This is a genomic window from Sulfitobacter maritimus (assembly GCF_013346665.1).
Classification (GTDB): domain Bacteria; phylum Pseudomonadota; class Alphaproteobacteria; order Rhodobacterales; family Rhodobacteraceae; genus Sulfitobacter; species Sulfitobacter maritimus.
The window spans coordinates 1-56395 of sequence record NZ_JABVBB010000023.1; the positions used below are offsets into that span (position 1 = coordinate 1).

The 56395-nt window shown below is 58.7% G+C and carries 55 protein-coding genes and 4 pseudogenes (1 of these 59 cut by a window edge); 20 read left to right on the forward strand and 39 right to left on the reverse strand.

What is annotated here, in order from left to right; genetic code table 11:
• Positions 1-52 precede the first annotated feature (52 nt).
• From HTT03_RS07210 to HTT03_RS07225, 4 genes are all read right to left on the reverse strand, one after another.
• Complete coding sequence (locus HTT03_RS07210; protein WP_174857895.1) at positions 53-763, reverse strand: IS6 family transposase; 711 nt, start codon at positions 761-763, stop codon at positions 53-55.
• 87 nt (positions 764-850) lie between these two features.
• Positions 851-2188 (reverse strand): TRAP transporter large permease, encoded by a 1338-nt coding sequence (locus HTT03_RS07215; RefSeq protein ID WP_174859203.1) that lies wholly within the window; start codon positions 2186-2188, stop codon positions 851-853.
• Positions 2185-2754 carry a TRAP transporter small permease subunit gene (locus HTT03_RS07220; protein ID WP_174859204.1) on the reverse strand — a complete coding sequence of 190 codons (570 nt, stop codon included), beginning with the start codon at positions 2752-2754 and terminating at the stop codon, positions 2185-2187. Before HTT03_RS07220 ends, HTT03_RS07215 begins: the two co-directional genes overlap by 4 nt.
• Positions 2755-2825: 71 nt before the next feature.
• Positions 2826-3854 (reverse strand): TRAP transporter substrate-binding protein, encoded by a 1029-nt coding sequence (locus HTT03_RS07225; RefSeq protein WP_174859205.1) that lies wholly within the window; start codon positions 3852-3854, stop codon positions 2826-2828.
• A 163-nt stretch (positions 3855-4017) separates the two neighbouring features.
• Between HTT03_RS07225 and HTT03_RS07230 the strand changes: the two genes are divergently transcribed.
• Genes HTT03_RS07230 through HTT03_RS18890 form a run of 3 tightly spaced genes read left to right on the forward strand, consistent with a single transcriptional unit; the run spans position 4018 to position 7432 of the window.
• Positions 4018-4770 carry an SDR family NAD(P)-dependent oxidoreductase gene (locus HTT03_RS07230; protein ID WP_174859206.1) on the forward strand — a complete coding sequence of 251 codons (753 nt, stop codon included), beginning with the start codon at positions 4018-4020 and terminating at the stop codon, positions 4768-4770.
• A gap of 32 nt (positions 4771-4802) precedes the next feature.
• Positions 4803-6509 carry an FAD-dependent oxidoreductase gene (locus HTT03_RS07235; protein WP_174859207.1) on the forward strand — a complete coding sequence of 569 codons (1707 nt, stop codon included), beginning with the start codon at positions 4803-4805 and terminating at the stop codon, positions 6507-6509.
• The gene (locus HTT03_RS18890) at positions 6506-7432 is read left to right on the forward strand and encodes an EamA family transporter (RefSeq protein ID WP_174859208.1); all 927 of its coding nucleotides are present in this window, start codon (positions 6506-6508) and stop codon (positions 7430-7432) included. Before HTT03_RS07235 ends, HTT03_RS18890 begins: the two co-directional genes overlap by 4 nt.
• Here HTT03_RS18890 and HTT03_RS07245 read toward each other — a convergent pair.
• From HTT03_RS07245 to hmgA, 8 genes and pseudogenes are all read right to left on the reverse strand, one after another.
• A complete protein-coding gene (locus tag HTT03_RS07245) occupies positions 7386-8186 on the reverse strand; it encodes an IclR family transcriptional regulator (protein ID WP_174859209.1) in 801 nt (266 codons plus the stop codon). The genes HTT03_RS18890 and HTT03_RS07245 overlap by 47 nt on opposite strands.
• 264 nt (positions 8187-8450) lie before the next feature.
• Entirely contained in the window at positions 8451-8999 is a 549-nt protein-coding gene (locus tag HTT03_RS18820) for a sulfatase-like hydrolase/transferase (protein ID WP_343035735.1), read from the reverse strand.
• Positions 8890-9474 carry a sulfatase-like hydrolase/transferase gene (locus HTT03_RS18825; RefSeq protein WP_343035728.1) on the reverse strand — a complete coding sequence of 195 codons (585 nt, stop codon included), beginning with the start codon at positions 9472-9474 and terminating at the stop codon, positions 8890-8892. Before HTT03_RS18825 ends, HTT03_RS18820 begins: the two co-directional genes overlap by 110 nt.
• Positions 9475-9524: 50 nt before the next feature.
• Positions 9525-9716: a DUF2783 domain-containing protein gene (locus HTT03_RS07260; protein WP_174859211.1), complete on the reverse strand. Its 192-nt coding sequence runs from the start codon at positions 9714-9716 to the stop codon at positions 9525-9527.
• A 5-nt stretch (positions 9717-9721) separates the two neighbouring features.
• A pseudogene (locus HTT03_RS07265) lies at positions 9722-11325 on the reverse strand (FAD-dependent oxidoreductase); the annotation flags it as partial.
• A 199-nt stretch (positions 11326-11524) separates the two neighbouring features.
• Positions 11525-12475, reverse strand: coding sequence for an MBL fold metallo-hydrolase (locus HTT03_RS07270; RefSeq protein ID WP_174859212.1), 951 nt, complete (start codon positions 12473-12475; stop codon positions 11525-11527).
• 80 nt (positions 12476-12555) lie between these two features.
• Positions 12556-13806 carry a fumarylacetoacetase gene (fahA, locus tag HTT03_RS07275; RefSeq protein WP_174859213.1) on the reverse strand — a complete coding sequence of 417 codons (1251 nt, stop codon included), beginning with the start codon at positions 13804-13806 and terminating at the stop codon, positions 12556-12558.
• Between the two features lie 111 nt (positions 13807-13917).
• Positions 13918-15281: pseudogene (gene hmgA / locus HTT03_RS07280) on the reverse strand (homogentisate 1,2-dioxygenase).
• A gap of 171 nt (positions 15282-15452) precedes the next feature.
• On the opposite strand from hmgA, the gene HTT03_RS07285 reads away from it, so the two are divergent.
• Positions 15453-15902, forward strand: a complete 450-nt coding sequence (locus HTT03_RS07285) for a MarR family winged helix-turn-helix transcriptional regulator (protein ID WP_174859214.1) — start codon at positions 15453-15455, stop codon at positions 15900-15902.
• Positions 15899-16519 (forward strand): maleylacetoacetate isomerase, encoded by a 621-nt coding sequence (gene maiA, locus HTT03_RS07290; RefSeq protein ID WP_174859215.1) that lies wholly within the window; start codon positions 15899-15901, stop codon positions 16517-16519. Before HTT03_RS07285 ends, maiA begins: the two co-directional genes overlap by 4 nt.
• A 42-nt stretch (positions 16520-16561) precedes the next feature.
• Here the strand turns inward: maiA and HTT03_RS07295 are convergent.
• From HTT03_RS07295 to HTT03_RS07330, 8 genes and pseudogenes are all read right to left on the reverse strand, one after another.
• Positions 16562-16885: pseudogene (locus tag HTT03_RS07295) on the reverse strand (IS6 family transposase); the annotation flags it as partial.
• Positions 16886-17096: 211 nt separating this feature from the next.
• Positions 17097-17984, reverse strand: a complete 888-nt coding sequence (locus HTT03_RS07300) for a DUF1684 domain-containing protein (protein ID WP_217482765.1) — start codon at positions 17982-17984, stop codon at positions 17097-17099.
• Positions 17985-18044: 60 nt separating this feature from the next.
• Positions 18045-19355, reverse strand: a complete 1311-nt coding sequence (locus tag HTT03_RS07305; RefSeq protein ID WP_174859216.1) for an acyl-CoA thioesterase/bile acid-CoA:amino acid N-acyltransferase family protein — start codon at positions 19353-19355, stop codon at positions 18045-18047.
• 91 nt (positions 19356-19446) lie between these two features.
• On the reverse strand, positions 19447-20361 hold the full coding sequence (locus HTT03_RS07310) for an Ldh family oxidoreductase (RefSeq protein WP_174859217.1): 915 nt from the start codon (positions 20359-20361) through the stop codon (positions 19447-19449).
• Positions 20358-21077 (reverse strand): GntR family transcriptional regulator, encoded by a 720-nt coding sequence (locus HTT03_RS07315; RefSeq protein ID WP_174859218.1) that lies wholly within the window; start codon positions 21075-21077, stop codon positions 20358-20360. Before HTT03_RS07315 ends, HTT03_RS07310 begins: the two co-directional genes overlap by 4 nt.
• Positions 21078-21101: 24 nt before the next feature.
• Positions 21102-21917 (reverse strand): ABC transporter permease, encoded by an 816-nt coding sequence (locus HTT03_RS07320; RefSeq protein ID WP_174859219.1) that lies wholly within the window; start codon positions 21915-21917, stop codon positions 21102-21104.
• A gap of 1 nt (position 21918) precedes the next feature.
• On the reverse strand, positions 21919-22722 hold the full coding sequence (locus HTT03_RS07325; protein ID WP_174859220.1) for an ABC transporter ATP-binding protein: 804 nt from the start codon (positions 22720-22722) through the stop codon (positions 21919-21921).
• Positions 22722-23738, reverse strand: a complete 1017-nt coding sequence (locus HTT03_RS07330) for an ABC transporter substrate-binding protein (protein WP_174859221.1) — start codon at positions 23736-23738, stop codon at positions 22722-22724. The genes HTT03_RS07325 and HTT03_RS07330 overlap by 1 nt, the downstream gene beginning before the upstream one ends.
• 370 nt (positions 23739-24108) lie before the next feature.
• On the opposite strand from HTT03_RS07330, the gene HTT03_RS07335 reads away from it, so the two are divergent.
• Positions 24109-25290 carry an IS256 family transposase gene (locus tag HTT03_RS07335; protein ID WP_174859222.1) on the forward strand — a complete coding sequence of 394 codons (1182 nt, stop codon included), beginning with the start codon at positions 24109-24111 and terminating at the stop codon, positions 25288-25290.
• 631 nt (positions 25291-25921) lie between these two features.
• Here HTT03_RS07335 and HTT03_RS07340 read toward each other — a convergent pair.
• Together HTT03_RS07340 and HTT03_RS07345 are read right to left on the reverse strand one after the other, a co-directional pair.
• Positions 25922-27022 (reverse strand): IS30 family transposase, encoded by a 1101-nt coding sequence (locus tag HTT03_RS07340; RefSeq protein ID WP_174859223.1) that lies wholly within the window; start codon positions 27020-27022, stop codon positions 25922-25924.
• Between the two features lie 267 nt (positions 27023-27289).
• On the reverse strand, positions 27290-28096 hold the full coding sequence (locus HTT03_RS07345; protein ID WP_343035730.1) for a lysophospholipid acyltransferase family protein: 807 nt from the start codon (positions 28094-28096) through the stop codon (positions 27290-27292).
• Positions 28097-28663: 567 nt separating this feature from the next.
• On the opposite strand from HTT03_RS07345, the gene phnC reads away from it, so the two are divergent.
• The 5 genes from phnC (at position 28664) to HTT03_RS07370 (ending at position 33280) form a co-directional block, all read left to right on the forward strand.
• Positions 28664-29458: a phosphonate ABC transporter ATP-binding protein gene (gene phnC, locus HTT03_RS07350; protein ID WP_174859225.1), complete on the forward strand. Its 795-nt coding sequence runs from the start codon at positions 28664-28666 to the stop codon at positions 29456-29458.
• A 46-nt stretch (positions 29459-29504) separates the two neighbouring features.
• The gene (phnD, locus tag HTT03_RS07355) at positions 29505-30413 is read left to right on the forward strand and encodes a phosphonate ABC transporter substrate-binding protein (protein WP_174859226.1); all 909 of its coding nucleotides are present in this window, start codon (positions 29505-29507) and stop codon (positions 30411-30413) included.
• Positions 30414-30486: 73 nt separating this feature from the next.
• Positions 30487-31365 carry a phosphonate ABC transporter, permease protein PhnE gene (phnE, locus tag HTT03_RS07360; RefSeq protein WP_174859227.1) on the forward strand — a complete coding sequence of 293 codons (879 nt, stop codon included), beginning with the start codon at positions 30487-30489 and terminating at the stop codon, positions 31363-31365.
• Entirely contained in the window at positions 31362-32666 is a 1305-nt protein-coding gene (phnE, locus tag HTT03_RS07365; RefSeq protein WP_174859228.1) for a phosphonate ABC transporter, permease protein PhnE, read from the forward strand. The genes phnE (HTT03_RS07360) and phnE (HTT03_RS07365) overlap by 4 nt, the downstream gene beginning before the upstream one ends.
• Positions 32666-33280, forward strand: coding sequence for an LbetaH domain-containing protein (locus HTT03_RS07370; protein ID WP_174859229.1), 615 nt, complete (start codon positions 32666-32668; stop codon positions 33278-33280). The genes phnE (HTT03_RS07365) and HTT03_RS07370 overlap by 1 nt, the downstream gene beginning before the upstream one ends.
• Here the strand turns inward: HTT03_RS07370 and phnF are convergent.
• Entirely contained in the window at positions 33277-33990 is a 714-nt protein-coding gene (gene phnF / locus HTT03_RS07375) for a phosphonate metabolism transcriptional regulator PhnF (protein ID WP_174859230.1), read from the reverse strand. The two genes, HTT03_RS07370 and phnF, sit on opposite strands and share 4 nt — an antisense overlap.
• 100 nt (positions 33991-34090) lie before the next feature.
• Here phnF and phnG point away from each other — a divergent pair, with 100 nt between their 5' ends.
• From phnG to phnN, 7 genes are all read left to right on the forward strand, one after another.
• Positions 34091-34549, forward strand: a complete 459-nt coding sequence (phnG, locus tag HTT03_RS07380; RefSeq protein WP_174859231.1) for a phosphonate C-P lyase system protein PhnG — start codon at positions 34091-34093, stop codon at positions 34547-34549.
• Positions 34549-35109, forward strand: coding sequence for a phosphonate C-P lyase system protein PhnH (phnH, locus tag HTT03_RS07385; RefSeq protein ID WP_174859232.1), 561 nt, complete (start codon positions 34549-34551; stop codon positions 35107-35109). The genes phnG and phnH overlap by 1 nt, the downstream gene beginning before the upstream one ends.
• Positions 35109-36209 (forward strand): carbon-phosphorus lyase complex subunit, encoded by a 1101-nt coding sequence (locus tag HTT03_RS07390; RefSeq protein WP_174859233.1) that lies wholly within the window; start codon positions 35109-35111, stop codon positions 36207-36209. Before phnH ends, HTT03_RS07390 begins: the two co-directional genes overlap by 1 nt.
• Positions 36210-36258: 49 nt before the next feature.
• Complete coding sequence (locus HTT03_RS07395; protein ID WP_174859258.1) at positions 36259-37128, forward strand: alpha-D-ribose 1-methylphosphonate 5-phosphate C-P-lyase PhnJ; 870 nt, start codon at positions 36259-36261, stop codon at positions 37126-37128.
• The gene (phnK, locus tag HTT03_RS07400) at positions 37125-37895 is read left to right on the forward strand and encodes a phosphonate C-P lyase system protein PhnK (RefSeq protein ID WP_174859234.1); all 771 of its coding nucleotides are present in this window, start codon (positions 37125-37127) and stop codon (positions 37893-37895) included. The genes HTT03_RS07395 and phnK overlap by 4 nt, the downstream gene beginning before the upstream one ends.
• Positions 37896-37966: 71 nt before the next feature.
• A complete protein-coding gene (gene phnL / locus HTT03_RS07405; RefSeq protein WP_174859235.1) occupies positions 37967-38650 on the forward strand; it encodes a phosphonate C-P lyase system protein PhnL in 684 nt (227 codons plus the stop codon).
• Complete coding sequence (phnN, locus tag HTT03_RS07410; RefSeq protein WP_174859236.1) at positions 38647-39195, forward strand: phosphonate metabolism protein/1,5-bisphosphokinase (PRPP-forming) PhnN; 549 nt, start codon at positions 38647-38649, stop codon at positions 39193-39195. The genes phnL and phnN overlap by 4 nt, the downstream gene beginning before the upstream one ends.
• Here the strand turns inward: phnN and HTT03_RS07415 are convergent.
• Entirely contained in the window at positions 39171-39848 is a 678-nt protein-coding gene (locus HTT03_RS07415; RefSeq protein WP_174859237.1) for a DUF1045 domain-containing protein, read from the reverse strand. The genes phnN and HTT03_RS07415 overlap by 25 nt on opposite strands.
• A gap of 46 nt (positions 39849-39894) precedes the next feature.
• On the opposite strand from HTT03_RS07415, the gene HTT03_RS07420 reads away from it, so the two are divergent.
• On the forward strand, positions 39895-41043 hold the full coding sequence (locus HTT03_RS07420; protein ID WP_174859238.1) for an alpha-D-ribose 1-methylphosphonate 5-triphosphate diphosphatase: 1149 nt from the start codon (positions 39895-39897) through the stop codon (positions 41041-41043).
• Between the two features lie 160 nt (positions 41044-41203).
• Here the strand turns inward: HTT03_RS07420 and arsJ are convergent, their stop codons facing one another.
• The 9 genes and pseudogenes from arsJ to HTT03_RS07465 form a co-directional block, all read right to left on the reverse strand.
• On the reverse strand, positions 41204-42478 hold the full coding sequence (gene arsJ / locus HTT03_RS07425; protein ID WP_174859239.1) for an organoarsenical effux MFS transporter ArsJ: 1275 nt from the start codon (positions 42476-42478) through the stop codon (positions 41204-41206).
• Positions 42475-43473 carry an ArsJ-associated glyceraldehyde-3-phosphate dehydrogenase gene (locus HTT03_RS07430; protein WP_174859240.1) on the reverse strand — a complete coding sequence of 333 codons (999 nt, stop codon included), beginning with the start codon at positions 43471-43473 and terminating at the stop codon, positions 42475-42477. Before HTT03_RS07430 ends, arsJ begins: the two co-directional genes overlap by 4 nt.
• Positions 43470-44315 (reverse strand): arsenate reductase/protein-tyrosine-phosphatase family protein, encoded by an 846-nt coding sequence (locus HTT03_RS07435; RefSeq protein ID WP_174859241.1) that lies wholly within the window; start codon positions 44313-44315, stop codon positions 43470-43472. Before HTT03_RS07435 ends, HTT03_RS07430 begins: the two co-directional genes overlap by 4 nt.
• Positions 44316-44785: 470 nt before the next feature.
• Positions 44786-45250 (reverse strand): phosphatase domain-containing protein, encoded by a 465-nt coding sequence (locus HTT03_RS07440; protein WP_174859242.1) that lies wholly within the window; start codon positions 45248-45250, stop codon positions 44786-44788.
• Positions 45247-45792 carry a histidine phosphatase family protein gene (locus HTT03_RS07445; protein ID WP_174859243.1) on the reverse strand — a complete coding sequence of 182 codons (546 nt, stop codon included), beginning with the start codon at positions 45790-45792 and terminating at the stop codon, positions 45247-45249. Before HTT03_RS07445 ends, HTT03_RS07440 begins: the two co-directional genes overlap by 4 nt.
• Positions 45789-46805 carry an MBL fold metallo-hydrolase gene (locus HTT03_RS07450; RefSeq protein ID WP_246253382.1) on the reverse strand — a complete coding sequence of 339 codons (1017 nt, stop codon included), beginning with the start codon at positions 46803-46805 and terminating at the stop codon, positions 45789-45791. Before HTT03_RS07450 ends, HTT03_RS07445 begins: the two co-directional genes overlap by 4 nt.
• Positions 46806-46856: 51 nt before the next feature.
• Positions 46857-47906 (reverse strand): ABC transporter ATP-binding protein, encoded by a 1050-nt coding sequence (locus HTT03_RS07455; protein ID WP_174859245.1) that lies wholly within the window; start codon positions 47904-47906, stop codon positions 46857-46859.
• Positions 47894-49598: pseudogene (locus tag HTT03_RS07460) on the reverse strand (ABC transporter permease). Before HTT03_RS07460 ends, HTT03_RS07455 begins: the two are co-directional and overlap by 13 nt.
• Positions 49598-50566 (reverse strand): ABC transporter substrate-binding protein, encoded by a 969-nt coding sequence (locus HTT03_RS07465; RefSeq protein ID WP_174859246.1) that lies wholly within the window; start codon positions 50564-50566, stop codon positions 49598-49600. Before HTT03_RS07465 ends, HTT03_RS07460 begins: the two are co-directional and overlap by 1 nt.
• A gap of 170 nt (positions 50567-50736) precedes the next feature.
• Between HTT03_RS07465 and HTT03_RS07470 the strand changes: the two genes are divergently transcribed.
• The gene (locus HTT03_RS07470) at positions 50737-51501 is read left to right on the forward strand and encodes a DeoR/GlpR family DNA-binding transcription regulator (protein WP_343035733.1); all 765 of its coding nucleotides are present in this window, start codon (positions 50737-50739) and stop codon (positions 51499-51501) included.
• A 333-nt stretch (positions 51502-51834) separates the two neighbouring features.
• Here HTT03_RS07470 and HTT03_RS07475 read toward each other — a convergent pair whose 3' ends face one another.
• From HTT03_RS07475 to HTT03_RS07500, 6 genes are all read right to left on the reverse strand, one after another.
• Entirely contained in the window at positions 51835-52275 is a 441-nt protein-coding gene (locus HTT03_RS07475; protein ID WP_246253383.1) for a c-type cytochrome, read from the reverse strand.
• A complete protein-coding gene (locus tag HTT03_RS07480) occupies positions 52257-53555 on the reverse strand; it encodes a multicopper oxidase family protein (RefSeq protein WP_174859248.1) in 1299 nt (432 codons plus the stop codon). The genes HTT03_RS07475 and HTT03_RS07480 overlap by 19 nt, the downstream gene beginning before the upstream one ends.
• 175 nt (positions 53556-53730) lie before the next feature.
• The gene (locus HTT03_RS07485) at positions 53731-54180 is read right to left on the reverse strand and encodes an ion channel (protein WP_174859249.1); all 450 of its coding nucleotides are present in this window, start codon (positions 54178-54180) and stop codon (positions 53731-53733) included.
• A gap of 43 nt (positions 54181-54223) precedes the next feature.
• Positions 54224-54790 (reverse strand): helix-turn-helix transcriptional regulator, encoded by a 567-nt coding sequence (locus HTT03_RS07490; protein WP_174859250.1) that lies wholly within the window; start codon positions 54788-54790, stop codon positions 54224-54226.
• 68 nt (positions 54791-54858) lie between these two features.
• Positions 54859-55593 carry a copper-binding protein gene (locus tag HTT03_RS07495; protein WP_174859251.1) on the reverse strand — a complete coding sequence of 245 codons (735 nt, stop codon included), beginning with the start codon at positions 55591-55593 and terminating at the stop codon, positions 54859-54861.
• Positions 55594-55639: 46 nt separating this feature from the next.
• Positions 55640-56395: the 3' portion of a multicopper oxidase family protein gene (locus tag HTT03_RS07500; RefSeq protein WP_174859252.1), read on the reverse strand. It continues 603 nt past the right edge of the window; the window shows 756 of its 1359 coding nt (coding positions 604-1359); its start codon lies beyond the right edge, outside the window; its stop codon occupies positions 55640-55642.

The window sequence follows — 56395 nt, forward strand, 5'->3', positions numbered from 1 at the left end:
GGGATCGTCAAGTTGTTGTCCGGGATCGAAAGTGGGGGTGCGCTACCTTCTGTCACGCGGCCATGCTTTTCGCACAGTGGTTCCAGCGCTCGAACGCGGCGGCGAGGCTCTGACGGTATCTGGAGGCGGTCAACTTGTGACGGCGAGGGCGGAACAGGTTGGCGGTTTCATCGTGGGCGCAGAGGAACCTTTGCGCCTGCCTTGCCGATTTGAAACGGCCCTGGATTTTCTCGCGCTTTCGCGTGGGTCTGTGCGATCCCTCAATACGATTGTTCAGTCCCTTGTGCGCCCGGTGATCCACGTTCAGCCCGAGCTGCCGCAGGGCCGCGCCGTAGCTGCGCAGCTTGTCCGTCACGATGACGCGGGGCTCTCCCCAGCGGGCGATCAGCCGTGAAATGAAACGCTTCGCCGCCCGCGCATTGCGGCGCGTTTGCACGAGGATGTCGAGAACTTCGCCGTTGCTGTCCACGGCGCGCCACAGCCAGTGTCGCACGCCGTTGATCATAATCACCACCTCGTCCAAGTGCCATTTGTCGGTGGGCCGCGGGCGCGTAGCGCGGACCCGTTTAGCGATCTGCGGCCCGAATTTCCCCACCCATGCCCGGATCGCCTCATAGCTCACCACGATACCGCGCTCGGCCAGCAGATCCTCGACATCACGCAGGCTAAGCGAGAAGCGATAATACGCCCAGACCGCGTAGGAAATGATGGAGCGTGGAAAGCGGTGGCCTTTCAGGCGCGGTGCCGAAATCTGACTGATCATCGCACGGAGCTACATAACTGCCCTCCGGAGGGCAATAACTTGACGATCCCATTGGGTGTGTTATAATTTCCCGATCCTTCACACCCATCAACGTCCCAAGTAAGCTGGCAGCCAGATCGCGATCCCAGGGAAGATAATGATCAATGCCAGCGCCAGAACCTGAAGACCGACAAACGGCATCACACCACGATAGATTGTCGTGATCGGAATGTCGGGTGCAATTCCGCGCAAATAAAACAGGGCGTAACCGAATGGCGGAGTTAGGAAAGACGTTTGCAAGTTCACGGCCAACGCGATTGCAAACCATGCCAGCGCGGCATCTTTCTCAAGCCCAAAATCCAGCCCAAGGATCACGGGAGCCACAATAGGGACCACCACAAGCGTAATCTCGACCCACTCCAGAAAGAAGCCGAGAATGAACACCACGCCCATAATCAGCAAGAACGAGGCATACGGAGTGATCCCTTCTAGCAGGAACAAATCAAGAATCATCTTATCCCCGCCGAGCTTGCGGAAGATTAAGCTAAAGATGGTGGCCCCAATCATAACGAAAATAATCATGGCTGTAGTGCGGGTCGTGTCCGACAACGCCCGCCCCAATGTCGTGATATCCAATCGCCGCGAGATTAGCGCGAGGAACATGGCACCCGCGGCCCCGATCGCGGCACTTTCTGTCGGCGTCGCGATGCCTGCTACTATCGTGCCCAGAACTGACAGGATGAGAATGATCGGCAACATCAGGTCAAAGACAAGTCGTAACGCAAGTTCACCTAAGTGGGATGCTGGTTCTTGCGCGATGGGCGGCATGCGCTCGGGTTGGCGCCAGACGACAAAAGCAAGATATGCCACGTAAAGCACAGCAAGCAGGAGCCCAGGACCCACAGCACCGATGAAAAGACTACCGACGGAAATACCCAACTGATCACCAAGAATGATCAACATAACCGAAGGCGGGATAAGTATGCCCAGTGTACCACTGGCCGCGATCAGCCCCGTAGAAATCTTTGCATCATAGCCGTTGGCCAACATAGGCGGCAGCGCCATCATCCCCATCAGCACCACCGATGCGCCAATGATGCCTGTCGATGCCGCCATGATCACGCCGATTAATGCCACCGCAAAAGCATATCCTCCCGGCAGCGTACGAAACAGTGTCGCAAGCGACCGCAATAGCCGTTCCGCCACGCCCGATCGTTCCAGCATCAGCCCCATGAACACAAACAGCGGAATCGCAATCAGCAACCAATTGGTCAGAACACCCGAGAATATTCGCTGCACGCCCAACGATAAAAACAGGATGGGCACGTCGGCGATCACGGAAAATAGAATACCTACACCCGCCAGAACGAAAGCCACTGGATAGCCAGAAAAGATGCCGGCCATCAACGCCAGCAGCATTGCGAGCGGCCAAATGAAATCACTCATGTAGGTGTCTCGCTTTCTGAGAGGGTGCCATGCACCAGGCGCAGTATTGTTTGAATGGCTCGCGCAAGTGCGGCCAACCCAAGCAGGGCAAAGCCAGCGGGCACGCAGGCCTTTATAAACCAACGATCCTGTAATCCGCCATAATTGCTGCCTTCGCCCGAACTGAATGCCGCCAACGCAAACTTTTGCCCGAACCATAATATGATCAGACAGAACGGCAAAACCAGTAGAAGGTCCCCAAGTATCTGGATGATCGCCCGGCTTCGAGGCGATATGCTGGCTGAAACGAAATCTACAGACACGTGGGCATTATCGCGAAACGCGTACGAGCCCCCCGCAAGCACTAATATTGCAAAGATATGCCATTGCAGGTCAATCAGCGTATTGACGGTTATTCCGTTTCCCAAAAGAAACAGATCCGCGTCCCAAGTCACAAAACTATTACGCCCTGTTTGTCCGGCCCACACGGCCGCGCAGACAAACAGGATGAGCGGCAACAACAACCACCCGACCACGCGGCCCGGCAAAACGCACAGGTCGATCACACAGCTCAGAAATCTGTCCAAATCACAATGCCCCTAAAAACGATGCGCCGTGGCGACGGTACTTTGCCGCCACGGCATGTTTCAGAACTGCCTTATCGGGGCAATGTCTGCAAGTCGCTCCAGCGGCCCACGCGTTCCACGTAGGCTGTCAGCGATTCATAGGCTTCCTTAAAAATGGGATCTTTGGCCGCCTCTCCCTGCATCACTTCGTTGGCCGCATCCTTCATCGCCAGCAGCACCTCGTCAGGAAAACGCTTGACCGACACGCCTGCTGCCTCAATTTCCTCGATTGCAGTGATCTGCTGGTTCAGCTGGTCGCCCAAGTTGTCGACGATGTTGGATTTGCAGGCCTCGACCATAATATTCTGATGCTGTTCTGACAGGTCGTTCCAGACATCTTGATTGATGATGATGCTGTCCCAGCTAGAGGGTTGATGCCATCCAGGAAAATAATAGGTCTTGGCGATTTCTTGAAAACCGAAATTCTTGTCCAACTGCGGCGCCGAGAATTCTGCCGCGTCGATCCGCCCCGTTTCAAGCGACACATAGATTTCGCCCGCAGGCACAAGCTGTGTGTTCGCGCCCAGTTTTGCCAACGCCTGACCACCTAGACCGGCGATCCGCATATTCAATCCCTTGAGATCGTCGACGGTGTTTATTTCAGTATTGAACCATCCGCCCGCTTCAGGAACGACAAGGTGGCAGGGGATGATCTTGACGTTGTGCGGGTCATAGGCTTTTTGGATGATTTCGAGACCACCTCCTTCGAACATCCACGCCAGTGCGATGTCGGGCGATGGGCCGAATGGCATTGAGCCGACCAGGTTGGCGACCGGGATTTGTCCGGCCCAATAGCCGATCCAGTCAAAACCCATCGGGATCGCACCCGTGCTGACCGCACCGAAAACCTCGAAGGGCGGTACAAAATCGCCAGAGCCGTGAACTGTCACGTCGACCTCGCCGCCGGTCATCCTGCGGACCTTATCGGCCCAGTTCACCGGGCTTGGCCCGATTGACGGTACGTTCAGACCAAACACGCTTTGCAGGTCATAGGTATCAGCGGACGCGGCACTGCCGAGCCCGACAGTGGCCGCAACGGCCATCAATACGAATTTATTCATAGTTTCCTCCCAGTCGCGGGACGCAGCCCACACGATAATTTGGCACGCCAGACCCTCCAATTCTAGTCGGACGTATCGAGCCACCAATGCGACTTGCGCCTTGGTAACGCCCTAAGTATTAGATATATGTGAATGCGTTTGCAATATGCGAAAGAGAGAAGTGATGTTTAACCTTCAAGGAAAAGTCGCCGTGATCACCGGCGCAGGCCAAGGCAACGGTGCTGCAATTGCCGCCGGGCTCGCTGCAGCAGGCGCGAAGGTGGCAATGGCGGATATCAACAAGGAAACCGTTGAAAACACGCGCGAAAACATAACCGCGTCAGGTGGAATTGCACTGGCGGCGCAATTGGATGTGACCGATATGGATGCCGTGTTTGCCTTTCGTGAAGCCGTGACGGAAACCTTTGGCGCAACTTCGATCCTTGTGAACAACGCAGGAGTTATCCGGCGCACGGACATCGATTCAAACACCTACGAATCGGATTGGGATGCCACGTTCGCTGTGAACGTCGGCGGTCCGCGCAACATGGTGCGCGCATTTCGCGAAGACCTGAAATCACAGCAAGGGGTAATCATTAATCTCGCGTCTATTATGTCGTTGGTGGCCGGACCTGCCCTGACTGCCTATGCAGCCAGCAAGGGCGCAGTTGCACAATTCACCAAGGCACTTGCGCAGGATATGGCGCCCTACGGTGTCCGTGTGAACGCAATCCTGCCTGGGGTCATCGCCACCCCGATGACCGAAGTCACACGCCAATCGCCCGAAGCGATCGCCCGCTTCATGGCCCACACACCGCTGCGCCGTGTCGGTCAACCCGAAGAACTGGTGGGTCCTGTGCTGTTCCTCAGTTCGAACGCGGCAAGCTATGTGACCGGCGCGCTGCTGCCAGTTGATGGCGGTTATCTATCCAATTGAACCAACAAATAACAAATTGAGGAGGAGGCGACATGGAACGCCAGATATATGAATGTGATGTGCTGGTTGTCGGTTCTGGCGCCGGGGGCCTTTCCAGCGCCGTGAGCGCCGCCCACCGTGGGCTGAAAGCTCTAGTTGTCGAAAAAGAGCCTGTTTTTGGCGGCACTACCGCCCGTTCCGGTGGCTGGATGTGGGTACCCAACAATGCCCCTGGCAAACGCGCGGGCGTTGAAGACAGTTTAGAGAAAGCTCGCACATACCTCAGGCACGAGGCAGGCGAACACTACGACGCTCCTCGCGTCGAGGCATTCCTTGAGGCCGGCCCCAAGGCCGTCGAATTCTTTGAAAAAGAAACATCTTTGCAATTTGATCTTGGCCCCACCTTTGCAGATTATCACCCTGACGCCCCCGGCGGTCTCGACGGTGGCCGTTCGATCGTCGCGCGCCCCTTCGATGGAAGCAATTTGGGTAAGGAGATCAAACGTCTACGCCCGCCGCTGGCTGAAATTACATTCCTCGGCATGATGATCGGCACAGGCAAGGAGTTGCTGCATTTTTTCAATGTTACGCGCTCGCCAATCTCGGCCTTTTACGTCGGTAAACTGTTCTTGAAATTCTTGCGCGACATGGCTTTTCACGGGCGTCCCATGCGCCTGATGAACGGCAACGCCCTGGCGGCACGACTGGCCAAATCCTGCATAGACAAGGGTGTTCCGATCTGGACTCGGGCGGCGGTCAAGGAACTGATCCGGGACGACACGGGCCGCGTGACCGGGGCAATGGTACAGACGGCCAAAGGGATGGTCGAAGTGCGCGCAGCCAAAGGCGTTGTGATGGCGGCGGGCGGCTTCCCACAAGACATCGCCCGCCGTGCGAAATTGTTCGACCATGCCCCCAGCGGCAATGAACATGCCTCCCCTGCCCCTCCCGGCAACACGGGCGACGGATTGCGCCTGGGGCAGGCGATTGGCGCATCTGTAGACGACAGTCTCCCAAATGCTGCCGCGTGGGTCCCGATTTCGCGCCCTGTACGCAAAGACGGCACCCTTGGAACGTTTCCCCATTTCGTGGACCGCTCAAAACCTGGAGTGATTGCAGTGACTCGTTCAGGCCGCCGTTTTTGCAACGAGTCCGACAGCTACCACGACTTTGGACAGTCCATGGTGGCCCGCTGCAGAGAAGAGGGTGGCGAGATATGTTCCTACTTCGTGGTCGATCATCGCACCTTGCGTAAATACGGGTTGGGCTATGTCAAACCCTACCCTGTGCCGTACAAGCAGCACATTCAGAACGGCTACCTCCTTAAGGGTGACACTCTACGTGATTTGGCATCTGGAATCGGGGCCGACCCCGAAATGTTTGAAAAAACGGTGACTGAATTCAACGTTCACGCGCGCAAGGGTGAAGATCCTGAGTTCCACAAAGGGTCAACTTCGTACAACCGCTCACTAGGAGACCCAGAACACAAGCCAAACCCCTGTGTCGGTCCGATAGAAAATGGCCCGTTTTACGCGGTTAAACTGGTCATGGGCGATCTGGGCACCTTTGCGGGGCTGAAGTGTAACGAATACGCGCAAGTACTCGACAACGAAAGCAAGCCCATCGACGGTCTTTATGCTGCAGGCAACGACGCCGCGAGTATCATGGGAGGCAACTATCCGGGTGGGGGCATCACCCTTGGGCCCGCCATTACCTTTGGCTACATCGCGGCACGTCACATGTCCGGCGCCAACGGGTGAAATCATCATGCGGCGGTATCGCCTTTGGCCTTGCCGCCGTGCTAGCCTGGGCCATTTACAACGTTGGTGTCGCACTAGGGCACCAGCAGGGCTTCACCAGCGCCGATTTGACCTTGCTGCGTTATGCGGGCGGGGCTGCAGTGATGGTACCACTGCTCACACTATCCCGCGCCAACCCGTTCGCCCGAACGACACCTTGGCGGGTGACCGTTCTATTTGTTCTGGCTGGGCCACCCTTTGCATGGGTCATCAACACCGGCTTTAGGCTGGCCCCCTTAAGCCACGCAGTTGTCATCAGCCCCGGCACTACCATGCTTGTTGCCAGCGCACTCACACGGCTGGCTGGAGGCGTGCCTATCCCGATGTACCGCAGTTTGGGCATGATGCTGTTAATGCTGGGCCTGTTAATCATCGCCTCAGATCAAAACAGTCCAAAGCAATCGGGCCTGGGCACGTGGGCCGGTGATCTTTGTTTTGTAGCTTCTGGGACGCTGTGGGGTGTTTTCACTTGGCTTATGTCCCATTGGAAGTTGGACGCCGTACGTACCACAGGACTTATCACAATTGTTTCGGCTACCGTTTATGTGCCGCTGTACGCACTGCTGTTTGATCCACCACAGATTGCAGCTTCGATGTGGCTGGAGCAATTTGCCTATCAGGGATTGTTAGGCGGCGCGCTAGCAGTGGTGTTCTTTGCAGTTTCGGTGAAGCGGCTAGGTGGCGGGGCCGCGGCGGTGTTTCCCGCGCTTGTGCCGCCCGTTGCGGTGCTTTGTGCCATCCCTATGACAGGACAACTACCGAACCTGATTCAATTCGCCGGATTGTGCACCGCAACTGCAGGCTTGTTGCTCTCGCTGGATCTGCTTGGGGGCGCGTTCAGGCATCGCTTCCGTGGCCCAGATCGCGTGAAAGATCGCCCGTGAACGCCATCAGGCGCCGCACTGGCTCGCCGTCGGGGGATAAATCAATGTGCCCCGACGGGCCTATTACAGTCACAGCAAGCTGGATCGTTCCAGTGTGGTCAAATACCGGAGCAGCGATCGCAGACACACCCGGAATCGGCATGTCACGCGTCAGCGCGTATCCGTTCGACTTGGCCTTGGCTGCTGCTGCAACATAGACATCTGCATCCACCTTGAAATAGGTACGGCGCTGAAATTCGGCATCCGACAGTTCGCGATCGACGACATCTTGGGTGATCGATTTGGGCAGAAAAGCCCCAAAGACTGCACCGGTTGCGGTGACAGTCATGTTATAGTTACCACCAACCTGAACATTCGCGTGAATACGGCCGTCAAATTCCTGCACATACGTAATCGTTGGACCATGCATGCCCCACACTGAAATTGACACCATTAGGCCAAGTTCATCTGAAAGAGTCCCGACGCGCGCGATCGTATCGCGGTAGGGGTTTTGGTTGCGCAACCGCGAAAGACCCAGATGCAAGGCAAACGGCCCAAGCTGGTATTGACCGCGCTCCGTCTGCTCAACCATCTGCATTTCGCGGAAAGATACAAGGTATGGGTGTAACTGCGCGCCCGGAATATCCACCTGTTCCGCCAAATCCCGCAATTGCATTGGGCCTTTTGCACGTGAGAGCGCCGTGAGAATTCGCCCGCCGGTTTCAATGGTCTGCACACCGCGAGGTCTGCTAACTTTAGTGTCATCTCTGGCCATAGCTCACGGACTTCAGTTCAAAATACGAGAATAATCGCAGCCAATATTAAAGTCGAGTGCGCAACGACTAACCTTCAGAAAATGCGGGCATGCTTCCTTATCTTTAGCGCGATTGACGCCATGCCGCGAGAACAGAACCACCTATCAGCCGTAGCTAGGAGCAGAACCCGCTCAAGCTTTTCGAACATCGATACATCCTCCCCTGCGTTCTCAAACAGGTGCCCGTGAACATCCATAGCGAGCTTGGCAAGCATTGGGAAAAGGTCAATTCGGCTCACCATTGCGTCCACGCCGCCCACGGCATCTACGCCCCCCGCTAACGATCAGCGGAATGTGGTAAGAAGGTCTGTGCGCACTCGCCGGAAAGCTAGCGGCGCCATGTCCCCAGATTCCATTGTGACCCAGCGAGAAACCGTGATCTGCAGTGTAAATAACGATGGTATCTTGATCGAGGTCCAGCCGCTTAGGCACCGTCATGATCCGACCAACTCCATCGTCGATCAGGCTGACTTGGCTGAAGTAATTGCGCAGCGCTGGTACGTTGTTCGGCAACAGCAGCGGCCCCTTGAACTGGTCACGTACCCCGCCCTCTTGGACCCGAAGGCCGAAGCGGTCCAGCACTTCGCTGCTTAGCCCTTCTCGCGGGATAGAATGCATGTCAGCGTCATCGTAAAGCTCGGCGAATCCGTTATCGGCTCGCCCCTCAATGGCTGGCCAATGGCCGTAGGGCCCATTGTAGGGCACGAAAGCGAAGAAGGGATCCTCTTCGCCAGCACGATGCTCGAGGTATTCGACGGTCTTGTCGGTGACAATATTCGACCGTGTGACCCTCAAAACGATAGCGTTCTTCCTGGTCGATGACCTCGTTGCCGTAGAAGCTGACGGTGTGACCATGCGGGAAGGTCACCCAATGGTCGAAGGCCAATTGCGGATCGAACGGCACACCCAGATGGAACTTGCCGATCAGAGCCGTGGCATAGCCAGCATCCTTCAGGAACCCCGGGATCGTGGTAAATTCGTCTACCGCGCACCAACGCTGCGGCCAATGGTCCATAAGCCGATCGTCCAGCCAGTTGTGGATTCCGTGCTGGCTGGGCATGAGCCCGGTCAGGACCGAAGCCCGACAGGGCGAGCACATCGCGTTAACACAATAGGCGTTGTCGAAACGCGCGCCGCCCTCGGCCAGACCGTTAATGTGCGGCGTGCGAACCTCGTCGTTCCCGTAACAGCCCAAAAGCTCGGCGGGCTGGTTGTCAGACATGATCAAGATGATGTTAGGGCGTTTCATGTTGTATCTCTTCCTCGGGGGCCGCGGGACGTTCACGCGCCTGGGCGATCTCAGTCGGACCCTCCAGCTATTTGCAGCGCTTCAGACAGAACCGTGCGGTCGCCAATGTGGTTGGCGAGCAGAAGGATGAGGCGGGCATTGAAGGCAGCGCTTTCCTCATCGGACAGCCCGTCATGCCACTTTATCAATTCGGCGTAGAACTCATCCGCCCCGGCGATATTTGATTTGGTATTCAGAGGCATCTGATTCACTCCTTTGCGCAGGCGCAGCGCAAGGCGGCCCGGATCGCAATTTCATCATATGTATCCCATCGGGCAATCACGTGCTGATCGGGGCGGATGAGATAGACCGCCGAGGTAGCTTCTCCAAGGTAACGGCGGGCCAATGCACCTGAGGGATCATCACCCTTTTCAATAGACAGATGCCGCGCGACTATTCCGCCTTCGCTTACGTCCGCCGCATCGTTTGCATCCACTGTGAGTAGGGTGAAGCCGTGGTCAAGCGCCGACAGCAAAAATCCATCGCCTAGTGGTGCATCGGGACAGGGGCTGCCTGGGCGGGTCTGTTCGGGCCCCCCGGTCAAAGCATCTTCGCCGGTCAGTGAAAGCCCGTCATAGATGCAAGGAACCGAAAGCCGGCCAGAGTTCACCAGCGGGCGGGCAAACGCATGAGTTTCAGACAGGGCCAGCACAGCATTGCGGAACACATGGCTGATGCGAGATTTGGGCGTAATGAAATCTGTAGCCCGGGTTGAATTGAGGATGTTTTCATCGGCGGCAGCGGCACGCTCCTCATCATAGCTATCCAACAGCTTGTCGGGCGCTTCGCCCCGGATGACCATACCCAGTTTCCAGCCCAGGTTGTCGACATCCTGCATGCCAGAATTCGCCCCGCGTGCGCCAAAGGGACTAACCTGGTGGGCGCTGTCTCCCACAAAGATCACCCGGCCGTGACGGAACTGCTTCATCCGGCGGCACTGGAAGGTATAGATCGACGTCCAGACGATCTCGTATTCGACGTCCGGCCCCAGCATTGCATCAAGCCGCTTGCGAACGTTCACTTCCTTCAGCTCCTCGGCGCGGTCCACGTCCCAGCCAATCTGAAAATCAACCCGCCAGATATCGTCGGGTTGTTTGTGCAACAGGGTCGAAGCGCCCGCCTTGTGGGAAGGCTCGAACCAAAACCAGCGTTCGGTTGGAAAGTTCTCAGACAGCATCCGGATGTCAGCGATTAGGAAACTGTCCTGAAAGACCCGCCCCTCGAAATCGAGCCCCATCATGCCGCGCATCGGCGACCCGGCACCATCCGCGGCAATCAGCCAGTCAGCAAGGATGTCGTAGTTACCTTCGGGAGTCGCGACGGTTAGGACCGTGTGATCCTCCTTCACCTCGATGCCCTCCAATCGGTTCTTACCGCGCAGTTCGATCGGCGCCCCCTGTGCCTGCGCCTCGCGAACGCGTTCGACTAGGAATTTTTCGAAATAGGGCTGTGCCAAGTTGATAAAGGCAGGAAAGCGGTGGCCTTCTTCAGGCAAAAGATTGAACTCATAGATCTGGCGGTCCTCGTGAAAGACCTTGCCCACGTTCCAAACCACACCCTTGTCCAGCATCGGCCCGGCGCAGCCGTAGCGGTTCGCGATTTCCAGGCTGCGCTTGGCAAAGCAAATGGCGCGGCTGCCCTGCCCGATCCCTTCGTGATCGTCGAGAAGCACAACCGGAATACCCTGAAGGCCAAGATCCAGTGCGGTAGCTATACGGATGGCCCGCCGCCGACGACAACCACCGGATGGCGCACCGGCGTTTCGGTGTCTTGGTCGTCAGACCGAGTATAGGGGTAGAGCTTAAAGGCAAGCTGCTAGCGATCATCCAAGGGCATTTTGGTCTCCTCCAAAATCCGGGGCTAAGGCCCGGCCCAAGCCGAACGGCCCGGAATGGTTCTGCACGCTTTGGCTCGTTGTCGTGAACGAACCAAAGCGTGCCGCAGTAATAGGGCACCGTGCGCGGGCCGGACGAACCCCAAAACGGGCTTCATCGCACCGCGCCAGTACGGATCACCCCTGCAGATCGTTCCACATGTTCTGGTCGCGCTCGGCGGTCCAGACACGCGGCGTGTCTATGCCGCGGGCTTCGTCATAAGCGCGGGCCACGTTGAACGGCAGGCAATGCTCGTAGATTGCGTAATCGCTGAATTTGGGGTCGCACTCGGCACGCACCGCGTCCCAGGCCTCCTTCAGCGTGCCGCCGCGCGCCACGACGCGGGCCACGGGCTTGTAGGTGCTTTCGACGAAATCTCTCGTATTGGCGATGGCACGCGCGACCATATCTTCGCCGACCAACGCGTCGCCCCGGCCCGGCGCGATTGACTTGGGCTCGAACGCGGCGATATTGGCCAGCGTTTCGGGCCAGTCGTTGAAATGGCCGTCGCCGCAGTAGCAAGCCGAGTGGTATTCAACGATGTCGCCTGTGAACATAACTTCCTGATCCGGCACCCAAACCACGGCATCACCGGCGGTATGGGCGCGGCCCAGCTTCATGATATCGACGCGGCGCTTGCCGAGGTAGACGGTCATACTCTCGCTGAATGTGGTCGTGGGTCGGGTCAGTCCGGGGATTTCCTCATGCCCCTGGAACAGCCGGGGAAAACGGCCGAATTCGCTGTCCCAGTCTTCTTGCCCGCGCTCTTCGACCATGGCGGCGGCGGCGTCGGACATGATAACCTCGCGAGCACCATAGGCGCTGGCGCCAAGCACGCGGACGGCGTGGTAATGGGTCATGACAAGATGCGAGATCGGCTTGTCCGTAACTTCGCGTACTTTCTCGATCACCATCCGGGCCAGGCGCGGCGTGGCCTGTGCCTCTACGATCATGACGCTTTCGTCGCCGATGATGACACCGGTGTTCGGGTCGCCCTCAGCGGTAAAAGCCCAAAGCCCGTCACCCACTTCGGTAAAGCTGATCTTCTTGTCTTCCATATCGCCTTGCGATGCGAATGCTTTGGTCATGGTGTTGTCCTTCCAGTTCGTGTCGCGGACGCTCCCGCGGTCATTACGTTTCCGAGGCAAAGGGTTGCGCCGGCGTGGTCCTATCGGGCGAAGGGATCCGCCAACGCGGCGATAACTTTGCCCGTACAATCTCCGAAGCCGACTCGGTAGCCGTCGCCCTGAGCCCCGCCTCGCAGGGTCAAAGTGTCGCCGTCCTCGAGGAAACTACGAGTTTCGCCCCCGTCCAGCGCTATCGGCTCCTTGCCGGACCAGCTCAGCTCAAGCAGTGACCCACGGCTGTCCTTCTCGGTGCCCGAGATGGTTCCCGAGCCCAAGAGGTCACCAACCTGCATGGGGCAACCGCTTGTCGTATGATGTGTCAGCTGCTGCGCCGCAGAGTAATATAGCTCTTTGACGTTCGTCCGCGCAATAACTGTTTCTACAAGGTTTTCCGGGGCCAGTGCGACTTCGAGATTTACGTCGTAGTTCATTGCCCGCGGTTCTTGCAGGTAAGGCAGCAACTCGCGCTCGCGCTCCGGCGTTGAGGTGCGGAACGGCTCCAGCGCGGCTTTGGTCACGATCCAGGGCGAGATCGTCGTGGCTGTCGCCTTGGCTTGGAACGGACCCAACGGCTGGTATTCCCAAGCTTGGATGTCCCGCGCGGACCAGTCGTTCAACAAGACATACCCGAAGATCATGTCATCGGCTTCTTCTACCGTCACGGGACCTTCAGAGGGCTGTCCCACAATGGCGCCGAACTCAAGCTCAAGATCGAACCGCTTGCAGGGCTCGAAACGCGGCAGCGCCTCGTCCGGCCCCTTCAACTGCCCCCAAGGACGGCGCACCTCGGTGCCCGATACGACGACGGACGAGGCGCGCCCGTTATAGCCAATCGGGATCGACAGCCAGTTCGGCGGCAGGGCGTTTTCAGCCCCCCGAAACATCGTGCCAACATTGGTGGCGTGATGCCGACCGGCGTAGAAGTCAGTGTACTCCGCGACCGTGATCGGCATGATCATCGTCACGTCCGCCTGGGACACCAAGTAGTCGGAACGCGGCTCTGCTCCCTCGCCCAGCAGATCTGTCAATTGACGGCGCAGGTCAGCCCAAGCCTCGGGGCCCAGTTCCATGAAATTGTTCCAGGACGGCACGTCAAAGACCGCCGCGCCGCCGATTTCGACCAGCCCGTTGCTCTCGGCCTTGCACAGGTCAAAGATCATGTCGCCGATCGCGACACCGCAGCGGGGCATCGTACCGTCTCCCGCATCAAAGACGCCGTAAGGCAGGTTGTTCAATGGAAAGTCGGTTTCGGCCGTGTTGGCACTCTCGACCCAGCTTTTCTGGAGCGGCATGTCGCCTCCTTCTTATCTAATAGGAGCGTCCGGTATTCTTCACCCCGGCGCGCCTGTTTCATCTTGAAAATTACCGCGGGGAGGCCCGGAACAGAGCCGGCCACCCTCCCTTCACTTCAATCCGGGCGTTCCGCGTCGAACTTCTTTTCCAGACTGTCCCAGCAATCGATGTAATCGTCCTGCAGCGGCGCTTCCTTGCCCGCGAATTCGGTCAGGTGTTGCGGGAAGCGGGTCTCGAACATGAACGACATCGTTTCTTCCAGCTTCTCCGGCCCCAGATTGGAGTTCGACGCGCCTTCAAATGCCTGTTTGTCGGGGCCGTGAGGGAGCATCATGTTGTGGAGCGACATCCCACCGGGCACGAAGCCCTGCAGCTTGGCATCGTACTGGCCGTGAATGTTGCCCATCAACTCGGACATAATGTTTTTGTGATACCAAGGCGGACGGAACGTGTTCTCGGCCACCAGCCAGCGGTCGCGAAACAACACGAAGTCAATGTTCGCCGTGCCCGGCACGCCTGATGGCGCGGTCAGCACGGTAAAGATCGACGGGTCCGGGTGATCGAACAGGATCGCTCCGACCGGGCAATAGGTCTTCAGGTCGTATTTGAAGGGCGCATAGTTCCCGTGCCAGGCGACCACGTCCAAAGGCGACTGGTTAATCTTGGTCTCGTGGAACTGGCCACACCATTTAATGGTGAGCGTCGAGGGCACGTCGCGATCTTCGTAGGCGGCCACCGGCGCCTTGAAATCACGCGGATTGGCCAAGGCATTGGCCCCAATCGGACCGCGGGCCGGCATTTCGAACTTCTGGCCGTAGTTTTCGCAGACAAAGCCGCGGGCCGGACCTTCGAGCACCTCGACCCGGTAAACAAGGCCGCGCGGAATAATCGCGATTTCCTGCGGTTCGACGTTAATAATACCAAGCTCGGTCGCAAAGCGCAGCTTGCCTTGCTGCGGCACAACCAACAATTCGCTGTCGGCGGAATAGAAGTAAGCGTCTTTCATCGACGCGTTCACAAGATAGACATGCGCAGCCATTCCCACCTGCGTGTTCACATCGCCTGCCGTTGTCATGGTGCGCATACCAGTCAGCCAAGTCAGGTCTTCGTCCGTCGCTTCGACCGGGTCCCAGCGGTACTGACCCAGGCTGGTGACGCCCTCGGGGACATGCGGTGCGGATTTCCAATAGGGCAGATCGATACGATCATAGCGGGCCGAATGCTTTACGCTCGGGCGAATGCGGTAGGTCCAGGTCCGCTCGGGTGGATGCGCGGTGAACGCAGTCCCCGACAGTTGTTCGCCGTAAAGGCCGTAATTGCATTTCTGCGGCGAGTTCATGCCCTGCGGCAGCGCGCCCGACAGCGCCTCAGTTTCGAAATCATTGCCGAAGCCGGGCATGTAGCCCTCATGCGTGCCGGTTGTGCCCGTCGCACGGATCATGCCCTGAGGCAGTTCCAGATCATGCTTAGTCATCTCGGATCCTCCCGAATTTGCCCCACCAACTCCATTGGGCGGGGCACCATTTCACGGCCCTATATAAACGTAGCAATTGCAACATAGTCAAGAAGGTTCATAGCATCCGCAATGAAATCGCTTGCGTCGGATACCGGCATCGGTCGATACTTCTTATGAAAGGATTTATTAATGCCGGACGACGCCCCCCCCCTGCCCGAGTTCGATCTCTACAGTTTTACGCCCTACCGTCTGGCCGTCGCGGCGAAGCGGACGAGCGAAGAACTCGCCCGAAAGTACCGCGAACGGTTCGGCATTTCGATTCCCGAATGGCGCGTTCTGGTGCACCTCGCCCATTCGGGAAAGGTCTCGGTCCGCGACATTGAGGCCCGGGTCGCGATGGAAAAATACGAGGTCAGCCGCGCGGCCAAACGCCTGCGCGAGGCAAACCTGATCGAACGTAAGGAAAACCCCACTGACCGGCGCCTGGTGATCCTGACCCTGACTCCCGCAGGGCGCAAAATGATGGCCGAACTGCTGCCACTGGCCAAGTCGCACCAAGCCGCGCTCGAAGCCCGGCTAGGAGACGCCTTCGAACAACTCGAAGCTGGGCTGGAACAACTACTGAAGGAACCTGAATGATCACGCTTTACGATTACTGGCGCTCCTCGGCGAGCTATCGGGTCCGGATTGCCCTCGGCCTTGCCGGGCTGGGTTGGCAAACGGTGTCGGTTGATCTGCTGGCAGGCGAGCATAAAGCCGCGGCGCATCTCGCACGAAACCCGCAGGGTCTTGTTCCCGCGCTAGAGATCGATGGACATTTACTCACCCAGTCCTTGGCCATCGTCGAATATCTGGACGAGACGCGGGGCCTAGGGCTTTTGCCTAACGACCCCTCCCAGAAGGCTCGTATTCGAGCCAGTGCCCACGCCATCGCGGTCGATCTTCATCCAATCTGCAATCTCGGCCCCGCCCGCCATGCCGTGTCGCAGTCCGCTGGAGGCATCACGATGGAAAGCTGGATGCAGCATTTCATCGCCCCCGGCCTCGCCGCTTTCGAGGTCATGATCGACGGCGGGACGTATTGCCACGGGGAGAAGATCACGCTCACCGACATCTGTCTAATGCCGCAGGTCTATAACGCCAACCGCTGGGGCGTGTCTTTGGAGAGTTTCCCGAAGTTACGCGCAGCGATAGAGGCGCTATCCGTCCATCCCGCATTCGCGGCTGCACATCCGGATCAAGTACTACAATCTTAACAGGCATTTGCCTTCCGCAACTTACCGCGAAAAAGTTTGCGACAGATCCAATACGTCTCCGTTCGCGTCGACCGCCCGCCAAAGCCAGTGTTTCCGCCCGCGGATTGAGATGACCACTTCGTCCAAGTGCCATTTGCCGGACGGAGCTGGGCGATCGCGACGGATCTTGGCCGCGATCTGCGGTCCAAACCGTTGGCACCAAACCCGGATGCTTTCATACGAGACGATCACACCTCGTTCGGCCAGAAGATCTTCGACATCGCGCAAGCTCAGGGCAAAGCGATGGTACGCCCACACAGCATAGGAGATGATGGACCGAGGAAACCGGAATCCCGTCAAGCGGAGTTGTGAACCTTGGCGGATCATCCGCAAGCGCTATGCGTGAACCGAAGCAACACCAACAACCTGACAATGCCCCGCAGCACACTACCGCAAATCTCGGGCTGACGCATTCAGCCTGTGGATCAACTATGCGACTGAAATGGCTGCCTGAACGGAGCGCGCTTCTTGGTCGCGTCCCGACAGAACAACCTGACAAAGCCCTTGAGTGTGTTCAAAATCAGCAGAATGCGGCCTCTCACGCCCGCTGTTTGTTCGGCTTATAGGTCATCGTTCTTGCGATTTCCTGGATGGGACGCTTCTCGCCAGCCAGAACATCGAAGTCGAGTTGGTTTTCGGGGGGAACAAGGGGACAAGTCACAAAGTTAGTAAAGGCGCAGGGTAAGGCGACTGCATAGTTGAAATCTATCCAGTCGATACGTTGATTGGCCTCATCTGAGAACTGGAGTTCAACAACCCGCCCCGCCCCATAGGTGATCGGCCCGCTGGTGAGGTCGCGGATATGGGCAACCGGTTGAACACCCGTTTCGGTATCTTTCCCGATCAAAACGATCTCATAGGGCTTTCCTTCATGTTGGAATGCGAAGGTGCCGACACGGGGGGTGGTCTCGCGCACGCCCACTTCGACAGTCTCAGCTTCAAAATCGACCCGCTTACTTGGCGTAAAGACACCGGGGATACGCCAGGCTGGATCGTAGTCGAAACTGCTAACATTTGCGTCTTCAGCGCGTGTGGTTTCTCTGGGGTCGCGCACCCGAACGGCATAGAGGCGCCGTCCATCGTCACTTGTACGCACCACGGTCTCGACTTCATTGATCCCAAAGTAGACCGGAACGCTTTGCCCGTGCCCGTAGGTTTGATTGCGCCCTGGGACGATCTCAATCGGGGCCGTGGGATAGGCGCCATTTACCGAAAGGTTTGGTCCAGAAGCCGCGGGCGTGTAGATCACCTGTCCAGCATCGGCTGACCATGTTCCAGGGAGCAAATCAAATCTTACGTCACGATCCCCCTCTTCAAGCCAGTATTGTGCGACAAGCGATGTCCAGCCATATGGTCGAAACATTGTCGCGACATGAGCGTGACGCCATTCGCGCCACTGCCCTTCCAGATGTTCAGTTGTAATCACAGTTTCATTCCTCAAGAGTTTTTTCCGTGTCAGATAATGTGCGGTGAGAACGGCGTGCCCTTACTTTTGAGTCGCATCATTCAGGAAGTTCAGCACACCCCGCCATGATCCCTCATCTGCTTTGGCATTCCCCGACGGGGTGCCGCCGCTGGTAAAGGGGACCTTCGAGACAGGATGCATGGTGCTCAACTGTGTTGATGGCACAAACGGCAGGTTGATTGAGTGGCCTGCATCGTTAAAATCCAGATGGCTGACTTGATGGGGGTGTTGCGACCGCTTCAGCGTCGACACCACCATGCGAGAGTACAAACTGGACGGCCAAGCGCGGTCGTCGCGCCCTGAGATCAGCAACACTGGGCCCTCAATCTTTTCCACAGGGATGCGCGCACGCGCTGCAAGATCGCGGTCTTTGAGACCTTCAAAAAAGACCGAGTGGTGACGATCAGGTGGGGTATCGCCATGCCAAGGATGCCAATGGACGGCTTTGTTGTCTTGCCACAGATGGGTCAAAGGCTGACCGTCTTTTGTCCAAGTAACACCTTGCCAGCCGCCACGTTCGGGATCTCCAGCGCCTTGGGCGCCGTGCACCATTGCACCAGGGACATAAGCAATCACAGCTGAGACCAAATCTGGATAAGTGGCGCCCAAAAGCAGAGAAAGCTCACCCCCGCGAGATTGCCCGCTGACGGCGACAAAGCCGTCACGGGGGTGCAGTTCTTTGTGCGCCCACCGAAGTCCCGTCTCGAAGTATTCAAGCGGCGTTTCGGTAATATAGGGCGACAACCCAGGGGCTTTAAAATAGCCAAGCGCGAATGCCTGATAGCCATGGGACGCATAGAGTGCGCCGCGCGGCTCATTTATTCCGCCGCTGGATCCGCTCAGAACCACAACGACCGGATGTGGGCCGGGCCCTGGGGGAGTGAACACGGTTCCCACCAGGCCGTCTTCACGGATCTCACGTCTTGTGACACCAGGCCCAGCAAAGCGCTGGATCAAGTCGGCTTGTGCGCTGCGGCCGTCGGCAGTTTCTACTGTCAGCGTGGTTTGGAGCGGATCCATCACATTGTCCGCAAAAATATCCTTTCCGACAGTATCGGATCGTTGTTGGCCCCAAATCAGGCCCATAGCGGAGACTTCGGCATAGTCCCCGCCCACGGGGGCATCACGGCTAAGGTCCACGACGCCAAGACTATCGGCTAAATATGTTGCTTGGCTGTCCCAATAGCCGCCGCCCGTGCGCTGCGTTTTGGCCGAAATCGCCACCAATTCGTCAGGTACGAGACCTGAGACTGTGATTTGGCGCGACTCATCAATCAATCCGTCGGCAGGTTGAACCGTAAGGGTCGGCGTGGTTGCGTGCGTCGTGGTCATGTGAGTGTGCCATCCTTTCGCGTTGGTAGGTCGGTGCGGTGTTTGGAATGCATGATCCCCGCGGGGCGCCGCAAAAAAGAGCCGTGCTGCATCAGCTTTCTCCTTTTGGGGTCATCTGCGAAAGATAGGCTGTGAGACGCTGTTCGAATTCTCGACCGAGAACCGCGTCAGGGGGCATTCCGCCGCCCCGTGGCCAGTGCCCCCCAGCTGCCGACCAATCCTGTTGCAACTGGCAGAGCTTTTCTTCCCATTGGGCTTGCTCACCCGAAGCCGCAGGATCGATTGCGAGGATTAATACACCGCGACCCTTGGGGTCATCGCGGCCGCCGGTGAGGATGCCGCTCAAAAGCTCAACCGTCAGCCCCACAAGTGATCCTATCTGGCCGCCGCGCGGCAGCAATGCTGCCACTTGTGAGGCTCGAAGGGTCGGGTTTCCTGCGCCGTCTACGGCAATGCCTTCGGTTAAGTCTGTGCCCTCGGCACTCGCCCGGCGTATCTCGGCCATCGTGGCGGTGCTGGTTGCAATATCGATCGCCACTCGGTCGCCCCCCTGCCCCAGAGCAATTGCGAAAGGGTTGGTGCCGATCAAAGGCCGGTTTCCGCCATGCGGGGCAACGAACGGAGGCCCTTGTGCACACATCATACCCACAAGTCCCGCATCAGCGAGATGGCGCACAAAGGGCGCAAGGCGGCCAAAGCCTCTCACGCCGCGAAGAAATACTGCCGCGACACCGAATTCTTCTGCAACGCAAGGTAAGTCCTGGGTCGCAGAGGCGATGGCCAGAGGCGAAAAACACTCTGAGCAATCATGCCAACTGACAGCGCTCTGGCCGAGGATCTCAGGCATGGTCCGAGCGGTATTGGTCCATTCGTCCAGCATTGTGATGCCGAACCGGGGTTGTCCGAGCACATCCGCTTCAACCAGCGCCGATGCCGCAAGTTCGGCCTTTGCATCCCCGCCGAGGGCTAAAGACAACTTCTCCACCGCTTCGCGCGCCGCAATCATCGCCCCACCTGCCCGTCTGGAAGACGCCCCGGAACAGGGTTTTCTGACAGATAGCCAAGTGTCATTAAGCGCTCGATCAGAAAGTCTCGGCTGCTGCTGATATGGGCTGCCTCGATCGCCGCCGCCCGGTCTCCATCGCCAGCTTCAATCGCGTCTACCAGCAACGTATGTTCGTCCGAATGCTCGCCAGCTTTGACCGAGAAATCGATAGCAAAGCGGACGAGCCGTTCGAGTTCATCGAACAAGGTCTCTGAGAACGTCACCAGCCGCTGGTTGCGGCTGCATTGTGCGATTGTCACATGAAAGCGCCGCGCCACCTGTTGCATCGCCCCGACATCAAGCGGGCTTTTATATTCATCCACGATGGATCGAAGCTGAGCGATGTCTTCTGGCCTGGCGTAACGGGCAGCTTGTCGCGCTATATGCGGCCCGATCGCCGCTCTGAGATCGAGGAGTTCGTGTACGCCTTGGAAAGTGATTGGTGCCACGCGATATCCACTACGCGATTGGATCGCGACAAGCCCGTCCGCTGCAAGTCTTTGCATTGCATCACGCACAGGCGTTCGGGAGACATCGTACTCGCGGGCGATTGCGCCCGCATCAAGCATTGTCCCCGGTGAGATCTCGCACCGAATGATCGCTTTGCGAAGGGCGAGGTAAATCCGCTGAGAGATTGGCGGCAAGTTTCTTGCAGCCTGATTTGCATCACTGGTCATGACTACCTACTCATCAGACGATGATTATTGCTTTGCCCAGGGCACAAGATGTCGTTCCAACGCCTCAATCAAAAGGATTGTTAGGTATCCCATGAAGGAGATCACGACGATGCCGACGAACATGCGCGACACGGCGAAGGTCTGCCAAGATGCCCAGATGAAAAACCCGACCCCGCTGCGGGCACCAAGAAACTCTGCGGCGGCGATGATAATGTAGGAAGATCCGGCAGCGAGCTTTAACCCGGTAAAAATATTGGGCAAGGCGGCAGGGAGCGCGATATGCCGAAACGTCTGGAACCGTGTGGCCCCCACATTCTTCGCCACATCCATATAGATCTGCGGTGCCTGCATGACACCTCCCAATGTATTGTAAAACATCAAGAAAAATACGCCGATTGCGATCAAGACATATTTAGACATGTCGCCAACGCCAAAGATGAGCAAGATGAGCGGCAAGATCGCAATCTTGGGGACGGGGTATAGCGCCGCAAAGATCGGTCCCAACAGGCGGCGCGTCGTCTGCGACAAACCAAGCATGAGCCCCAAAATAACGCCGGGGATGGCCCCCATCGCATATCCAATGCCGACCCTGCGCAGGGTCGCACCAATATGATCAAACAACTCAAGACTGACAATCATGCTCCACGCCGTCTGGGCGATTGCACTGGGGGCTGGGAAGAAACGACGGTCGATCAAATTGAGCTGGCTGGAAATTTCCCACAGCAACAAAAGCAGAAGAGGGCTGAAGAGTGACGCGCGTCGGAACAACCGTTCGCGCCGGGCCGGAGACTTCAACCGATGCATTTCTTCGTTGGTTAGAGGTCTGGAGCTCGTGTTCATTCTATGCCCCTCCCGGAGAAGCCAAGAGGTTCCAAACCTCATAGGTCAGATCCCAAAAGCGCTTGTCTCGGCGCATTTCCACAACATCGCGGGGCCGCTCAAAAGGTACTTTGAGATCTGCAACCAAGGTTCCTGGACGCGGCGACATGACTAGAACGCGATCGGCCAGTGTAAGCGCCTCGTCCACACTATGGGTGATGAAGACAACCGTTTTACGGGTGGCCTCCCAGATGCGAAGCAACTCTTGCTGCAGCACCAATCTGGTTTGCTCATCAAGCGCCCCAAAGGGCTCGTCCATCAGAAGAATATCGCGATCATCGGCCAAGGCGCGCGCCACAGAAACGCGTTGTCTCATGCCGCCCGAAAGCTGGCTGGGACGGGCGTTTGCAAAACTGGTAAGTCCCGTTAAGGCCAGCATTTCTTCCACGCGGGCTTTTTGCTGCGCCTGTGGTGTGCCCTTAAGCTTCAAGGGCAGGGCCACGTTCTGTGCAACAGTCAGCCATGGAAGGACTGAGGCTTCTTGAAAAACCATCGCTGGCGCATCATCGGTATGCAGCTTCACCTCACCGCTGAGCTTGCTTTCTAAATCAGCCAGAATGCGCAGAACGGTGGTTTTGCCGCAGCCGCTCGGCCCGACGATGCAGACAAACTCACCGCGCGCGACAGAAAAACTGAAGTCGGAAACCGCCAGGGTGACGCGATCAGCATCGCTGTTGTAGAAGGCCTTGGTCAGGGTGGTGACTTCGATCGCTGGCGGCGCACAAACCACTTTGGGCTTCGGCGTTTTTTGAAGGGCCGCTGTCATCAGGGAGTGCCTTTGAGAAGCTCATTCGCTTGCTTCAGAAGATCCACGCGGTAAACGGCTTCGATATTGGCTTCCCCCTCATAGGCAAGGGATCCACGCTCGCGAAAGAAGGTCTCTTGCGCGCGTACAGATGTCATATCGATGGCGCCATCTTCGGGGCGGATCGTATAGGGTATGCCGTGCAGAATGTCAGGTTCGGTGCCTGTGTAATTTGCCACAATGGCAACGATCTCATCGTCCTCCCAACCGCCATTGTCGAGCTGGCGCGCCGCCTTGAGATAGCCTGCCATAAAGGCAATGACTGCGTCTTCGTGGGCGTCAACAAAGTCTTGGTTAAATGCGATGAAGCCAAGTTCTGTGCCGAAAGTATGATCATCTACCAAACGGCGCCCAATCCCCTCTTTCTCGAGCTGATGGGCAAAGGGTTCGATGCTCCAACCGGCATCGAGTGCGCCGTTGACAAAAGCAGGGGCCGTCGCAGGGGGCGGCAGGAAGACCGCTTCCACGTCATCAACTGTCAAACCACCTTTTTCGAGCGCTTTAGCCACGGAATACATGCCAAAACCGCCGGGGCCAGGAATGCCAACACGCCGACCCTTAAGATCAGCAACGCTTCTCACGCCCTCATCCCAAGCTGTTTGAGAAACCATAAAGGGCGACGGCGAGGGCACGGTATCAGGCATGCGTGCCAGCGTCGCGATGATTGAGACTGTGGCGCCTCGGTCAAGCGCGTTGAAAAGGCTTGCTCCCCAAGTGGCCGCGCCCGCCTCAATATTCCCAGAAGCGAGTAGTTGAATGGTTTCAGCAGTACCGCCCTTGGGCGACAAGGTGACATCGACACCAAAGTCGTCAAAGTAGCCCAAGTCTTTTGCCACAAAAAACGGAGCATAGTCAGCGAAGGGCGAATAAAGAAACTCGATCTGCGGGTGATCTTGGGCCCAGCTTGGCAGAGCCGCAGTAGCTAAACTGGCAGCGGCTGCCGCTGCAATGAGATGACGACGGCTGAACAAAGGCATTCGAAATTCTCCCTGATGGCCAAAATGGCCGTTGGATGCAAAGCAATCAACACGCCGTAGCTCTCCCTAAGCCGAAGACGCATGCTTAATATCCGAAACGCTACATCTGATGTATCAGACAGGCAAGTTAATATTTTTGTGCGTTCGTGTTTGAACTTTAGACCAGTCTCTCTGGATGGGTCCGTTGCATTAACTTTGCAAAGCAGTAGCCTATACGGTGTTGTCAACTTAACTCGCCAGCGGTGGTGTAACTTCAGGTCTGGAAATTCATTTGATGCTGGCGCCATGAGCTTCTGCCGGGGCGCGCCCCGGCAGAAGCTGCCCATTCTGGTATTCCATGGAAGTGCAAACTCATCATGGAGACGGACAAATGGACGAGCGACAGGATACAACGGTTGAGGCCCTCATGGAACATCTGATCGAGCACGGCCCCAACGACATGGCGACAGTGTTCGCGCGAGCGTTCGAGTTGGCGATGCAGATAGAGCGTGAGCGCTTCCTCGGAGCTGGCCGCTATGAGCGCACGCCCGGACGGCAGGGGTATGCCAATGGCTACAAGCCAAAGCGCATCGACACACCCGCAGGCACGGTCTCGGTGCGGGTGCCCAAGACTGCCGATCATGATGGTCAGCCGTTCTACCCGCAATCGCTGGAGCGCGGGCGGCGCTCGGTGCGAGCCGTGATGCTGGCAGTGGCTGAAATGTATGTGAAGGGCGTTTCCACCCGTGAGGTTGAAGCGGTGATGCGTGAGTTCGGGATCGAGAGCCTGTCCTCCAGTCAGGTCAGCCGCGCTGCAAAGCTGCTCGATGACGAGCTCGCAGCATGGCGCAATCGGCCTCTGGGCGAGATCAAATATCTGATCCTCGACGCCCGATATGAAAAGATGCGCCATGGCGGGATCGTGCGCGACGCTGCGGTGCTCTCGGCAATCGGGATAGGCCCAGATGAGCGTCGCCGGGTGCTCGGCGTCTCTGTGGCCCTGTCGGAAGCCGAGGTGCATTGGCGCGCCTTCCTCGAGAGCCTCCAAGCTCGCGGCTTGCGCGGCGTCCAATACATTGTATCTGACGATCATGCCGGACTGCGGGCCGCGCGCAGGGCGGTCTTCGGCGGGGCCACATGGCAGCGCTGCCAATTTCACCTCGCCCAAAACGCCATCCATCACACGCCGAACCTTGCCGTTCGCAAGCGCATCGGTGCCGAACTCCGCGAGATCTGGAACGCGGCTTCCCTCGACAAGGCCGAAACCAGCTTGGCCGAATTGGTCACCGATTATCGCGATGCAGCGCCGAAACTTGCTGCATGGCTGGAGGAGAATGTCCCTGAGGGCCTCGCCGTCTTCACCCTGCCAAAGCACCACCGTCGCCGCATGCGCACCTCCAACCCGATGGAGCGCAGCGTGCAGCAGGAGTTGAAACGTCGCACCGTTAAGGTCCGGGTATTTCCCAACGCGGCCGCCCTCGAGCGCCTGGTCAGTGCCGTGCTGGTGGAGATCGACGACAAATGGGCCGCAGAACCCAAGGCCTACATAAAGTGGGAATGCCAGGATGCGTGATCATGGTGTCAGAGAATTTCCAGACCGCAGGTTGCACAATCTCGAACAGAAATCGGCGTATCGCAACGGCGGCATTTCGTCGACCGCTGCCAAACTGCTCGAGTGAATTGGTAGTGACAACTTGGACAGCGTCCGGCGGCGGCGCGCGGGACCCTTGCAGCACAGGAAGGGCAGCGTGCGGGAAGCCTGAAAGTCATAGCACATCTCCGCTTTGGCATTTTGCACCGAACCCACGGCACGCGTCGGGAGGTTTCACATCGTGATGGCAGCAAACCATGCTATTATTAACCTTTGACGACAGCAGGAGAGCTTTCCGATGAACTCTAAACCGCAATTTATCGCCGAGGTTGATACCGCTGGGAACGTATTGTGGGTCTGGCACAAGCCGGCCGGGACGCGAAAGTGCCATCACATAAAGGACTTCGTAGGTGCCAGACGCCAGATTGAAGAGGCATCTTGTCATGGAGCCTCCTGCACCTCCATCCGTGCTTGGATTGAGAATCGCGCCCTTGCATCCACACTTACACATAAACATGGAAAGCGTTGATAGAACTCTGGTTGGAAGACATCTCCAGACCTTGGGTATCTAACTGCCTGACCTCTGGTGAGAAGACAGGATGGATTCAGGCGGTCACTGCAACACCTGCTCTAACTTACACGCTGGTGTGAGGAACCCTAAGGTTTTCCGTGGCCGATTGTTGAGTTGGTTTGCGACCTCATCCAACTGTTCCTGAGAGTAGTTGGAAAGGCAGGACCCTTTCGGGAAGTATTGGCGCAGCAGACCATTGGTGTTTTCATTTGTTCCTCGTTGCCATGGACTGCTTGGATCGCAGAAGTAGACGTCAGTGTCAGTCGCAACAGGGAACTTCTGATGAGAGGCTAATTCGGTTCCCCGGTCCCAAGTAAGGCTTTGCTTCAGTTGCCTGGGTAGTTTGGTCATTTGACGGGCCAAAGCAGGGACGACGGTATCAGTCTTCTTGCCATCGACCTTCACCAAGAGCGTGAACCGGGTTTGGCGCTCGACAACAGTGACGATGTAGCTGTTCTTCGATCCGCAAATGAGATCACCTTCCCAATGCCCCGGAACTGCGCGGTCGTCGATGGCAGCAGGCCTTTCCCGGATGGATACTCCTTCGACAATTTGCTGCCCTGATCCTGGTTTGTGAGCTTTGGCGTGCCGGAATTTGCGCTTACTTCTAAGATGGTTGCGCAACTCTTTGCGCAAAAGACCACGTGTTTGTACGAACAGGCTTTTGTAAATTGTTTCGTGAGACACACGCATTCCTTTTGTGTCCGGATACGTCAGCTTGAGCCATCCCGCGATCTGCTCAGGGGACCAGTCTTCACAAAGCTTGGCATCAACGAGATCTCTCAGCATTGCGTTTTCGCCTAATAAGAACGGCTTTGGGCGCTGCCCACGGCACCAGGCAAATTTATCTGCAATGATAGCACGATACAGATTCCTTCCGCCGTTTTTGTTGATCTCCCGACTTACAGTTGAAGGACTGCGGCACAAAATACTGGCGATAAATCGAATGCTATATCCATGCGATATGCCACGCGAAATCTCCTCACGCTCTTCTAAACTCAGCGCATCAGTGCGCCTAAACCGGTGACGCGGTCTAATGCCGCCATGATACTGGAGATACGAGAAAACGGTAGCAGGAGGCTTGTCGATAACGCGAGCGATATTTGCCATCGGCGTTCCGCGTTCCCACTCGCGCCAAATCACTGATTTCTTTTTGTTCGTCCATCGGCAGCGGCTTAGTCATCAACACAGTCCTCAAATGCAAAGGTTCATACTGTGTTGCAGTGACCGCCTGAATCCATCAGGTTCGAAAGAAGAGACGCACACTTGGCCACCTGGCCGGCCTGATTCCCACCCGCAAGAGAATATCGCTTTCGCAACAGTTTCTCGGCGGTCCGGCACGCACGGGTTGTTTTCGCAGTGACCTTCCTCAGCGCCCTCCAAAACAGATCAGATAGAGATTATCGAGCTCTATGCTCTGTATTTCGCCTCGAACTCATAGCCATAGCTTGTGCGACCCGCGCTGCTCGGCGCGAGACTGTAAGTGGCATCGCGCAAGAAATCCATTAGCGAAGCCGGGTCGGTCGCAAATCGCGAAATCTCTTGAGGCGCGATCGGATCACCGATCCCCAACTTCACGAGTTTGTCGGTGCGACGATGGAATTCCTTGACAAGAAGCGCCATGCGAAGTGTGTAGTTCAGATGACTGGCAAGCTGAAACAACTGTGAGTTACTTCCATCGAAAAAGACGGGCACGACCGTAGCGCCTGACTTTGCAATCATTCGCGCTGTAAAACGACGCCACACCGGATCCATCGGGCGTTTGAATGGCCTCGCAGAAGTAGAGACGGTGCCGCCTGGAAACACCCCGATCGCGCCGCCGCCGCGCAGGAATTCAAGCGCTGCTGCACGGCTGTTCAAATTGAGTTTGATCGCGTCGTCCGACTGATCGAAACAAATTGGAAGGACCGCTCGCTGAAGATCCGGGGCATTTCCGAAAACACTGTTCGCCAAGATCCGGAAGTCACCCCGCCTTAGAGCAAGGAGGTAACCCAGTATCATCCCGTCAAGTATGCCGAAGGGATGGTTGGCAACGACCACCAGAGGGCCGCTGGCGGGAATATTCGCAACACGGCCGGCGATCACATCGAGGCTTATGCCATAGCGCTCGATCATAATCTGCCAAAAATCACCACCCCGGGCGAGATCGTCGTGATATCCTCTGGCACGACGGATAAGCCCCAAGCGTCCGGTGGCGTTCTCGACGACTTTGATCAAGGCTCGGCCTGAGCGAGTCTGTGCAGAGCCTGAGTACGAAATATCAGCTGTACTGTTGTTCATCTTCGCGATGCGCTTTCTGACGTGGTCCCGTACCGCACCTATCAGAGTGTCGTAACAATCTTATGACGCGCCTGAAATCTATGGCACTGCAACTGGTGGTGGCTGGAAGCGTCCGCGCATTTCATCAGACTGTCACAAAGAGCGCCTATCTTGCAGTTGTCGTGGGGGCGGCGCACGAAGTCTGTTTCAGCATGAAGTCATTTTACCCCGCTCCGCTTTCACGGCACCCATTGCCCCGGTCGTGCGGTATTTGCTCTCCCACCACCTGATACGCGTCCGGATTGGTGTCCAAGCTCATCTCGGTTTCGCTCAAGAGGTGACGCCTGGGAAAAAGCAGCCATTCGGACCCTGGCCAAGGTAGCCAAAACCGACGCCCAATTTGGCCTCGTCCCCCCGCATGCCCATTGGTTCCCGAAAAACTCGCACGTCACAAAAGTTTCGCGAAGCTTAAACAGTCGTGACATACGAAGCTGCGATAGCTCGCCCCGCAAACCCGGGGGACTTATGCTCGTCATTTCTGAACTCACCAAAACATTCGGCGCGAACACGGCGGTGGCCCGTGCCAATCTGAAGGTCGATAGACCGCAGATGATCGGCATCATCGGACGCTCAGGCGCGGGAAAATCTACTCTGCTGCGGATGCTTAACCGGCTAACCGATGCCTCCTCGGGGCAAATCCTGTTCCAAGGGCGCGATGTGACAGCGCTGCGTGGTGCCGCGCGGCGTGGCTGGCAGGCGGAATGCGCCATGATCTTTCAGCAATTCAATCTCGTTCCGCGGATGGACGTGGTCTCGAACGTGCTGCACGGCACGCTCAACCGCCGCTCGGTGCTCGGCAGCATCTTCAACCTCTACCCGGATGCCGACATCACCCGCGCGATCGAGATTCTGGACCGGCTGGGAATGGCGCGGCACGCGCCCAAACGGGCCGAAGCCCTCTCCGGCGGGCAGCAACAGCGTGTCGCCATCGCCAGAGCGCTGATGCAAGACCCGCGGATCATTCTGGCCGATGAACCCATCGCCAGCCTCGACCCGATGAACGCTCAGGTGGTGATGCAGACACTGCGCCGCATTCACGAGGAAGACGGTCGGATGGTCATAGCAAACCTGCACACTCTGGATACCGCCCGTCGCTATTGCGACCGCGTGGTGGGGATGCGCGACGGTCAGATCGTCTTTGACGGCACCCCGGAACAGCTGACCACGGGCATGGCCCGCGAAATCTACGGTGCGAGCGGCAGCTTTTCCGAAGCCGCCACCTCCACCGAGATCGAAACGCTGGACAAAGTGCCAGCCTGACACAACCCGCCCCATGGGGCATTTCATCGAGAACGGAGACGACCCTATGAAAAAGCTCATCGCCGCCGCTTTGGCCACCACGGCCCTGTCCGGTGCCGCAATGGCACAGAGTGCCGAAATCAACGAATTCCGCATCGGTATCCTCGGCGGGGAAAACGCTCAGGACCGGATGAATTCCTATGAATGCCTGCGCGGATACACCGAAGAGCGCCTTGGCGTGCCGACCAAACTCTTTGCCCCGGCTGACTACAACGGCGTGATCCAGGGCCTGCTGGGCGGGACACTGGATATGGCATGGCTCGGCGCCTCGGCCTATGCCGCCGTCTACCTCCAAGACGCCGAAGCGGTGGAGCCGGTTTTGGTCAAGATCAACCTCGATGGTTCCTACGGCTACCACTCCATCGGTTTCGCACGAAAAGACGCTGGCATCAGCGATCTTGAGGATATGAGCGGCAAGGTCTTCGGCTTTGGCGATCCGAACTCCACCTCCGGTTACCTGATCCCCTCAATCGAAATTCCACAGACAACCGGTGCCACAATGGAATCCGGCGCCTACTTTGGCGAGGTGAAATTCACCGGCGGTCACGAGCAAACCATCGTCGCGGTCAACAATGGTGACGTCGACGGCGGTGTCACCTGGGCCGACGGCCAGGGCAACTGGGAAGACGGCTACAACTCCGGCGCGCTGCGCAAGGCGGTGGACGCAGGCCTCGTCGACATGAACGATCTGGTCGAGATCTGGCGCTCAAAGCCGATCCCCGAAGGCCCCGTCGTGCTGCGCAAAGCCCTGCCCGACGACGTCAAAGCGACCATGACGCAACTGGTCGACGAACTTCATGAGAAAGACCCGGATTGCGCCTATGGCGTGGCGGCCGGCGAAAGCCTTGGCTTCGATCCAATCGACCACGAAGCCTATGTCTCCATCGTCGAAGCGCGCAAGGCGAAATCCAACTGATCATAAAGATCACGAGACATCTTGCAGGTCCCGACAGTTCGTGTCGGGACCTGTCGTCATAGAGGGACGACAAATGCACCAGACAACCGATGCGCCGCAGATCACAGCGGACTACCTTGCCCACGCCTGCCAAAAGCGGATGATGAACATGATCCTGCTTGTCGTTTTTGTGGCCCTGCTGATTGGCGGCTTCGGAACCGCCAATGCCCGCAATGCCGGTGGGTTCTTGAACGGGCTGCCAAATGTCTTTGATTTCCCTGCGGATGTGCTGGGCGAGGCATGGGAACGCGCGCATCTGCTGCCGGGCTACTTTTTGAAGTACTTGCCCTCGCTCATCGAGACCGTCAACATCGCAGGAGCCGCGACGCTAATCGGCGCGCTTCTTGCCTTCTTCGGCGCGCTTCTGGCAACCCGCGGCTTGGCCCCCGCGCCTCGGCTTGTCGCCCCTTTGCGTCGTGTGCTCGACGTGCTGCGGGCCGTGCCCGAGATCGTCATCGCGCTTGTGTTGATCTTCTTGTTGGGCGGTGGTCCGGTGCCCGCCATGATCGCCATCGCGCTACACACAGTGGGCGCGCTTGGCAAACTTTTCTCCGAAGTGAACGAGAACGCCTCTCTTAAACCGGTGGACGGGCTTGAATCCGTGGGCGCCGGTTGGCTTCAGCGCATGGTGCTGGGCGTCGTGCCGCAGGTCGCGCCCAACTACCTATCTTACGCGCTACTGCGGTTCGAGATCAACATTCGGGCCTCCGCCATTCTCGGCTTCGTCGGCGCGGGCGGCATCGGCTATGACCTGCGCAACACGATGTCTTGGGGCCAGGGTAAGTTCGATGAAGCGGCAGCAATTTTCCTGCTCATCTTCGGCACCATCATCATCGTTGATCAGGTTTCGAGCCATTTCCGGAACAGCCTGACCCACGGCCGCGCCTATCAGGACAAGGGAGCCATCCTATGACCGATCTTACCGCTTCCAGTTCAACCACCCGGCAAACCGCCCGCCGCAGCTTTCGCCGCAAACGCATTGCAGGTCTGACCGCACCCGTACTGATCTTGGCATATCTAACCTATGTCTTCGTGGCATTCGACGTCGCCGGCCTGGGGGAGAGGATCAACGTTTCCAACATGAAAACGCTTGTGGCCGATAGCTACAGCTACAAGACCCATGTCGCCCGCGACAACCGCAATGGCGAGATGGAGATCGCCATCGAAGGTGAGCGCAAGGGCCGCTACGCGCCAGGCCAGGCGCCGAGCTGGGTCATCTTGGGCGAGACGACACGTGTCGAACTGGGCAATGGCCATGTTGTCGAGCTGGGGCCTGAAGTGACCTATGACGTGCCGGGATACGGGCTGATTACCGCCACTCCGGGGCGCAGCGGCGTCAACGCCACCCTGCCCGAAGGCCCGCTACCTGAGTGGATCAATGCTTCGAAGAACCGCCTTGCTGTCACCACCGACGCGGGCCGACTGACGATCACCCGAAATCGCGCCGAAGTCTTTCGCTACTTCAATGGGTGGGAGCTGTTCTTCTTCACTCTCGACAGCCCCTATTATGGCATGTCCCCGTTAGACCTTTTGCGCAGCGGCGACTACGGCGCAATCTGGCAGGACTTCTGGACAAACAAGATGTGGCGTCACGGCGATGTCGCCTGGGCTCTGGTCGAGACGGTTCTGATGGCTTTCCTTGGCACCTTTGGCGCGGCGATGATCGCCTTGCCGCTGGGGTTTCTGGCGGCCAAGAACTTCTCACCTCTGGGCGGGCTGCGCTTTGCGGCACGGCGTCTATTCGACTTCCTGCGCGGTGTCGACGGGCTGATTTGGACCATCGTCCTGTCCCGTGCCTTTGGGCCCGGCCCATTGACGGGATCGCTGGCAATCCTGCTGACGGACACCGGCACCTTCGGGAAGATCTTTTCGGAGGCGCTGGAGAATGTGGACGACAAACAGATCGAGGGCATCGCCTCGACCGGGGCCGCCCCTGTGCAGCGCTACCGCTTCGGCGTGATCCCGCAGATCACCCCGGTACTGCTGAGCCAAGTACTCTATTATCTGGAATCGAATACCCGCTCGGCCACAATCATCGGCGCGATCACCGGGGGCGGCATCGGTTTGCTGTTGACCCAAGCGATCATCACCCAGAAGGACTGGGAAGAAGTCAGCTATTACATAGTGCTGATCATTCTGATGGTAGTGGCGATGGACACCATCTCGGGCTGGCTGCGCAGTAAGCTGATCTCGGGCACAGAGGCGGGTCACTGATGGCACGTCTAAACCCCGATACGCCCTTTCTCCACCCGGACTGCGAGGTCAACGACACGCAGTTCGGGCGCTATGTCGAGATCGGGCGCGGCAGCCGGCTGAACCATTCCAGCATCAATGATTACTCCTATTGTGACCGCTGGTGCGACATTGCCAATACGCAGGTCGGCAAGTTCAGCAATATCGCCGCCAGCGTGCGCATCGGTGCGACGGATCACCCCATGGAGAAGGCCAGCCTGCACCATTTTCACTACCGGGCAGGCGACTATTTCGACGGCGCTGAGGACGATGCAGCTTGGTTCGCTCTGCGCCGCAGCCGCCGCACGGTGATCGGCCACGACACATGGCTGGGCCACGGCGCGCAAGTGCGGCCCGAGGTCAGCATCGGCCATGGAGCAGTGGTGGCGGGCGGGGCCATCGTCACCCGCGATGTCCCCTCCTACATGATTGTCGCGGGCATCCCCGCCAAACCTCTGCGCCGTCGCTTCTCCGAAGACGTCGCCGCACGGATGGAGGAGATGGCGTGGTGGGATTGGCCCCATGAGCGCTTGGAGACGTCGTTGCAAGACTTCCAAACTTTGGCAGCCGAGGCGTTCTTGGAGAAATACGGCTAATCCTCGAGGTTCAACGTCAACGTGACCCGATCGCCGGCAAACCATGTCGTTCCATACTCTACCGGCACGCCTTTCGGGTCGACATTGATCCCCTCGGTGCGCAAGATCGGCGCGCCCTCGGACAAGCGCAGATGAAGGGCTTGGGTGGCATTGGCCAGTTTCGCCGTCAGACGGGTTGAGGCGCGGGTATAGTCCGTTACCCCGCCCGCCGCCAAAGCGGATGTGACGGAGCGGCTGGTCTCGAGCACCGCCAGGAGCTTCGGCAAGCGCGCGGCGGGAAACAGGCTGCGAAAGATCGCGATAGGCTGGTCATCGGCCAGCGACAGACCCTCATAGACATGCACCGGCGCCTTCTCTTCCAGACCCAACTGCACGGCCTCGTGGGCCGAGGCCACGCGTGTCTCGAGCGTCAGGATTTCCTTGGCGGGCACACGTCCCGCCGCCGCGAGGTTCTGATGAAAGCGCACCCGTTTGCCGATCGGATATTCCGTCGGCCGCTGCGCCACGAAGACCCCCGCACCCCGGCGGCTATAGGTCAGCCCATGATCGTTCATGTCGCTGATCGCCCGGCGCACCGTGTGGCGGTTTACCCCGAACCGCGCGGAGAGCTGCGCTTCAGTCGGCAACCGATCACCAGGGGCATACTTGCCCGAGGCAATGTCGTGGATCAGCGTTGCGGTGATGTTTTTCCAAATCGCGGTACGGGCCATGTCGCAGAAGTTTCACATTTCCTTGCTTGCGCCGACGGGAGGACAGCGGCTAATAGTTGTATAGTTGTATAGCAATTAGACAAGTATGCAAGGTGTCTAAATGACGGTAGGACCCGACGAAGAAACCCGCGACCGAAAAACATGGATGGGCATCCTCGCCCGGGCAGAAGCGGGCGACCTTGCCCGGCTTTGGCAGGACTTAGGACCTGCGCCCGCGCATGACGTGCTCCGCGCGCCCGAGATCGGGGGCATCATGCTGCGCGGTCGCATGGGCGCTGTAGGCGACGCCTTCAACATGGGCGAAATGTCAGTCACGCGCTGTTCGGTTCGGCTCGCGAATGGCCCTGATGGCCACGCCTATGTGCAGGGACGCAGCCGCACGAAGGCGCTGCAGGCTGCCTTGGTTGATGCCCTGATGCAGAGCGGTGCTGCAGATGCGGTTCGCACCAAACTTCTTAGCCCTCTCGCGGAGATCGAGGCGAAACGCCGCGCAAGCCGCGCTGCCAAGGCCGCCGCTACAAAGGTCGACTTCTTCACCATGGTCCGGGGAGAAGACTGATGCAGAGACCATCGCTTACCGGCGGGTTTCGCGACGCGCCCAAAGACGCCGCATTTGCCTTTCGGGCAGTGATGAACACTATGGCCAAACCAGGTGAAATTAACAGTGTCACCGGCGCCGAACCGCCCGCGGGCCTTTCCATCGCCGCAGGGGTTGTTCTACTGACGCTCTGCGACCCCGAGACGCCGGTCTACCTTGCGCCCCGCTTCGACCTGCTCGAAGTGCGCGACTGGATTACCTTCCACACCGGCGCGCCTTTCGTTGCGGCCAGCGCGGCGCACTTCGCCTTGGGAACATGGGGGGAACTGCCGCTTGGCGACTTCCCCGTCGGCAGCGCGGCCTATCCGGACCGCTCTGCCACGCTGATCGTCGAGGTGGATGATCTACGAAGCGAAGGTGCAACCCTCTCCGGCCCCGGCATCAAGGACAGCGCGGCGCTGTCGCTGCCCGACCGCGCGGCCATCCAACAGAACGCGGCGCTCTTCCCGCGCGGTTTGGATTTCATTTTTACCTGCGGCGACCGTTTGGCAGCGCTGCCCCGAAGCACAAAGGTGTCCTGATGTATGTAGCGGTGAAAGGCGGAGAGAGGGCGATTGACAACGCCCATGCGTGGCTCGCCGAAGAGCGGCGCGGCGACGCGCGCGTGCGGGAACTGAGCGTCGCGCAAATTCGCGAGCAGATGACATTAGCGGTGAACCGGGTGATGGCCGAAGGCTCGCTTTATGATCCGGACCTCGCCGCACTTGCGATCAAACAGGCACGTGGCGATCTGATTGAAGCCGTGTTCCTGATCCGCGCCTATCGCACCACCCTGCCGCGGTTCGGAGCCTCTCGCCCAATGGATACCGCGGCAATGGCCTGCGACCGTCGCGTCTCGGCCACCTTCAAGGACGCCCCGGGCGGCCAGGTGCTGGGGCCGACATTCGACTACACCCACCGCTTGCTGGACTTCAAGCTCGCCGCCGATGGCGAGGTCCCCTTCGCCCCCGAATTGGCCGATGCGGAGCCATCCAAAGACACGCCGCACATCATGGAGTTCCTCGACCGCGAAGGGCTTATGCAGCGCGACACGGACGGCCGAACCCCGCCGCGCGATCTGACCCGCGAGCCGCTGGAACTGCCCGCCACCCGCGATCTGCGCTTGCAAGCGCTGACCCGAGGCGACGAGGGCTTCGTGCTTGGCATGGCTTATTCCACGCAACGTGGCTATGCGCGCAACCATGCCTTCGTCGCGGAACTGCGCATCGGCAAAGTGGCGGTCGAGATGGACATTCCCGAACTGGGCTTCGCCGTTGAGATTGGCGAGGTCGAGCTAACCGAATGCGAAACAGTGAACCAGTTCGCGGGCTCCAAGACCGAGCCCCCGCAGTTTACCCGGGGCTATGGGTTGGTCTTCGGCATGTCAGAGCGCAAAGCGATTTCCATGGCTCTGGTCGATCGGGCCCTCCGCTGGGAGGAATTGGGCGAAGACAACCTCGGCGCGCCTGCACAGGATGCGGAATTCGTTCTGTATCATGCGGATAACATTCAGGCGACGGGGTTCTTAGAGCATATCAAGCTCCCCCACTACGTCGACTTTCAATCGGAACTCGAACTGATCCGCAAGCTACGCCGCGAAGCGACGGCGGACCGTGGCGCGCACCGCGCGGCGGCGGAATGAGGCTTCCATGACTCAGATCGAACAGGACAAGAATGCACCGGATACCGTCATGAGCGACTACAACTTTGCCTATCTGGACGAACAGACCAAGCGAATGATCCGCCGTGCCATCCTCAAGAGCTTGGCAATCCCGGGTTATCAGGTGCCCTTTGCCAGCCGCGAAATGCCAATGCCCTATGGCTGGGGCACCGGCGGAGTGCAGGTCTCTGCCGCCGTGCTGACGCCGGATGATACACTCAAGGTGATTGACCAGGGGGCGGACGACACGACCAACGCCGTCTCGATCCGCCGCTTCTTTGAAAAGACCGCCGGTGTCGCTGTGACCGAAGCCACTGCAGAGGCCAGCATTATCCAGACCCGGCACCGCATTCCCGAAGCGGAGCTGCGCGAAGATCAGGTGCTGGTCTATCAGGTGCCGATCCCCGAACCACTGCGGTTTCTCGAGCCTTCCGAAGTCGAGACCCGAAAGATGCACGAGCTGGAGGAGTACGGGCTAATGCATGTGAAACTCTACGAAGACATCGCCCAGCACGGTGCGATCGCCACGGCCTACGCCTATCCGGTCAAGGTCGAGGGCCGCTATGTCATGGACCCCTCGCCGATCCCCAAATTCGACAATCCAAAACTGGAAATGGCCGCGATCCAACTTTTCGGCGCGGGCCGCGAGCAGCGTATCTATGCGTTGCCGCCCCATACGCAGGTCGTCTCTTTGGATTTCGAGGATTACCCCTTCGAAGCCAGCAAAGCGGATCACCCCTGCGGCCTTTGCGGGGCCGAGGACAGCTATCTCGACGAGTTGATCGTCGATGATGAAGGCGGGCGTTTGTTCATGTGTTCGGACACGGACTATTGCGCTGCGCGCCAAGCCGTCGGGCATCGCGGGTCGGATGCGTCTCCAACTCTGGAGGGCGTGGCATGACTCCCCTGCTACAGGTCGAAGACATCGCGAAGTACTACGGCACCCGGATCGGCTGCACCGACGTCAGCTTTGACCTCTACCCAGGCGAGGTCATGGGGATCGTGGGGGAGAGCGGGTCGGGCAAATCTACGCTACTGAACACGCTGGCGGGACACCTGACGCCGGATCGCGGGGCGGTGCGGTTCGACACGCGCGCCGATGGGCTGCGCGACACGGTCACGATGAGCGAGCCGGAACGCCGAATGCTATCGCGGACGGATTGGGCCTTCGTCCACCAGCATGCCCGCGACGGGCTGCGCATGAATGTGAGCGCGGGCGGCAATGTGGGGGAGCGGCTGATGGCCGTGGGGGCGCGGCATTACGGCAAGATCCGCGCCACCGCCAGCGATTGGTTGGGACGTGTCGAGATCAATGAAGACCGGATCGATGACCGTCCGGCGTCCTTCTCTGGCGGGATGCAGCAGCGCTTGCAAATTGCCCGTAACCTCGTGACGGGTCCGCGGCTGGTCTTCATGGACGAACCCACCGGCGGGCTCGACGTGAGCGTGCAGGCGCGGCTCTTGGATCTACTGCGCAATCTGGTGCGCGAGATGGGGCTGAGCGCCATCATCGTGACCCATGATCTGGCCGTGGTGAGGCTCTTGGCGGATCGGCTGATGGTGATGAAGGACGGCCATGTGGTGGAATCGGGCCTGACCGATCAAGTGCTGGACGATCCTCAACATGGCTACACGCAGCTTCTCGTCTCAAGCGTGCTTCAGGTCTGACTGTGGAGCTCGATGCTTCCCAGGCCGAGAGAACAACGAGATTCAACAACAGGTTTAACAAGGCTGTACCCATGATACGCGTGGAAAATGTGAGCAAATCCTTCACCCTGCACAATCAGGGTGCGGCGGTGATCCCAGTCATGAGCGGCGGAGAGTTGAGCGTCGCGAAGGGCGAATGCGTGGCCCTGACCGGGGCCTCCGGAGCGGGGAAGTCCACCTTGATGCGGATGATCTATGGCAATTATCTGACCGCCGCGGGCCGGATCATGGTGGGCGATCTGGACGTCGCTCGCGCTTCCCCCCGCGAGATATTGATGCTGCGCCGCCATGTGCTGGGCTATGTCAGCCAATTTCTGCGCGTCGTACCCCGTGTGGCGACACTGGATGTCGTTGCCGAACCGTTGCGAGCGGTGGGCCGCAGCGAGGCAGAAGCCCGCGACCGGGCCCGCGAATTGTTGGCGCAACTCAATATCCCCGAACGCCTTTGGCAGCTAAGCCCGACAACTTTTTCCGGCGGCGAACAGCAGCGGGTCAATATCGCCCGCGGCTTCGCACATCCCTACCCTGTTCTGTTGCTGGATGAGCCGACGGCGAGCCTTGATGCCACAAACCGCGCAACCGTGCTGGCGCTGATCGAAGAAGCCAAGGCGCGCGGGACGGCAATCTTGGGCATTTTCCACGACGAAGCCGCCCGCAAGCAGATTTGCGATCGCGAAGTGGACGTGACCCGTTTCACCCCCGGAATGGCCGCATGAGCGGGCGCTTCATCGCAGTCGTGGGTCCATCGGGCGTGGGGAAGGACAGCGTAATGGAAAAGCTCGCCGAGGCGCGGCCCGAGCTGTTCCTTGTCAGACGCGCCATCACCCGGCCCGTGGACGCGGGTGGTGAGGAATTCGACGGAGTCAGCGAAAGCGCGTTTCTGCGACTGGAAGCACAGGGCGCCTTTGCGTTGAGTTGGGCCGCGCATGGGTTGCGCTATGGCATCCCGATCGCGGTGGAGATGGCCCTCTCGGAGGGGCGCGACGTGCTGGCGAACCTCTCCCGCGGCGTGCTGCCACAAGCGAAACGGCGGTTCGAACGAATTGAGGTGCTGGCGCTCACCGCCGACCCAGTGGTGCTGGCCGCACGGCTGCGGCAGCGTGGACGAGAGACCGAAGAGGAAATCTCCGCGCGCTTGAGCCGGGCCGAACATGCCCTTCCGGGTCAGATCCTGGCAACTGAAATCGACAACTCCGGCCCGCTTGCGCAGACCGTGGCGCTGGCGCTGGCGGCACTCTATCCCGAAAGTGTGGCGCGGTGAATCTCGTGGAACATACCGTCCTCGGCCTCCCCCACCAGCGCCAGGCTATCCAACATGAAGGGTTGTGGGAGATACGGGGTGAAATAGGTCATGAGCGCCGCGGAGACTCGCGCCTGTTCGGACTTGGGCAGTTTGCCGGTCAGGGTGATGTGAAAGCGAAACGCGTCCATCACATAAGGATAGCCCCATCGTTCAAGGTTCGCATCCTGCACCGGGGTCAGATTGGCCCGGCGGCGGCGTGCCAGATCGGCGTCCGACGGGGGCGCGCGAAAGGCATCGAGATTTGCGACCACTTTGGCCGCCATGGCGTCGAGCGCATTGCTGTCCCCCTCTGCAGTCAATGCGATAAACCGGCCCAGCCGGGAGAGTGTCAACCGCTCCAACGTGACCGGGGCAATCTGCGCGCAGAGCGCCGTGAACGCGAAGACAAGAGCTTCGGTAGTGGTACCGTCAGCCAAGCTGAAGGGCGGCTTGATCGTCGCGTGAAGCCCATATTTTCGCGGCTTTTCGGTGACGCCGCTGACGTCCAGCCCGGCCACCTGCGGATGCGCTACGCGCTGTCCGCGCGCCACATCCCAGCCGAGCCAAGCGGCTCCGACCTCGGCCAGACTTCCCTGCGGGGTAAAGTAGATCGCGTAGCGGTCGAACTTCATTCACTTCTCCTTGCATCCCTGGATGCGCAACAAGCGTGACGTTCTCATGACAAAAGAAACCATTCTCGCCAATGCGAAACTGATCCTTCCCGATGGCGCTATCACCGGCAGCCTGCTGCTACGTGACGGGGTAATCGCCGATATCGCCGAAGGTGCGACCGTCCCTAAAGGGGGGATCGATTGCGCGGGCAATTACCTTGCCCCAGGCTTGGTTGAACTGCACACCGACAACCTTGAGCGCCACATGAAACCCCGGCCCATGGTCGACTGGCCCCACCGCGCGGCGATTATCGCGCATGATCGGGAATTGGCTGGCACCGGGATCACAACGGTTTTTGACGCGATTCGGGTGGGTTCGATCGTTTCGGACGACGGGCGCAAGCGCTATGGCAAATACGCCCGCAACATGGCCGACGAAATTCTTATGATGCGCAACAGCGGCGCCTTGGCGATCAGTCACCATATCCATCTGCGTGCCGAGATCTGCTCGGAGACGCTGGAGGAAGAAATGGCCGAGTTCGGTCCCGACGACAAAGTCGGCATCGTCAGCCTAATGGATCACACACCGGGCCAACGACAGTTCCGTGACATGGAGAAGTTTGAGGAATACGTCTGCGGCAAGAACGGTCTGCCGCGTGAAGATTTCGGAGAATACGTGACCTTCCTGCACGGCTTGCAGCAGCGACTTGGAGCAAGACATGAAGCCTCAGCAGTGGCTGCAGCCGCGCGCTATGGCGCCGTTCTGGCCAGTCATGACGACACCACGGCCACGCAAGTTGCCACCAGCCATGGCCATGGCGTGAGTCTTGCCGAATTTCCCACGACCCGCGAGGCCGCCGAGGCGTGTCACAACCAAGAAATCGCCACGATCATGGGTGCGCCCAACCTCGTGCGTGGCGGGTCGCATTCTGGCAACGTAGCGGCCAAAGAGCTTGCAGAGCTTGATTTGCTGGACATCCTGTCATCGGATTATGTGCCAGCCTCCCTGCTTCTGGGTGCAGTGCGGTTGGGTAACCTATGGGGCAACATGGCGCGGGGTCTGGCCACCGTTACCCGCACGCCAGCCCATCATGTCGGCCTGACCGACCGAGGTGAAATCGCGATTGGGTCGCGTGCCGACCTGATTGAATTTCAGGTAACGAATGACGCTCCGATCTTGCAATCGGTCTTCTCCATGGGCGATCGCGTCGCGTAGACGTTTTTGCCATTTCCCTACCTTGCATTCGCCGTTTTTAAGCTGGCACGAGTCGCGGCCAAATCGCACAGTCGCACCCGTCGCGCGGACATCGACCGAATGGCAGAACCGGGTCTCGCTTCAGCCATCCTCAAGATCCGCTTCGGAACTCAAAAATAGCTTAGGCTGTAGACCCCCGAAGATCAGCGCGCAGGAACCCGGCCGCAAAAGCCGCGCAGGCGACCATGAACGTCGCCGTTCCCAGCATCAGCGACAGCCCTCCAAGCTGATAGGTCATGCCAGACAGTACTGTCCCCATAAGCCGCCCTCCCGCGTTTGCCATGTAGTAGAACCCGACATCCATGGTGACCCGCTCCGCTTCCGTGAAGGCGAGGATAAGGTAGGAATGAAGCGCCGAATTGATCGCGAAGATTGCGCCAAAGACGAGCAAGCCTCCTACCAAAACGGCGGTAAGCCAGGTTTGAGGGCCATCAGATGCCAGGGCCGCGGTCGTCAGGATCGCCGGAACGGCCGCAAGAGCCCAGGCCCAACCCTTCGCGGCAAGCACCAAGTCACTCTCTGGCCGGGAGGACGCGTTCAGAATGCGCGGGGCGGCGGCCTGAACAAGACCGTAGAGGATCACCCAGACCGCCATGAACGTCCCGATCATGAAAAAGGCTGCTCGGTTCCCGGTCACGGTTCCGTCAGACAACACCGCGTAGAAATAGATCGGAATACCAACCACGAACCAGACGTCGCGTGCCCCGAACAGAAACACACGCGCCGCCGACAGCCAGTTCACGTTCGAAGACTTGGAGAAGACTTCCGAAAACTTCGCCCCCTTGCGGCCCTTCGGCAGACCCGGCGGCATCGCGAACAACACGGCCACCAGAATAATGGCCAGGATCGCTGCCATTCCAAGAACGGCCCAGACAAATCCGAGCGTTGCCAGCAGCGCAGCCCCCAGCAGGAAGCCAAGGCCTTTCACCGCGTTCTTCGAACCGGTGAGCACCGCAACCCAGCGAAACAGCCCGCCATTTTCGGAGGGAGCCAATAGCTTTACCGCCGACTTCGAAGACATTTTCGCCAGATCCTTGGCCACGCCGCTGGCACCTTGAACCACCATGACATAGGCCACGGAAGCGCCAATGGCCCAGGTCGGATCGAGCTGCGCCAAGGCAAGCAGTGCCAAAACCTGAAGCCCGAGACCGGCATAGAGCGTTGAGGTCAACCCGAAGCGAGCCGCGATCCACCCGGCGCAGAGGTTGGTCACCATGCCTGCAACTTCATAGAGCACGAAGAGATAGGCGAGCTGCACCGGGCTGAACCCCAGTGTGTGGAAGTGCAGCAGGACCAACATTCTAAGCGCGCCGTCCGTCAGCATGAAGGCCCAATAGGCCGCCGTGACAGCGATATAGGCCGACAGCCCCTCTGGCCGCGTGGGGGTATCGGTCACAGGGATGCTCCGACCATCAGCGCCACATCGACAAGACGGTGCGCGTAGCCCATCTCGTTGTCGTACCAGGCATAGATTTTCACCTGTGTGTCGTTGATGACCATTGTCGACGGTGCATCCACGATGCTGGAGCGTTCATCATTGGTATAGTCGGTCGAGACGAGCGGTCGTTCTTCGTAGCCCAAGATACCCTTCAATTCGCCCTCAGCCGCTGACTTGAAGAGGGCGTTGACCTCTTCGGCTGTGGTTCCGCGCGCCACCTCGAAGACGCAATCGGTCAGAGAGGCATTCAACAGCGGGACCCGGACTGCGTGCCCGTTCAGCCGCCCTGTCAGCTCCGGATAGATGAGCGTGATCGCAGTGGCACTGCCCGTCGTCGTCGGGATCAGTGAGTTCAGGGCCGAGCGTGCGCGGCGGAGATCCTTTGCGGGGCGGTCGACAATGGTTTGCGTATTTGTCACATCATGGATCGTCGTTATCGAACCGTGTTTGATGCCGAGATTCTCGTGGATGACCTTTACGACCGGCGCAAGGCAGTTGGTTGTGCAGCTTGCCGCTGTCACGATCCGATGTTTGCCCGGCTCGTAGATGTGATGGTTCACACCGTAGACGATATTGGCGGCATCCGCGTCCTTCACTGGGGCCGAGACGACCAACTTCGCCACACCCGCTGCGAAGTAGGGCGCGGGCTTTGCCTCGGACTTGAAGACCCCGGTGCAGTCGATCACGACATCCACGCCGTCCAATGGCAGGCCTTCAATGTTTTTTGTTCCGATGAACGGAAGCCGCGTGCCATCAACAGTCACGCTGTCCGCATCATGTGAAAATTCGGCTTTCCAGCGCCCATGCACCGTGTCGAACTCCAAAAGATGGGCGTGCATCTCCGGATCGCCCACGGCGTCGTTGATCCAGGCGATCTCGGCCCCGTTTTCCAGCAATGGCTTCAGGGCAAGTTTGCCGATCCGGCCGAGGCCGTTGAGGGCGTATGTGGTCACGCGGAGGCTCCTTCATTCGTTTGTGCGATGGTGTCGACGGCCTTCTGCAACCCGATCCGGTCGAGAGACGAGATAGGCAGGGCTGTGAAGGCTTTGATGCGGTTCAAGAGCGCGCCGTAGCTCTGCTGAAAGGCCAAGCTCTTTTCGGCGTCAGAGCCCGTGGCTTTGACAGGGTCGGGCATGCCCCAATGCGCACTGACGGTTTGGCCAGGCCATGCGGGGCATTCTTCATTGGCCGCCTGATTGCAGACAGTGAAGACGAAGTCGAACGCGGGCGCCCCCTCGCCCTGAAAGACCGACAGGTTCTTTGACTCCAGAACTGACGTATCATGCCCTTTCTGCTCCAGAACTTCGAGCGCGAAGGGATTGAGCTCAGATCTTGGCTTGGTGCCTGCAGAGTAGGCCACGAACCTGTCTCCTGCTTCCTTGCGCAGGATCGACTCTGCAAATATCGAGCGCGCGGAATTGCCGGTGCAGATGAAGAGGACATTGTACTTGCGATCCGTCATGGGACTGTCTCCGTCGAAGCCAATAGCGGCAAAGGTGGAACACAGGTCCGGGCGACCGCGACAGCAGTCGCGCAGCAGGTAGTCGAAGGTCTCGCGGGCTGCATTCATGTCAATCGCATAGCGCAGCGAGGTTCCGACACGCTCCTGAGTGACTAAGCGCGCCTGCATGAGTGCCTTTACGTAGGTCGAAAGCGTGTTCGGCTTGAGGTCGAGCGTCAGCGCCAGCTCGGTCGCCGGAACACGGTCCGGATACCGGCGCATGAGCAGCCGGAACACGGCCAAGCGTTGCGGATGGCCGAGGGTCGAGAGGCGATGTGGGATCTCTTGTTCCATTATTCATGTATTATTGGATTTTAACACTGAGTGCAAGACATGTTTTAGGCGCCCCAGACGTGTGCTCGGTGCATCGCAAAATCGGATTGCTTAGGGTCCCGGCTCGGCGGTCATCGCTGCAAACGTCAAATTCCGCTTGGGCCGCTCCTGCCGAGTCAGCTACGCTGCAACTGCGAAGAGCTCCGGCCCTCGTGCGGTCAAGCTGGACTCTTTGCCCCTTTCGCTGCTTTAGAATGTTCGAAATAGCTGCCGAACGTCCGCTTTCTATTAGAACAGGACTATCCTGTTCAGCTGCGGCGAAGGTCTGCTCTCCGCCGTAAAGCGCCAATTTACCTGATGGTCAGACAGCAATCGTTCGCCGCGTCAAGCAAGAGCATTAGCATAGCGACCGGTCCTTCAGCCGGTCTCGCTCCAGCTACACAATTTTCAGGAAAACAAAGGCCAATTGAGTAGCGTCTTTTGACCTAACTCTAAAAGTCCCCCGGAGCGCATTGCAGACATATCAACCCTTCAGCGCGCCATGCCTCGACCACAGAGCTACGATCATCGATCACCAACCAAGGCTTGAAGCCGTCCGCCTGCATTTCTTTCAATGCGCGTCGTTTCACTTCGGGGTCGGTGGCTTCATCCTGATCTTCGGCGCGCAGGTATATCCCGTCGAAAGGCAGATCGTGTTTGCGGAGCCATGCAATCGTATGTGCAGCCCAGCCCTTTGGCCGTCCGGAGCAAATTAGAATGGTTTCACCGCTTTCTTTTAATCGTCGCATCAACTTTGCGACTGGGCCAATCAGTGCGGCATCTGCCATTGCGAGGTGGAAGTCGCCCCAGTGTTTTTCCACGCCATGCACAAGATGGCCCAGACGCTCTGCGTCGAATTCAGCAAGGGTGCCATCGACATCAAAAACCACACATGGGGTCGATGCGGTTTGGGTCATAGGGTTTGCTCCAGTAGTTTATTCTCGGTGATTTCGAATAAGAGGGGTGTCGCATTGGGCGGACGCTGGCCAACATCACCCGTTGTCCAGAGCACGCGTGCGGCGCGGATGACACCGGAGTGACATACAAGGACCGGCAAGGCCGTCGGAGACGCTGCGCAAATCTCTCTTATCGCGATCTGTACCCGCTTGAGCATATCGGGCCAGCTTTCGCCTCGGTCCGGAGTGGCTTCCCTGAGGGGCTGATCGCTCAGCGGTCGCCCTTCGAAGACGCCCCAGTCTCGCTCACGCAACCCGTCGTGCAACTCAATTCGCTGACCCGGAAAGGCGAGCCGCGCCGTATCCTGCGCCCGTGACATCGGACTGGCGTAGATCGCAATCGGTTCTGGCCAGATTCTTTGTGATAGCAAGCAGGCCTGATCGCGGCCCAGCTCGGTCAGCGGCACATCGGTTACCCCGGCGATGATCTCGTCTGCATTGGCGGTCGTCTCGCCGTGGCGGATCAGGCAAAAGCTGCGCGATGGCAAAGCCGCGGCGGTCATAGGCGCACCCGATCGTGAAAGAATACCTCGGCGTCGAGCCCTTCGACGAGGTAATCTTCGGGCTGGGTGCAAAATGCAGGGGCAAAGCGTTTTGCACCGAGGCGTTCCAGCATCTTGCGCTGATCGCGCAGCGGTGGGTGGACGTTCCAACGCTGAAAATATCCGCCCGGTACGCTGCAGATGCCCCGTGCGTGTGCCGTCATATGGCCTGTGAACACGACATGCGCGTCGCGCCCCAGACGCCCGCTTTCATGCCAAGCCCGCACATATCCCCAAGCAGCACCGCCATCGGCGTTGGGTGTGTCGCAGATCAAGAACCGCGCCTGCTCCATCGGGCCGCGATCCAACAGCGGGGCGATGAGGCGGGCCTCGGCACTCACACCACCGCTGCTGAGTGCAGCGCGCAGCGTATCTTGGCATTCAGGATCCAACATCACGCTTTCGCAGCCGTAGCGCCGCACAAGATGCAGCGCCATCTCGCCCGCCCGGCCAGAGGGGGGGACGGGCAAAAGCACCTGACCGTTGACTCTGTCGAGCAAGGCATTCAGCGCGTCGAACCGATCCGACTGTGGCACATCATCAAGGTGATAAGAGCAGTCCAAAATCGCGGTCGCCGCAGGGGGTGGCGCATCAAAAGTGAACCAATCGGATTCCTCCGACCAGTCGCCAGAATAGAACAGCCCTTCGCCCAGATCGAAGTGGAACCAGACGCCGCCCATCGCATGGCCGTTGCGCCCGGTGGTCAGGGTGACGCCATTGATCGCCGTCTGCCCCTGTTCGGGCAGCAGTTGGACATTGGCTGCGGGCGGCAGGGCTTTGGCCGTTTGCGCCGTGGCATAGATGGGCAGACCCGCTTCAACCGCATGCGACGCGCCGCCGATATGGTCGATGTGATCATGGGTGATGAATACCGCCTCAGCCCCTTCAAGCCACGCGGGATCGAAATGCGCGTTGGCCTCAGGGCCGAAACCGCAATCAAGCAGCCATATCCGATTATCCACGGTCAATTGCATGCACGCGGGGCCTTTGTCCCCGATGCCGGAAAGTAGTCGTATGCTTTGCATTTAATCCTCTGAAAAGGCCCAAGGGGTGGTGATTGTCAGGCCCAGCTGCGCGCCGACGTCAAAGCGGGCGCGGGTTTCTGCAAACAGGCGCGCACCGCAGTCGGTCACCGTTTCCAATAGGTATTTTCCGCCCATATAGGTGACCCGCGCGACCTTGCTCCGCAGATCGCCACTCTCAGAAATGGTCAGGTTTTCGGGGCGTAGGCAGACATGGCTGACCCGCGTCTCAGCCCTTGCGGACTGAACCGCAACTTCGGCGCCCAGTATTCGCGCCTGACGGGCCTCTCCGGCCTGCGTGGCCTCTTGCACCGGCACCACGGTGCCGCGCCCGACGAATTCAGCAACAAAGCGGTTTTTAGGCCGTTCATAGAGGGTTTGCGGTGTGTCGAACTGCTGAATGCGGCCCTGATCCATCACGGCGATCCGATCGGCCATCGCCATGGCTTCGGCCTGGTCATGAGTGACATAGACCATTGTGGCCCCGGTGCGCTTGTGAAAATCGGTAAAGACGCCCTGCATCGTGGCCCGCAACGCCACATCAAGGTTGGCCAAGGGCTCATCCAGCAGCACGGCACAGGGATCAGAGACAAGGCAGCGTGCCAAAGCCACTCGTTGCCGTTGTCCGCCCGAAAGGTCAGAGGGCATGCGATCAGCGTAGGTCTCAAGCCCCGTCGAGGCGAGCGCCGCATCGGTGTGTTTTGCAATCTCGAACTTGGAAAACCTGCGGATCTCAAGCGGGTAGGACACGTTCCGCCGCACCGACATATGCGGCCAAAGCGCGTAGGATTGAAACACAAACCCGATGTTGCGCTCTTCGGGCGGCAGGTTCACCCCTGTTTGAGCATTGGCCATTTCGCGGCTGCCAATGCGGAGTTGACCGCTGCTGGGCTTCTCGAACCCCGCCAAGATGCGCAGAAGAGTGGTCTTGCCACAGCCCGACGGCCCCAAAAGTGCGATAAATTCGCCGTCCTCAAACCGGGTTGTGATGTCTTGTAGGGCAGGGGTGCCTGCGAATGTCTTGCTGACCGAAGACAGGTTTATGTCTGCCATGGGACAACTCCTTTTGGAAAGCGGCGGGAAAACAGCTGGATTAGCGCCATGAGGACGATGACCACAAAGACGATGGTCATTGCCAAGGCGCTGGCCATGCCGGTTTCGCCACTGTCATCGAGGTTGAAAATCACCACGCCCAATGTCTCGGTGCCCGAGGACCACAAGAGCGCGGAAACCGTGAGTTCATTGAACGCGGTGAGAAACACAAGGATCGCCCCCGCCGCTGCCGCTGGGGCCGAAAGCGGAAAGATCACATCGCGCAGCCGACGGTAGAGGGAGGCACCGACCGATTGCGCGGCCTCATCCATAGCAGGATCGAACTGTTTCAGGCTTGCCTGAACCGGGCGGAACATCACCGCGAAGAACCGCGCGAGATAGGCCAGAAAGATGATCCAAATGGTGCCATAAAAGCGTGGCTTCGGTGAAAGGCAGCTTGATCAGCAGCAGGATCATCGCGATCGACAGGACAACACCCGGCAGGGCGTAGGGCAGATCGAGCAGGCTGTCGAACAGCCGCGCGACCCGCGTTTTGCGTCGTTCCATCAGCCACGCAAGAGGCAGGCAGATTGCCGCCAAAACCGCAGAGGCGCCTGCGGCCAGTCCAAAGGAGTTGGCGAAGGCACGCGAAGTGACAGGTTGGCGGAACAATACCTCGTACCAAGATGCAAGCGTCACCGTGTCAAAGCGCAGGGTCACGCCATAGGCAGGCACGAGTGACGTCGCCAAGAGGCCGAACATCGGCAGGACGAGGATGGCAAAGACCACGGCCCATAGAAGTATCTCAACCGGCAAACGGGCCGCCCCCAAGGGCAGGGCCAGCGGCCGCGAGGTGCTGCCCACAAGATGCAATTTTTGGTGCGATTGGCATAGGCGCTGCAATAAGATGCCCGCAACGGCGACCACCCCGATCAGCATGGCCAGAACTGAAACCTCGGCCAGAACGGTCGTGCCCATGCCGGCCAGCTTTTGATAGACCAGCGTCGACAGCGTCGCATAGCCTGCAGGAATACCCAACATCGCGGGAATGCCAAAATTGCCAAGCGCGGTGACAAAGGTAATTGCCGTGCCCGCCGCGAGACTGGGCAAGGTCAGGGGCATGACGACCTGCCACCATGTGCGCAGCCCTCTGGCACCGCTGATGCGGGCGGCCTCGACCACATCTTGCGGGATGGATCGCAGGCCCGCGCGAAGGGTCAGGAAGATGATCGACATATGCTGGATGCCCAGCAACAGGATGATGCCCTCGGGCGAGTAAAGTGGCTGGGGCGCGCCAAGCGGGGGGGCAATGCCCAATGTCTTTAGCAAAACCGAAGACGGCCCCATGATCTGGGTCCATGACAGCGCGGTGATCTGCGGCGGGATCATCATCGGGATCATCAGGCAAAAGACCAAAGCCGCCTTGGCCCGCAGGTCTGTCAGCGCCACCAAAAAGGCAAAGGCCGCGCCAAGCACCAGCGACACCAAAGTGCCAAAACCCGCCGTGACCAGCGAATGCTTAAGCGCACTTAGAGTCGAGGGTTGCGCCAGTACATCGCGCATAAGGGTCAGACTGGGGCTGCCTTGATCCGTGACACCTTCGACAAACAGGCGCAGGACCGGCGCAAGCGTCAGACAGATGGCGACGATCAGAATGGCAGAGAGCAGCCGGGCCTCGGTCCGGCTGCCTCCAGTTTGTTGTGCGGCACTCATCATTCAGCGCCGAAAAGCTCTGCGAATTTGGCCTTGTTGGTGTCGGCATTTGCGAGGGCCTCGGCAGGGTCAAAGGCCATCAGTTTGATGTCTTCGCGGGCGGGGAACCCTTCGGGGACGCCCATACCGTCACGAGCAGGGATATAGCCCATGTCCAGAACCAATTCTTGGCCTTCAGTGCTGAGCAGAAAGTCGACGAATTTCTCGGCACCTTCGACGTTCTTGGCAGAAGACATGATCGCCACCGGCTCGGTCACATAGGAGACGCCCTCTTCGGGAAAGACGAAATCAACCGGGGAGCCATCGGCTTTGTTGCGGATCGCAAGGAAGTCGACGACCATACCATAAGGCTTCTCACCCGAAGCCACGGCTTTGAAGATGCCGCCGTTGCCACCCTGCGCGCGGGCCTTATTCGCGGCGAGGTTCTCGTAATACTCCCAGCCCAAAGTCTCATCGCCGGTCAGCGTGGCAAGGTGGATCAGCGCGGCACCGGAATAGAGCGGAGAGGGCATCGCGATTTGCCCTTTGATGGCTTCGTCCGAGAGGTCGGTCCACGAGGTCGGCGCGGTCTCGACACCTGTGTTGTAAACGATCCCGGTGGTGATCAATTTGGTCGAGTGGTAATAGCCTTCGGCAGAATGCAGCGCCGCGTCATAGTCACCGGCTTCGGGCGATTGATAGGCGGTCAACAGACCCTCTTGCGCCATGCCTTCCAGCGTCACAGTATCGGCGATCAGCAGGACATCGGGCTGCGGGTTGCCCGCTTCGATCTCGGCGCGCAGGCGGGCCATCAGTTTGGTTGTGCCGTCGCGGACCCAATCAACTTCGGTGCCAGGGTTGGCAGCCATAAATGCGTCCACGGTTCTCTGCGCATCCGCGTTCGGCTGCGATGTGTAGAGGGTGATCGTATCGGCCATGGCCGTGCTGGCCAAAAGCGCGAAAGCGGTGGATGTAACGAAGGATTTCATGGAACTCTCCTGGGGTTTTTACTTTCGAACGAAAGCAGTTCACGAGAGCCTTATCCCTGAGTTTTCTGACAGTTTTGTAACGGTTCTTTGAAACTTTTATTTATATTGCGGGGCCTGAGCTCATTTCCTAACCTATCGAAAATTATGATTATTTTTCGAAGGAAATGACCGTGCGACGGGATATTACCCAGAGAAGAGACGAGATTATTGCCCTACTCTCCAAGCGCGAAACGCTGTCGGCATCCGAGCTTTCGTCCGAGCTTTCGGTTTCGGTACAAACCATACGAGCCGACCTGCGCGATCTTGACGAAACGGGACTTGTCCAGCGCCGCAATGGCTATGCCCGGCTGCGCCAGCAGAGTGAGAACATCGGCTATCTGCCACGCGAAGGCATCGCGCGACAGGAAAAGCAGCGCATCGCATTAGCGGTAAAGGGTCTTATTCCCGATGGCGCACGGGTGGCCTTGGGCACCGGCACAACGGTAGAAGCCTGCGCGCGGTTCTTGGCTTCGCATAAAGATCTTTTCGTCGCGTCCAACAGCATTCACGCTGTCTGCGCCCTGCAACAAGCCCCTGGCGTTGCTGTTGAACTGGCAGGCGGAACCGTAAGAATGCGCGATCTGGATATGATCGGCACGTCAGCGCTCAATTTCTTTTCACGGTATCGGGTTGATTATGCGGTGTTCAGCTGCGGCGGCCTTTCCGAAGAGGGCGAGGTACTGGATTACAACGCCGACGAAATGTCCGCCCGCAAGGCCATTGCCGGCTGTGGGAAGAAGAGCATTCTGGTGGTGGACAGCACGAAGAACGGATTGGACCTGCCTTTCCAGATGGGTCACGCTTGGGACTTTGATGTGATCGTGACAGGGGCACGTTTTTCAGCATCGGTACTTGATAGCTGCTCTCGACATGGCTGTCAGATTGTCCAAGTTTGACACCCTCGTTCGCTGGCTAACCTGCACGTCAGCCCGTCACATCCTCTGGAAGAGTATTGGCATGGAACAATGTCCGCTTGCAGGTGCTGGGATGCTGCGTCCGGCCTATTTTTGGAGGTCGGTTTACGGCCGTTTTCGACAGCGTGATATTGGGCGGGAAGCGGCCGTTAGCGGTCGTTCGATCAAGTTTCAGCGAATGACCGAAACACCCTCTATCGACCGAAGCCGAGGCTTGGACGAATGGTCGCATTCTCTGGTCATTTAGGTCGCTCATCTAAGCCCCTACTGCCTCGATGTCAGTTTAGGGCCCAGCTCCAGAAAAGCTGCCGGCTCTCAATGTGGTCGATTTCGGCTGGCCTGAGCAGCTTTTGAGCGCGGTGGCCAGGTCGACCTGATATAAGCAAGTATGGTCCAAATATCTTCGTCTGAGATTACCTCACCGAAGGCGGGCATGCCGCTGTTGAAACCCTTCACGCCCCGGGCCGCCAGCGCAACCTCGCCCCCGAGTTTGGTGTAGTCGAACAGCAGCGTATTATCATGGTGCCAAGTATGCCCCGTTGCATCATGCGGCGGCGCGGGCAGCACACCATCTTCGTCTGGGGTGCGCCAGTCGGGCTGTCCTTCGAGGTCTGCGCCATGACAGGCGGCGCAGTGCTCGGCGTAGAGCGAGCGCCCCGCGACGGGATCGCGGCCGTCGAGTTCGTGATCGGCCTGCGCTGCTGATGCGGCCGCACAGAAAAACAAAGCAGCCCGTTTCATGCAACTTCTACCCATGTGCGCATCCCTCCGATCGCGTGGCTCAACATATGACAATGGATCAACCAGCGCCCCGGATTGTCGAAAACGCAGAGAACATCGCGGCTTTCCCCGGCAGCGACCAAGGTTGTATCACGCAGATCGCCGATGCTCCCGTCTGGGGCCACCTCATAGAAGTGGTGCCCATGCAAATGAATGCCATGTGGAAAAGCGGTATCATTAACCAAGGTGATCCGCACCGTTTCGCCGCGTTCGATGATGGCAAAGGGGTCCTGTGGCAGGTCCGAGACATCGTTGAAGGACCAGATATTGGCACCGCCGTGCCGACCGCCCATGGCACCGCCCATCATGGTCAGCGTCAGGTGCTGGGAGGGGGCGCCCGGTGCCGGGAGGTCCGGTGCCGCCAAGGTCGGCAGAGGCCCCGACTGCCGATCCGTATTCTCGCCAGAGATGGACAATTCGGCCAGACGGTAAGGCGCCTGTCGCGTGGGCATGTCAAAGCCGACCGGGCCGGTGACATCGACGATCAGATCGGCCCGCTGGGCCGGCGCCAGAACGAGGTCAGAGAACGCGCGAGGTTGGCGCAGTGCCATGCCGTCCAAGGCGACAACCGAACCAGAGACGCCAGAGATGCTCAGGGGGAAAATACGATTGGTCGCCGCATTGATCAGCCGCAGGCGGATGCGATCACCTTGCTTCACCTCGCTCCGCGATAGGAAACCGCGGGCAAAATTGCCCATATAGCCCGCATGGGCGACGCTATGCATATCGGTGAATTCATCAACAAGGCTGCCATCTTCGTTGATGATCCAATCGGACAGGATCACGGTGATGTCATGATCCAGATCGAGAGGGGCGTCGTCTTCGACGATCAGCGGCCCCATCAAGCCGCGCGCCACCTGCTCTTGCGAGATATAATGCGAATGATACCAATAGGTCCCCGCATCGGGTGGCACGAAGCTGTAAGTTTTGCTGTCACCGGGGTCGATCAGATCTTGCGTCAGCACCGGGACACCGTCCATCCGGTTTTCCAGTCGGATGCCGTGCCAGTGAACGGCGGTGCCCTCTTGCATGGCATTCTTGACCTCAATCGATGCCCGCGCACCCCGTCTAAGCCTGATCTCTGGTCCCGGCATCGAGCCGTTGAACCCCAGCATTGCGGTGGTGCCTTCGCCTTCGGGAAGGATCTGCTGACTTACTGTTTCTGCCTTCAACTTCAGTGGCGTCACGCCAGCAAAGCTTGGAAGGGGCAGAACCGCAGTGGCGGAAACACTGGCGAGGAATTGTCTTCTGTTCATGTCATGCCTTATCGGGGTGATTTGCGATCAATGCTGCCACGGGGCACAGGGCGCGCCGATGTCCGAGGCGTGTAGGTATGTCCTGCAGGGGCCAATTCCAACTGTCGATGACGGGTTGGGGGTGGAGCGCCTATGCGCTCTCTATCGGGAAATAGAATGTGTCGAACCACTTGGGTCATCCCTTCTCTGACAAGGGGGCGCGTCCCCCCATGATCTGCAGCACGAAGCTTCCTGACGCCGTGATCATAAGAAAGCCGTGAAATGCCTCTATCCCGCTGGTGAAGCGCAGGTGCCCCACGGGGGTCAGGTCGCCGCGTCCCAAGGTGGTGAAGTTGACCAGTGAGAAATAGAAATAGTCCATCATCGTGATTGGCTCATCCGTTGTTCCGGAAGCGTTTAGCGCGCCACTCTGCAAACCCTGCACCGCCCAGAGGAAGAACAGCGTATAGATGAAAGCCTCAATCACATGGGCAAAAGTAATGGCGCCGACCGCCAAGCCAAGGTTCTGGCCATGCGCAGTTCTTTTGCGTTGCGCGATGGTATCCGACACCCATTTAAGGACGAAATAATGGATTGTCGTGCAGATGCCGACAACCAGAATTGATAGAAGTATTGCTTGGATCATGACGAGCTACCTGTTTTGTTTGCGGGAGCTTCCCCTCAGGCGGTTATGCCGGGGCGGCTGTTGATTTGGGGGCAGCCACATGCGAACGCTCAGCCGCAGTTTGCGGGGCGTCCGCCGGCACCCATGCGTCATCCATCAAATCCTCAATGAATGTGCTGAGCAACTGCGTGCGCCCGGTGACGGCAGCCTTGCGATAAATCGCGTTTGTCTGCGCCTTGATCGTCCCTTCAGAGGTGCCGCGCAGCTCCGCAATGTCGCGGGTGCTCAGGCCCTTGACCAGAAAAACAGCGACGTCCCGCTCTGCGGGTGTCAGACGCCAGTCGGTGAAGTGCTGCGTCATTACCATCGAGAACTCCGAGGTGCATCGGCGCATCTTCTCTTCGGCGAGCCGGGCCCGTTGCAGACTGGTCCTGAGGGCGATCCAGCCAAGCGCCACGCCGAGGTTCAACCCGATGGCCAAGATCGTTTGCTGATACTCATGGCTCTGCCAGATCAGAAAATCAGGCTCCATTCCCATAGCGTCCAACAAGAAGCAGACGGTAAAGAAGATCGCCACAATGGCCTGCAGTGCTGCGATGGCCCAGAGGGCGATGGTTCCACGCGTTTTCATAGCTCGAAGTGCCTTATTATTATGAAAAGTGCATGGCCGGCTCGTTCAGCCAGCCATGCGATTGGCGCTTACTTCATCTCAGTCACAGTCAATTTGCCTTTGACACGGTCGGCTACGAACTCGATGTTCTGGCCTTCTTTCATTTTAGCAATCAGCGCTTCATCGGCTTTGAACACCATAGTCATCGACGGCATATCGAGGTTTTCGAGCGGGCCGTGGATGATGGTGACCTTATTGCCCTTAGCGTCGACCTTCTTGATCTTCCCGGATGAGTAGACGGCAGGTGCCGCGGGAGCCTCATCAGACTGAGCGACGGTGATCGGCCCATGCATGCCGGATTCGTAGTGGCCGGGGATCAGGCAGGCGAACTCAAAGCTGCCTTCATTGGCGAAGGTCCAGATCACCTCGCCTTCCATGCCAGAGTCGAGACGGACCGAGTTCGGGTCATCATGCTCCATGTCCATCTTGGCCATGGCTTCCTTGTGCTCTGCATTGCCCTCCATCGTGTCGACCACGAACTCATGCTCGATCTCGCCTTTGTTAGTGACGTTGAAGCGGATGGTCTCGCCTTTCTTGATGTCGAATTCTGCGGGCTCAAAAATCATCTCGCCATCGTCGGTTTCGCGCATAGTTACATCAATGGTGCGATCCACATTGGCGGATTTGCCCGGCATGCCGGCCATCATTTCCTTGTGCATGTCACCGTGGCCGTCATCGTCATGGCCGCCCCCATGGGTGCCTGCGGCAAAGGCCGGGGAGGTGATTAGAAGGCTGAGGGCGGTCGAGAGAAGAAGTTTATTCATGGTGTTTCCTGTATGGTTGTAGAGGTGATTATGGTCTGAGGGGCGCTTAGCCCTTGGAGGTTGGTTTCGGCGTGATCTGGGTTTTCGGACTGTGGTTCTGCGCAAAGTCCGGCAGCTCTCCCGTCCATTCATACGCCTCGGTGCCCGGAGGATTTTCATACCAGCCGGGATCTTCGTAGTCGTCCGCGTCGATGCCTTGGCGCACCTTCACGACCGAGAACATGCCGCCCATTTCCAGCGGGCCATGCGGCCCCCAACCGGCCATCATCGGCACGGTGTTGTCGGGCAGCGGCATCGACATTTCGCCCATATCCGCCATGCCGGCCGTGCCCATAGGCATGAACTCGGGCTGCACGCGGCGGACCTGACGGGTCATGTTCGAACTGTTGGTGCCGATCAGCGTCGGGACGTCATGACCCATCGCATTCATCGTGTGATGCGACTTATGGCAATGGATCGCCCAGTCGCCCAGATGGTCGGCTACGAACTCATAGGCGCGCATGGCGCCCACGGGGATGTCGATGGACACCTCGGGCCATTGCGCTGTTTCCGGCACCCAGCCGCCATCGGTGCAGGTAACCTTGAAGTCATAGCCATGCATATGGATCGGGTGGTTCGTCATCGTCAGGTTGCCGACCCGGACGCGGACCTTGTCACCCTGATTAACGACCAGCGGGTCGATGTCAGGGAAGATGCGGCTGTTCCATGTCCATAGGTTGAAATCAGTCATCGTCATGATCTTCGGGATGTAGCTGCCCGGATCAATGTCGAAGGCGTTCAGCATAATCAGGAAATCCCGATC

What these genes read in the sequence shown, in the direction of transcription:
- HTT03_RS07210 (WP_174857895.1), bottom strand. Translation starts at nt 763, where the DNA reads ATGATCAGTCAGATTTCGGCACCGCGCCTGAAAGGCCACCGCTTTCCA.
- HTT03_RS07215 (WP_174859203.1), bottom strand. Translation starts at nt 2,188, where the DNA reads ATGAGTGATTTCATTTGGCCGCTCGCAATGCTGCTGGCGTTGATGGCC.
- HTT03_RS07225 (WP_174859205.1), bottom strand. Translation starts at nt 3,854, where the DNA reads ATGAATAAATTCGTATTGATGGCCGTTGCGGCCACTGTCGGGCTCGGC.
- HTT03_RS07230 (WP_174859206.1), top strand. Translation starts at nt 4,018, where the DNA reads ATGTTTAACCTTCAAGGAAAAGTCGCCGTGATCACCGGCGCAGGCCAA.
- HTT03_RS07235 (WP_174859207.1), top strand. Translation starts at nt 4,803, where the DNA reads ATGGAACGCCAGATATATGAATGTGATGTGCTGGTTGTCGGTTCTGGC.
- HTT03_RS07245 (WP_174859209.1), bottom strand. Translation starts at nt 8,186, where the DNA reads ATGGCCAGAGATGACACTAAAGTTAGCAGACCTCGCGGTGTGCAGACC.
- HTT03_RS18825 (WP_343035728.1), bottom strand. Translation starts at nt 9,474, where the DNA reads ATGAAACGCCCTAACATCATCTTGATCATGTCTGACAACCAGCCCGCC.
- HTT03_RS07260 (WP_174859211.1), bottom strand. Translation starts at nt 9,716, where the DNA reads ATGCCTCTGAATACCAAATCAAATATCGCCGGGGCGGATGAGTTCTAC.
- HTT03_RS07270 (WP_174859212.1), bottom strand. Translation starts at nt 12,475, where the DNA reads ATGACCAAAGCATTCGCATCGCAAGGCGATATGGAAGACAAGAAGATC.
- fahA (WP_174859213.1), bottom strand. Translation starts at nt 13,806, where the DNA reads ATGCCGCTCCAGAAAAGCTGGGTCGAGAGTGCCAACACGGCCGAAACC.
- HTT03_RS07285 (WP_174859214.1), top strand. Translation starts at nt 15,453, where the DNA reads ATGCCGGACGACGCCCCCCCCCTGCCCGAGTTCGATCTCTACAGTTTT.
- maiA (WP_174859215.1), top strand. Translation starts at nt 15,899, where the DNA reads ATGATCACGCTTTACGATTACTGGCGCTCCTCGGCGAGCTATCGGGTC.
- HTT03_RS07305 (WP_174859216.1), bottom strand. Translation starts at nt 19,355, where the DNA reads ATGACCACGACGCACGCAACCACGCCGACCCTTACGGTTCAACCTGCC.
- HTT03_RS07310 (WP_174859217.1), bottom strand. Translation starts at nt 20,361, where the DNA reads ATGATTGCGGCGCGCGAAGCGGTGGAGAAGTTGTCTTTAGCCCTCGGC.
- HTT03_RS07315 (WP_174859218.1), bottom strand. Translation starts at nt 21,077, where the DNA reads ATGACCAGTGATGCAAATCAGGCTGCAAGAAACTTGCCGCCAATCTCT.
- HTT03_RS07320 (WP_174859219.1), bottom strand. Translation starts at nt 21,917, where the DNA reads ATGAACACGAGCTCCAGACCTCTAACCAACGAAGAAATGCATCGGTTG.
- HTT03_RS07325 (WP_174859220.1), bottom strand. Translation starts at nt 22,722, where the DNA reads ATGACAGCGGCCCTTCAAAAAACGCCGAAGCCCAAAGTGGTTTGTGCG.
- HTT03_RS07330 (WP_174859221.1), bottom strand. Translation starts at nt 23,738, where the DNA reads ATGCCTTTGTTCAGCCGTCGTCATCTCATTGCAGCGGCAGCCGCTGCC.
- HTT03_RS07335 (WP_174859222.1), top strand. Translation starts at nt 24,109, where the DNA reads ATGGACGAGCGACAGGATACAACGGTTGAGGCCCTCATGGAACATCTG.
- phnC (WP_174859225.1), top strand. Translation starts at nt 28,664, where the DNA reads ATGCTCGTCATTTCTGAACTCACCAAAACATTCGGCGCGAACACGGCG.
- phnD (WP_174859226.1), top strand. Translation starts at nt 29,505, where the DNA reads ATGAAAAAGCTCATCGCCGCCGCTTTGGCCACCACGGCCCTGTCCGGT.
- phnE (WP_174859227.1), top strand. Translation starts at nt 30,487, where the DNA reads ATGCACCAGACAACCGATGCGCCGCAGATCACAGCGGACTACCTTGCC.
- phnE (WP_174859228.1), top strand. Translation starts at nt 31,362, where the DNA reads ATGACCGATCTTACCGCTTCCAGTTCAACCACCCGGCAAACCGCCCGC.
- HTT03_RS07370 (WP_174859229.1), top strand. Translation starts at nt 32,666, where the DNA reads ATGGCACGTCTAAACCCCGATACGCCCTTTCTCCACCCGGACTGCGAG.
- phnF (WP_174859230.1), bottom strand. Translation starts at nt 33,990, where the DNA reads ATGGCCCGTACCGCGATTTGGAAAAACATCACCGCAACGCTGATCCAC.
- phnG (WP_174859231.1), top strand. Translation starts at nt 34,091, where the DNA reads ATGACGGTAGGACCCGACGAAGAAACCCGCGACCGAAAAACATGGATG.
- phnH (WP_174859232.1), top strand. Translation starts at nt 34,549, where the DNA reads ATGCAGAGACCATCGCTTACCGGCGGGTTTCGCGACGCGCCCAAAGAC.
- HTT03_RS07390 (WP_174859233.1), top strand. Translation starts at nt 35,109, where the DNA reads ATGTATGTAGCGGTGAAAGGCGGAGAGAGGGCGATTGACAACGCCCAT.
- HTT03_RS07395 (WP_174859258.1), top strand. Translation starts at nt 36,259, where the DNA reads ATGAGCGACTACAACTTTGCCTATCTGGACGAACAGACCAAGCGAATG.
- phnK (WP_174859234.1), top strand. Translation starts at nt 37,125, where the DNA reads ATGACTCCCCTGCTACAGGTCGAAGACATCGCGAAGTACTACGGCACC.
- phnL (WP_174859235.1), top strand. Translation starts at nt 37,967, where the DNA reads ATGATACGCGTGGAAAATGTGAGCAAATCCTTCACCCTGCACAATCAG.
- phnN (WP_174859236.1), top strand. Translation starts at nt 38,647, where the DNA reads ATGAGCGGGCGCTTCATCGCAGTCGTGGGTCCATCGGGCGTGGGGAAG.
- HTT03_RS07415 (WP_174859237.1), bottom strand. Translation starts at nt 39,848, where the DNA reads ATGAAGTTCGACCGCTACGCGATCTACTTTACCCCGCAGGGAAGTCTG.
- HTT03_RS07420 (WP_174859238.1), top strand. Translation starts at nt 39,895, where the DNA reads ATGACAAAAGAAACCATTCTCGCCAATGCGAAACTGATCCTTCCCGAT.
- HTT03_RS07435 (WP_174859241.1), bottom strand. Translation starts at nt 44,315, where the DNA reads ATGGAACAAGAGATCCCACATCGCCTCTCGACCCTCGGCCATCCGCAA.
- HTT03_RS07440 (WP_174859242.1), bottom strand. Translation starts at nt 45,250, where the DNA reads ATGACCCAAACCGCATCGACCCCATGTGTGGTTTTTGATGTCGATGGC.
- HTT03_RS07445 (WP_174859243.1), bottom strand. Translation starts at nt 45,792, where the DNA reads ATGACCGCCGCGGCTTTGCCATCGCGCAGCTTTTGCCTGATCCGCCAC.
- HTT03_RS07450 (WP_246253382.1), bottom strand. Translation starts at nt 46,805, where the DNA reads ATGCAATTGACCGTGGATAATCGGATATGGCTGCTTGATTGCGGTTTC.
- HTT03_RS07455 (WP_174859245.1), bottom strand. Translation starts at nt 47,906, where the DNA reads ATGGCAGACATAAACCTGTCTTCGGTCAGCAAGACATTCGCAGGCACC.
- HTT03_RS07465 (WP_174859246.1), bottom strand. Translation starts at nt 50,566, where the DNA reads ATGAAATCCTTCGTTACATCCACCGCTTTCGCGCTTTTGGCCAGCACG.
- HTT03_RS07475 (WP_246253383.1), bottom strand. Translation starts at nt 52,275, where the DNA reads ATGGGTAGAAGTTGCATGAAACGGGCTGCTTTGTTTTTCTGTGCGGCC.
- HTT03_RS07480 (WP_174859248.1), bottom strand. Translation starts at nt 53,555, where the DNA reads ATGAACAGAAGACAATTCCTCGCCAGTGTTTCCGCCACTGCGGTTCTG.
- HTT03_RS07485 (WP_174859249.1), bottom strand. Translation starts at nt 54,180, where the DNA reads ATGATCCAAGCAATACTTCTATCAATTCTGGTTGTCGGCATCTGCACG.
- HTT03_RS07490 (WP_174859250.1), bottom strand. Translation starts at nt 54,790, where the DNA reads ATGAAAACGCGTGGAACCATCGCCCTCTGGGCCATCGCAGCACTGCAG.
- HTT03_RS07495 (WP_174859251.1), bottom strand. Translation starts at nt 55,593, where the DNA reads ATGAATAAACTTCTTCTCTCGACCGCCCTCAGCCTTCTAATCACCTCC.